Source organism: Paenibacillus sp. 1011MAR3C5 (genome assembly GCF_003591485.1).
In the GTDB taxonomy this organism is placed as follows: Bacteria; Bacillota; Bacilli; order Paenibacillales; family Paenibacillaceae; genus Pristimantibacillus.
In genome coordinates this window covers 403,699-461,369 of sequence record NZ_QZCF01000004.1, presented here as the reverse complement: position 1 = coordinate 461,369, position 57,671 = coordinate 403,699, and the positions used below count along the sequence as shown (strand labels likewise).

The 57,671-nt window shown below is 50.4% G+C and carries 60 protein-coding genes and 1 pseudogene (2 of these 61 only partly in view); 10 read left to right on the top strand and 51 right to left on the bottom strand.

From position 1 onward, the window contains the following. On the top strand, nt 1-640 hold the 3' portion of the coding sequence (locus D3P07_RS15790) for an SLC45 family MFS transporter (protein ID WP_119801172.1). 563 nt of this gene lie to the left of the window's left edge; only the last 640 of its 1,203 coding nucleotides appear in the window; its start codon lies beyond the left edge, outside the window; its stop codon occupies nt 638-640. Between the two features lie 65 nt (nt 641-705). Here the strand turns inward: D3P07_RS15790 and D3P07_RS15785 are convergent, their stop codons facing one another. The 11 genes from D3P07_RS15785 to D3P07_RS15735 all read right to left on the bottom strand — a co-directional run bounded on the left by D3P07_RS15785 (nt 706) and on the right by D3P07_RS15735 (nt 9,974). After that, entirely contained in the window at nt 706-1,545 is an 840-nt protein-coding gene (locus tag D3P07_RS15785) for a YitT family protein (protein ID WP_119801236.1), read from the bottom strand. 105 nt (nt 1,546-1,650) lie between these two features. Continuing rightward, nucleotides 1,651-1,929, bottom strand: coding sequence for a hypothetical protein (locus D3P07_RS15780; RefSeq protein WP_119801171.1), 279 nt, complete (start codon nt 1,927-1,929; stop codon nt 1,651-1,653). A gap of 225 nt (nt 1,930-2,154) precedes the next feature. Continuing rightward, entirely contained in the window at nt 2,155-2,634 is a 480-nt protein-coding gene (locus tag D3P07_RS15775) for a glutathione peroxidase (RefSeq protein WP_119801170.1), read from the bottom strand. Nucleotides 2,635-2,781: 147 nt separating this feature from the next. Then, nucleotides 2,782-3,240 carry a divergent PAP2 family protein gene (locus tag D3P07_RS15770; protein ID WP_119801169.1) on the bottom strand — a complete coding sequence of 153 codons (459 nt, stop codon included), beginning with the start codon at nt 3,238-3,240 and terminating at the stop codon, nt 2,782-2,784. Nucleotides 3,241-3,330: 90 nt separating this feature from the next. Beyond that, nucleotides 3,331-4,041, bottom strand: coding sequence for an ABC transporter permease (locus tag D3P07_RS15765; RefSeq protein ID WP_119801168.1), 711 nt, complete (start codon nt 4,039-4,041; stop codon nt 3,331-3,333). Further along, nucleotides 4,038-4,886 (bottom strand): ABC transporter ATP-binding protein, encoded by an 849-nt coding sequence (locus D3P07_RS15760; protein ID WP_119801167.1) that lies wholly within the window; start codon nt 4,884-4,886, stop codon nt 4,038-4,040. Before D3P07_RS15760 ends, D3P07_RS15765 begins: the two co-directional genes overlap by 4 nt. Before the next feature lie 174 nt (nt 4,887-5,060). Next, a complete protein-coding gene (locus D3P07_RS15755) occupies nt 5,061-6,191 on the bottom strand; it encodes a LytTR family transcriptional regulator DNA-binding domain-containing protein (protein ID WP_259391532.1) in 1,131 nt (376 codons plus the stop codon). Between the two features lie 130 nt (nt 6,192-6,321). Continuing rightward, nucleotides 6,322-7,308: a siderophore ABC transporter substrate-binding protein gene (locus tag D3P07_RS15750; RefSeq protein ID WP_119801166.1), complete on the bottom strand. Its 987-nt coding sequence runs from the start codon at nt 7,306-7,308 to the stop codon at nt 6,322-6,324. A 26-nt stretch (nt 7,309-7,334) separates the two neighbouring features. Further along, entirely contained in the window at nt 7,335-8,093 is a 759-nt protein-coding gene (locus tag D3P07_RS15745) for an iron ABC transporter ATP-binding protein (protein ID WP_119801165.1), read from the bottom strand. After that, nucleotides 8,090-9,031, bottom strand: a complete 942-nt coding sequence (locus D3P07_RS15740; protein WP_119801164.1) for an iron chelate uptake ABC transporter family permease subunit — start codon at nt 9,029-9,031, stop codon at nt 8,090-8,092. The genes D3P07_RS15745 and D3P07_RS15740 overlap by 4 nt, the downstream gene beginning before the upstream one ends. Further along, a complete protein-coding gene (locus D3P07_RS15735; RefSeq protein WP_119801163.1) occupies nt 9,021-9,974 on the bottom strand; it encodes an ABC transporter permease in 954 nt (317 codons plus the stop codon). Before D3P07_RS15735 ends, D3P07_RS15740 begins: the two co-directional genes overlap by 11 nt. Nucleotides 9,975-10,301: 327 nt before the next feature. On the opposite strand from D3P07_RS15735, the gene D3P07_RS27310 reads away from it, so the two are divergent. Next, nucleotides 10,302-10,427 carry a DUF6254 family protein gene (locus D3P07_RS27310; protein WP_220482027.1) on the top strand — a complete coding sequence of 42 codons (126 nt, stop codon included), beginning with the start codon at nt 10,302-10,304 and terminating at the stop codon, nt 10,425-10,427. Nucleotides 10,428-10,494: 67 nt separating this feature from the next. On the opposite strand, the gene D3P07_RS15730 is transcribed toward D3P07_RS27310, so the two are convergent. From D3P07_RS15730 to D3P07_RS15630, 23 genes are all read right to left on the bottom strand, one after another. Beyond that, on the bottom strand, nt 10,495-10,782 hold the full coding sequence (locus D3P07_RS15730) for a HesB/YadR/YfhF family protein (RefSeq protein ID WP_119801162.1): 288 nt from the start codon (nt 10,780-10,782) through the stop codon (nt 10,495-10,497). 114 nt (nt 10,783-10,896) lie between these two features. Next, the gene (locus D3P07_RS15725) at nt 10,897-11,760 is read right to left on the bottom strand and encodes an ABC transporter permease (protein WP_119801161.1); all 864 of its coding nucleotides are present in this window, start codon (nt 11,758-11,760) and stop codon (nt 10,897-10,899) included. Then, nucleotides 11,757-12,701: an ABC transporter ATP-binding protein gene (locus D3P07_RS15720; protein WP_182914347.1), complete on the bottom strand. Its 945-nt coding sequence runs from the start codon at nt 12,699-12,701 to the stop codon at nt 11,757-11,759. Before D3P07_RS15720 ends, D3P07_RS15725 begins: the two co-directional genes overlap by 4 nt. Continuing rightward, the gene (locus tag D3P07_RS15715; protein ID WP_119801160.1) at nt 12,701-12,907 is read right to left on the bottom strand and encodes a PLD nuclease N-terminal domain-containing protein; all 207 of its coding nucleotides are present in this window, start codon (nt 12,905-12,907) and stop codon (nt 12,701-12,703) included. The genes D3P07_RS15720 and D3P07_RS15715 overlap by 1 nt, the downstream gene beginning before the upstream one ends. A gap of 13 nt (nt 12,908-12,920) precedes the next feature. Continuing rightward, on the bottom strand, nt 12,921-13,151 hold the full coding sequence (locus tag D3P07_RS15710; protein ID WP_119801159.1) for a sigmaY antisigma factor component: 231 nt from the start codon (nt 13,149-13,151) through the stop codon (nt 12,921-12,923). Beyond that, nucleotides 13,136-13,477, bottom strand: coding sequence for a YxlC family protein (locus D3P07_RS15705; RefSeq protein WP_119801158.1), 342 nt, complete (start codon nt 13,475-13,477; stop codon nt 13,136-13,138). The genes D3P07_RS15710 and D3P07_RS15705 overlap by 16 nt, the downstream gene beginning before the upstream one ends. Continuing rightward, nucleotides 13,455-13,997: an RNA polymerase sigma factor SigY gene (gene sigY, locus D3P07_RS15700; RefSeq protein WP_119801157.1), complete on the bottom strand. Its 543-nt coding sequence runs from the start codon at nt 13,995-13,997 to the stop codon at nt 13,455-13,457. Before sigY ends, D3P07_RS15705 begins: the two co-directional genes overlap by 23 nt. Before the next feature lie 185 nt (nt 13,998-14,182). After that, entirely contained in the window at nt 14,183-15,793 is a 1,611-nt protein-coding gene (locus D3P07_RS15695; RefSeq protein ID WP_119801156.1) for a PH domain-containing protein, read from the bottom strand. Beyond that, a complete protein-coding gene (locus tag D3P07_RS15690) occupies nt 15,786-16,265 on the bottom strand; it encodes a PH domain-containing protein (protein ID WP_119801155.1) in 480 nt (159 codons plus the stop codon). Before D3P07_RS15690 ends, D3P07_RS15695 begins: the two co-directional genes overlap by 8 nt. Nucleotides 16,266-16,322: 57 nt before the next feature. Continuing rightward, nucleotides 16,323-16,808 carry a hypothetical protein gene (locus D3P07_RS15685; protein WP_119801154.1) on the bottom strand — a complete coding sequence of 162 codons (486 nt, stop codon included), beginning with the start codon at nt 16,806-16,808 and terminating at the stop codon, nt 16,323-16,325. A 17-nt stretch (nt 16,809-16,825) separates the two neighbouring features. Further along, on the bottom strand, nt 16,826-17,251 hold the full coding sequence (locus D3P07_RS15680) for a hypothetical protein (RefSeq protein WP_119801153.1): 426 nt from the start codon (nt 17,249-17,251) through the stop codon (nt 16,826-16,828). Next, entirely contained in the window at nt 17,248-17,394 is a 147-nt protein-coding gene (locus D3P07_RS27100) for a hypothetical protein (protein ID WP_182914346.1), read from the bottom strand. The genes D3P07_RS15680 and D3P07_RS27100 overlap by 4 nt, the downstream gene beginning before the upstream one ends. 49 nt (nt 17,395-17,443) lie before the next feature. Next, a complete protein-coding gene (locus D3P07_RS27095) occupies nt 17,444-17,593 on the bottom strand; it encodes a hypothetical protein (RefSeq protein ID WP_182914345.1) in 150 nt (49 codons plus the stop codon). A 50-nt stretch (nt 17,594-17,643) separates the two neighbouring features. Further along, nucleotides 17,644-18,540, bottom strand: a complete 897-nt coding sequence (locus D3P07_RS15675) for a hypothetical protein (RefSeq protein WP_119801152.1) — start codon at nt 18,538-18,540, stop codon at nt 17,644-17,646. A 5-nt stretch (nt 18,541-18,545) separates the two neighbouring features. Further along, nucleotides 18,546-19,481 carry a type II secretion system F family protein gene (locus D3P07_RS15670; RefSeq protein WP_119801151.1) on the bottom strand — a complete coding sequence of 312 codons (936 nt, stop codon included), beginning with the start codon at nt 19,479-19,481 and terminating at the stop codon, nt 18,546-18,548. A gap of 2 nt (nt 19,482-19,483) precedes the next feature. Beyond that, the gene (locus tag D3P07_RS15665) at nt 19,484-20,842 is read right to left on the bottom strand and encodes an ATPase, T2SS/T4P/T4SS family (RefSeq protein WP_119801150.1); all 1,359 of its coding nucleotides are present in this window, start codon (nt 20,840-20,842) and stop codon (nt 19,484-19,486) included. Further along, nucleotides 20,839-21,696 (bottom strand): CpaE/TadZ family protein, encoded by an 858-nt coding sequence (locus D3P07_RS15660; protein WP_259391531.1) that lies wholly within the window; start codon nt 21,694-21,696, stop codon nt 20,839-20,841. Before D3P07_RS15660 ends, D3P07_RS15665 begins: the two co-directional genes overlap by 4 nt. Then, nucleotides 21,683-22,432 carry an SAF domain-containing protein gene (locus D3P07_RS15655; protein ID WP_119801148.1) on the bottom strand — a complete coding sequence of 250 codons (750 nt, stop codon included), beginning with the start codon at nt 22,430-22,432 and terminating at the stop codon, nt 21,683-21,685. Before D3P07_RS15655 ends, D3P07_RS15660 begins: the two co-directional genes overlap by 14 nt. Nucleotides 22,433-22,661: 229 nt before the next feature. Continuing rightward, nucleotides 22,662-23,012 carry a type II toxin-antitoxin system PemK/MazF family toxin gene (locus tag D3P07_RS15650; RefSeq protein WP_087569551.1) on the bottom strand — a complete coding sequence of 117 codons (351 nt, stop codon included), beginning with the start codon at nt 23,010-23,012 and terminating at the stop codon, nt 22,662-22,664. A 3-nt stretch (nt 23,013-23,015) separates the two neighbouring features. Continuing rightward, nucleotides 23,016-23,297: a CopG family ribbon-helix-helix protein gene (locus tag D3P07_RS15645; RefSeq protein ID WP_116048851.1), complete on the bottom strand. Its 282-nt coding sequence runs from the start codon at nt 23,295-23,297 to the stop codon at nt 23,016-23,018. 222 nt (nt 23,298-23,519) lie between these two features. Then, the gene (gene alr / locus D3P07_RS15640) at nt 23,520-24,707 is read right to left on the bottom strand and encodes an alanine racemase (RefSeq protein WP_119801233.1); all 1,188 of its coding nucleotides are present in this window, start codon (nt 24,705-24,707) and stop codon (nt 23,520-23,522) included. Nucleotides 24,708-24,864: 157 nt separating this feature from the next. Further along, a complete protein-coding gene (locus D3P07_RS15635; RefSeq protein WP_119801147.1) occupies nt 24,865-26,040 on the bottom strand; it encodes a LolA family protein in 1,176 nt (391 codons plus the stop codon). 481 nt (nt 26,041-26,521) lie between these two features. Beyond that, on the bottom strand, nt 26,522-27,205 hold the full coding sequence (locus tag D3P07_RS15630) for a copper amine oxidase N-terminal domain-containing protein (RefSeq protein WP_259391530.1): 684 nt from the start codon (nt 27,203-27,205) through the stop codon (nt 26,522-26,524). Nucleotides 27,206-27,952: 747 nt separating this feature from the next. Between D3P07_RS15630 and D3P07_RS15625 the strand changes: the two genes are divergently transcribed. Beyond that, nucleotides 27,953-29,101: a C39 family peptidase gene (locus D3P07_RS15625; RefSeq protein ID WP_119801145.1), complete on the top strand. Its 1,149-nt coding sequence runs from the start codon at nt 27,953-27,955 to the stop codon at nt 29,099-29,101. 46 nt (nt 29,102-29,147) lie between these two features. Here D3P07_RS15625 and D3P07_RS15620 read toward each other — a convergent pair whose 3' ends face one another. Then, nucleotides 29,148-29,513: a hypothetical protein gene (locus D3P07_RS15620; protein ID WP_119801144.1), complete on the bottom strand. Its 366-nt coding sequence runs from the start codon at nt 29,511-29,513 to the stop codon at nt 29,148-29,150. Between the two features lie 142 nt (nt 29,514-29,655). Between D3P07_RS15620 and D3P07_RS28030 the strand changes: the two are divergent. Next, nucleotides 29,656-30,338: pseudogene (locus D3P07_RS28030) on the top strand (transposase family protein); the annotation flags it as partial. Nucleotides 30,339-30,793: 455 nt separating this feature from the next. Here D3P07_RS28030 and D3P07_RS15610 read toward each other — a convergent pair. From D3P07_RS15610 to D3P07_RS15570, 10 genes are all read right to left on the bottom strand, one after another. Next, nucleotides 30,794-32,758: a beta-N-acetylhexosaminidase gene (locus D3P07_RS15610; RefSeq protein ID WP_119801142.1), complete on the bottom strand. Its 1,965-nt coding sequence runs from the start codon at nt 32,756-32,758 to the stop codon at nt 30,794-30,796. 28 nt (nt 32,759-32,786) lie between these two features. Continuing rightward, the gene (locus D3P07_RS15605; RefSeq protein WP_119801141.1) at nt 32,787-35,063 is read right to left on the bottom strand and encodes a beta-glucosidase family protein; all 2,277 of its coding nucleotides are present in this window, start codon (nt 35,061-35,063) and stop codon (nt 32,787-32,789) included. A 37-nt stretch (nt 35,064-35,100) separates the two neighbouring features. Beyond that, nucleotides 35,101-37,629, bottom strand: coding sequence for a beta-glucosidase BglX (gene bglX / locus D3P07_RS15600; RefSeq protein ID WP_119801140.1), 2,529 nt, complete (start codon nt 37,627-37,629; stop codon nt 35,101-35,103). Nucleotides 37,630-37,644: 15 nt separating this feature from the next. After that, nucleotides 37,645-38,529, bottom strand: coding sequence for a carbohydrate ABC transporter permease (locus D3P07_RS15595; protein ID WP_119801139.1), 885 nt, complete (start codon nt 38,527-38,529; stop codon nt 37,645-37,647). A 14-nt stretch (nt 38,530-38,543) separates the two neighbouring features. Further along, nucleotides 38,544-39,413: an ABC transporter permease gene (locus tag D3P07_RS15590; protein WP_119801232.1), complete on the bottom strand. Its 870-nt coding sequence runs from the start codon at nt 39,411-39,413 to the stop codon at nt 38,544-38,546. A 153-nt stretch (nt 39,414-39,566) separates the two neighbouring features. Beyond that, nucleotides 39,567-39,974, bottom strand: coding sequence for a DUF3502 domain-containing protein (locus D3P07_RS27600; RefSeq protein ID WP_259391529.1), 408 nt, complete (start codon nt 39,972-39,974; stop codon nt 39,567-39,569). Continuing rightward, a complete protein-coding gene (locus D3P07_RS15585) occupies nt 39,975-41,102 on the bottom strand; it encodes an extracellular solute-binding protein (RefSeq protein WP_259391528.1) in 1,128 nt (375 codons plus the stop codon). It lies immediately after the preceding gene. 79 nt (nt 41,103-41,181) lie between these two features. Beyond that, entirely contained in the window at nt 41,182-42,819 is a 1,638-nt protein-coding gene (locus tag D3P07_RS15580) for a helix-turn-helix domain-containing protein (RefSeq protein WP_119801138.1), read from the bottom strand. Next, a complete protein-coding gene (locus tag D3P07_RS15575) occupies nt 42,794-44,578 on the bottom strand; it encodes a sensor histidine kinase (RefSeq protein ID WP_119801137.1) in 1,785 nt (594 codons plus the stop codon). The genes D3P07_RS15580 and D3P07_RS15575 overlap by 26 nt, the downstream gene beginning before the upstream one ends. 284 nt (nt 44,579-44,862) lie before the next feature. Further along, nucleotides 44,863-45,213, bottom strand: a complete 351-nt coding sequence (locus tag D3P07_RS15570) for an ArsR/SmtB family transcription factor (RefSeq protein WP_119801136.1) — start codon at nt 45,211-45,213, stop codon at nt 44,863-44,865. Nucleotides 45,214-45,330: 117 nt separating this feature from the next. Between D3P07_RS15570 and D3P07_RS15565 the strand changes: the two genes are divergently transcribed. Beyond that, on the top strand, nt 45,331-46,689 hold the full coding sequence (locus D3P07_RS15565) for an MFS transporter (protein WP_119801135.1): 1,359 nt from the start codon (nt 45,331-45,333) through the stop codon (nt 46,687-46,689). A 106-nt stretch (nt 46,690-46,795) separates the two neighbouring features. Here D3P07_RS15565 and D3P07_RS15560 read toward each other — a convergent pair whose 3' ends face one another. Further along, nucleotides 46,796-47,338 (bottom strand): hypothetical protein, encoded by a 543-nt coding sequence (locus tag D3P07_RS15560; RefSeq protein ID WP_119801134.1) that lies wholly within the window; start codon nt 47,336-47,338, stop codon nt 46,796-46,798. Nucleotides 47,339-47,658: 320 nt separating this feature from the next. Between D3P07_RS15560 and D3P07_RS15555 the strand changes: the two genes are divergently transcribed. From D3P07_RS15555 to D3P07_RS15545, 3 genes are all read left to right on the top strand, one after another. Then, a complete protein-coding gene (locus D3P07_RS15555) occupies nt 47,659-48,771 on the top strand; it encodes a metallophosphoesterase (RefSeq protein WP_119801133.1) in 1,113 nt (370 codons plus the stop codon). 170 nt (nt 48,772-48,941) lie between these two features. After that, a complete protein-coding gene (locus D3P07_RS15550) occupies nt 48,942-49,148 on the top strand; it encodes a helix-turn-helix transcriptional regulator (protein ID WP_182914352.1) in 207 nt (68 codons plus the stop codon). Continuing rightward, on the top strand, nt 49,149-49,643 hold the full coding sequence (locus tag D3P07_RS15545; protein WP_119801132.1) for a hypothetical protein: 495 nt from the start codon (nt 49,149-49,151) through the stop codon (nt 49,641-49,643). A gap of 213 nt (nt 49,644-49,856) precedes the next feature. Here D3P07_RS15545 and D3P07_RS15540 read toward each other — a convergent pair whose 3' ends face one another. The 3 genes from D3P07_RS15540 to D3P07_RS15530 form a co-directional block, all read right to left on the bottom strand. Next, nucleotides 49,857-51,512 carry an FAD-binding dehydrogenase gene (locus D3P07_RS15540; RefSeq protein WP_119801230.1) on the bottom strand — a complete coding sequence of 552 codons (1,656 nt, stop codon included), beginning with the start codon at nt 51,510-51,512 and terminating at the stop codon, nt 49,857-49,859. 305 nt (nt 51,513-51,817) lie between these two features. Further along, complete coding sequence (locus D3P07_RS15535; RefSeq protein WP_119801131.1) at nt 51,818-52,117, bottom strand: hypothetical protein; 300 nt, start codon at nt 52,115-52,117, stop codon at nt 51,818-51,820. Nucleotides 52,118-52,170: 53 nt separating this feature from the next. Next, nucleotides 52,171-53,595 (bottom strand): hypothetical protein, encoded by a 1,425-nt coding sequence (locus tag D3P07_RS15530; protein WP_119801130.1) that lies wholly within the window; start codon nt 53,593-53,595, stop codon nt 52,171-52,173. A 753-nt stretch (nt 53,596-54,348) separates the two neighbouring features. Between D3P07_RS15530 and D3P07_RS15525 the strand changes: the two genes are divergently transcribed. Together D3P07_RS15525 and D3P07_RS15520 are read left to right on the top strand one after the other, a co-directional pair. Next, nucleotides 54,349-54,579 (top strand): PspC domain-containing protein, encoded by a 231-nt coding sequence (locus D3P07_RS15525; protein ID WP_119801129.1) that lies wholly within the window; start codon nt 54,349-54,351, stop codon nt 54,577-54,579. A 53-nt stretch (nt 54,580-54,632) separates the two neighbouring features. Next, entirely contained in the window at nt 54,633-55,307 is a 675-nt protein-coding gene (locus D3P07_RS15520; RefSeq protein ID WP_119801128.1) for a PspA/IM30 family protein, read from the top strand. A 53-nt stretch (nt 55,308-55,360) separates the two neighbouring features. On the opposite strand, the gene D3P07_RS15515 is transcribed toward D3P07_RS15520, so the two are convergent. Beyond that, on the bottom strand, nt 55,361-57,115 hold the full coding sequence (locus D3P07_RS15515) for a sensor histidine kinase (protein ID WP_119801127.1): 1,755 nt from the start codon (nt 57,113-57,115) through the stop codon (nt 55,361-55,363). Continuing rightward, on the bottom strand, nt 57,112-57,671 hold the 3' portion of the coding sequence (locus D3P07_RS15510; protein WP_119801126.1) for a response regulator transcription factor. The gene runs 190 nt beyond the window's last position; the window shows 560 of its 750 coding nt (coding positions 191-750); its start codon lies beyond the right edge, outside the window — the gene reads right to left on this strand; the stop codon is at nt 57,112-57,114. The genes D3P07_RS15515 and D3P07_RS15510 overlap by 4 nt, the downstream gene beginning before the upstream one ends.

Sequence of the window (57,671 nt, the reverse complement as noted above, 5' to 3'; positions counted from 1 at the left end):
CTCCTATCAGCCGGCAGAGCCTGCTAAAAGAACATCCTTCCGGGGCGAATGGAACCGGCCGACCGTCATGCTGCTTTTCGCCATCTTTTTCTGGTTTTTCTCCTATCAAGGCGTGGAAGCACTCTTCTCTCTCTACGGGAAAAATCATTTGGGCATGACCAAAGACGAAGCCGTCTTCTCGCTTGCCTTTTTCTCGCTTGCCTTTGTCATAGCGGCAATTCCTGCCGGGCTGCTCGGTAAGCGCTTCGGCAAAAAGCTCGTTATTATGATCGGCATTATCGGCTTGATTGCTACGTTCAGCCTCATTACACTGGTCGAATCCGTGCTGGCTTTGCGCGTGATGCTGATCATTGGGGGCATTTTCTGGGCGTGCATCAATATCAATTCCTATCCCTTTATCGTGGCGCTTGGCAAAGAAAGCAGCATCGGGACCCGCACAGGCATTTATTACATCGCTTCTTCTCTGGCGGCCGTCTCCTCGCCACCATTAATGGGAGCGCTCATGGATTGGTTCAGTTATTCCGCCCTGTTCTATGTCGCTGCAATCGGCATGGTCTTTGCCCTGCTGTTCCTGCTCGGCGTAAAAGATGACGGCATAGCCAAGTCGCCTCCGTCGGAGACAACAGCTAACGCAGTCTAATTAAAGCAACAAACAAGGGTTGTCTTATACGGTCGTTACAGACCCGCAAGACAACCCTCGTTTCATTAGTGAATGCTGTTTTTGCTGAAGTTGCCGCCCATTACATCGGATACATGCTCAACTGCGATAAACGCATTTTCGTCAATGGATTGCACGATGCCCTTCAGCTTGGCCAGCTCCAGACGGGATACGACGCAGTAGATAACCTTCGTATCTTCTCCGGAATAGCCGCCTGTCGCTTGCAGCAGAGTCGTACTGCGGCCGAGGCGATCGACGATGGATTGGGAGATTTCTTCGTATTCCTTCGAAATAATCGTAACCGACTTCGATTCCTCTAGACCTTCTACTACGATATCAATGACTTTGATCGCTATGTAGTAGGTGACCATTGAATACATGGCTGACGACCACTCGAATACAAAGCCTGCAACAAGAAAGATGATGACATTGAATAGCATAATAACTTGGCCTACGGCCATACGGAGCTTCTTCGAGATCAGGATGGATACAATCTCAATCCCATCCAGCGCGCCGCCATAACGGATGACGAGTCCAACGCCAGCCCCCAGAATCATCCCGCCGAACAATACGGCAAGCAGCTTGTCATCAGGGAAGGCTTCCACATGATGCAGCAATGCCGTTGTCAGCGACATAACCGTAATGCCGTACAGCGTCGAGATAGCAAAGGTTTTGCCAAGCTGCTTATAGCCCAAGATCAGAAAAGGGACGTTGATTACAAACAAATACAAGCTCAGCGGCAAAGGTGTAAGGGCGGATAGCATAATCGACACACCCGCGATGCCGCCGTCAATAATATCGAATGGAACCAGAAACAATTCTAACGCTACACCCATCATGACGGACCCTACCGTGATAAATATAAAACGTTTCACAATCTCCGCCATGGATAATTTTTTATGCTCTTTTAAACTCGCCAAAGGTGGCGCACCTCCATATCCTCTTGCGGCCCGGTCGATCCCATTCGATAGCGATATGCCTCATTGGCACGATTAATCGATGTATCCGGCTAAGCCCTTCTCCATAAAATAGTCCATCTCGCATTCTAAAATCTCTTCTACCTGAGGCTCTTCGAGCTGCACATCCCGCTTGCTCATTATAAAGTCCGTCAAATCATCGATATCGATGTCCACCTCGCCGTTCTTATCAGCTTTGGCATTACCGATATACCCCTTTTCGTAACGCAGTACAAGTTCAATATCCTTCCGCTCAACCTTGATGCGTTCCGCTATATAGGCAATCAATTCCTTCTCGTTCACCTGTTCGCTCATGTCCACCCTCTCCTATCAGAATCCTTTTACTACTTAACCATTTTTTATTATACACCCGAAAAGGCCTATTGCGCACCCTCCTATCATGACCGAATTTCTTAGTCTCCATAACGTGTATTCCATTATTCTGCATTATTCTGCATGACCCTTGCCCCGCAGCTTGTCCGTCCCGCCAACAAAAAAACCTTCCGTGTCTTAGAGACTACAGAAGGCTTCTAGCAGGCACTAGGAGAGCAAATCGGCGATATCCTTTTCAATCTTGGCCGGCTCATCTGTTGAACCGTAGCGTTTCACTACTCTTCCATCACGATCGACCAAAAATTTCGTAAAGTTCCACTTAATTGCCTTTGACCCGAATACGCCTCGTGCTTCATGAGTCAAATGCTTGAACAGCGGGTGCGCGTCGCCGCCATTCACGTTGATCTTGGAATAGAGCGGAAAGCTGACGCCGAAGTTCAATTCGCATGTCTGTGCTACTTCGCTGTCGGTCCCCTTCTCCTGATTGCCGAATTGCGAACTAGGGAAACCAAGCACAGCAAAGCCCAGGTCCTTATAATCATCGTGCAGCTTCTGCAACCCTTTGAATTGAGGAGCGAATCCGCAGCCGGTGGCTGTATTCACAATGAGCATCACTTTGCCCTCATAAGGGGCTAGCGTCTGCTGCTCGCCTCGAATCGTCTTCACTTCAAAATCGTAAATGGACATTTATTCTCCCCCAATCTCATTATCGATTATTTAATTAAATTGTATCCAATTTATTAGTTTCCGTCAATCCTATCTGCAATCGCATCAAAAAATCCCGACAGGGCTGTCGGGATTTTCTATCGTGTATTCGTAAACGGCACTCTGCTATTAGCGCCCTAATGCCGCTCCGGCAAGGCCAATCAGCACGCCCAACACTGCTCCAGCCGCAACCTCACCGGGTTGATGGCCCAACGTCTCCTTCAGCTGTTCTTTCCGGCGCTTATGATAGACCCCGGGATGATGGCCTGCCAGCTTCTCTACATCGGCATCCAGATCATTCACTTGAATCGCGATTTCACCCGCATGACGGCGGATATTCATTGCATCATACATCACGATAATGCCTAACATGGATGCAATGGCGAATTCAGGCGTTCGTACACCGTGCTTGGCTGCCGTATAGGCTGCGAGCGCGGCTACGCCGCTGGAGTGGGAGCTTGGCATTCCGCCGGAGCCGATGATCTTCCGCACATCCCATTGCCCCGTCTTGCGGTAATGCCATGGCAGCTTCAGCAACTGCGCCGCACCGACGGCTGCGAGAGCCGTCGACAATCCTCTGTTGGACATGATCAAATAACCTCCCGTTATAATGTCCTCATCAGTGTTCCCTGAAGCATTGCACTCCATTCGACCGCCAGCGCCGCAGTTTGTCCCGCATTATTCTTCAACCATCCGCTTTTTGTAGGAATAAACAGCCAGCATGTGGATGACGATAATCCAGCCAACAATGATCAGCAGATTGGACCATACATCCCCGAATCCTGCGCCTGCCTCTACTTGAGCAGCCAAATCAAGCAATTGCATATTAGGCATATATTCGATCACCGACAGAATCGGATAATTCTCGATGAATGGCTTCAAGAATGAACCGAAGCTGAATACAGCCATAACAGGCACGATAATAACAGAAGCTTCAATAACCGATTTGGTGAACATACCGATCAAGGTGCCAAGCCCCAGATAAAATACGGTCGACAAAAGCAAAGCTACGGCTACAACCGGAATATTGCCCGGGTCATATTCGGCTAGCAGAATCGATAAGATCACAATCACGACTGTTGCAATAAAGCTGAGCAGGTTTTTGCCGAAAAAGATTTCAAGCGTGCTGGCAGGCGACAGCATCAGACCGCGCAGCGTGTTTTTCTCTTTCTCTTCTGCAATAAGCGATGATTGAACATAGGTGCCGACCAGTATAAACGCCATATTAATGATCATATAATGCGACTCAAGCGTTTCTATTCCCATGCGTCCGAATACCGCAGCCATAATGAGCGGCAGGAACAGTGTGGTGGAGACGTATAAATTACGGGACATGTCCTTATAATCTTTTTGCAAAATGGCGCATACGCGTTTCATTGAGAATGTCATACTAGTTTCCTCCCTGTTACTTCTACAAAAATATCGCCAAGCGTTGGATGATTGGATTGAACGGATACCACTTCATCCGCGTTCATATGATTGAAGAGCTGCTGGGCTCCCGCCGGTCCCTTCGGCAATATCATCGTTGTGCCGTCGGTTAGTTCTACCTTAAGCGTCGCATCGCCTCTCTGCTGACGCAGCTTCTTCGGTGCATCCAGCAATTGAATTTCACCGTTGTTCAGGAATGCAACACGGTCGCATAAGAATTCGGCTTCATTCATGTCATGCGTCGTCAAGAAGATTGTCGTTCCCTTCTCCTTCAACCGCATCAATCCCTCATAGATATGCTTCGTATTCATCGGATCGAGCGCAGACGTCGGTTCATCCAGGAACAGAAGCTCCGGCTCATGCAGGAAAGCACGTGCCAGAATAATCCGTTGAAGCATTCCCTTCAACAGCTTGGAGACGATCTTTTTGCCTTCGCCCGCCAAATTCACCATTCGCAATACTTCATCAATCCTCGATGCAGGCACATCATATAAATCGCAATACAGCTTTAAATTGTCATAAACGCTGAGCCGAGCATATAAGGAAGTATTGTCCGTGACAATCCCGATTTTCTTCCTGTATTTCTCCTGCGACAGCTGATCCGTAGAAACACCGAATACATACGCGCTCCCCGATGTCGCCTTCATCTGTGCCGTCAGTATTTTAATCGTGGTCGTTTTGCCCGAACCGCTTGGTCCGAGGAATCCGAAGATTTCACCCTTCTGTACAGAAAAAGAAACATTCTTTAACGCCCGTTCTTTCGAAAAGGATTTTTCCAACGCGGTGACTTCAATGACATTCTCCATCTGCTCATTACCTCCGTCATGTGTTCGTTCTTGTGATTTCATCGTAGATCAGAACGAAACAGCGCGCATTACAATTCCATCGAAAGGAGCAAAGTTAGGGGTGAATGGAGCATTTAAGCCACCTTTTGGAGCAATAATATAGCCGTTTGGAGCCGATAAAACGACAAAAGGAGCTTATTTCAGCCCCATCATGTCCTTTAATTCAGCCATTTTGGTCTTCGATAACGGAACCGAGGTTCGGGAAGCATCATCTAGAATCAAGCTGAAACTATTGCGGGTGAACGTGACCACTTCCCGCACCTTCTGAAGATTGACGATGTAGGAACGATGACAGCGGAAAAATCCATAAGTCCGAAGGCGCTCTTCGAGCTCATTGATTTTGAAGGTCGAAGGATACGTCTCACCGTTAATGTATAGAGTAGTCTGTCCTTCATGGCTTTCAATGTAATCGATCTCCGGCGGATTGAATAAGATCATCTTGTCATTCATGCGGGTCGGAATTTTTTCAAAACGGACAAATTGAATCGGTTGGTCCTCCTCCGCCTCGAACTCTTCGTCTGCCAGCTCCTCCTCGCGCCCGACGCTCTCCGCATCTTGCGAAGCCATAACAGACTCCCGGTCATGAGCTGACGCTGCTCCTGCTGCCTGTTCCCCCGATTCCTGCTCGCGCGGCTCCTGAATATCAAAGCCCTTCAGCCCCTTCTCGTCAAGACGGTACACCCGGTCAGTTACGCTAACAGCCGATTCCATATTGCCAGTCAAGATGACTACCGCTTTGCCATCCTCGCTAAGTTGGCTTACCAGTCGTTGGAACACAGCCTTAGTCTCGATATCGACATTCTGATCAGGCTCCTCGAAGATGAACACCTCAGGGTCTTGCATCCGTATGCGGGCATATTGAACCCTCCTCTTCTCCGAGAGGGTAAGCTTATGTATTCGCATATTCGCTTTTGCGTCCAATTTCACAAGCCGAATTACGTCTTCAATCTTTTGGCTGGAATCATATAATTTTTTATAAAAAGACAACAGCTCTCGAACGGACAATTTTTCATAGATCCCTTCGTCCAGCAGCAGAAAGCCGACCTGTGCCAAATAGGCTTTGCTTCCTTCGGCATAGCTCATGCCGTTCACACGAATGTCGCCGGTCGAGACAGCAAGCTTGCCTGTCAGCATATTCAATATAGTATGACGGACATTCATGCTCGAATATAGGGCCGTAATCTCATGACGGCCCACCATGAAGTCGAATGCCGGAAAAATTAATGTATCCTGCGCATATTTCTCTAATCCTCTTATCGCCAACACGTTGTTGTCATCACCTAATTTATGTAAAATTCAAGAAGAAAACGTCTTCGTCAGATAGTTTATTATACACTAAGGGCTGCTCCATTAGGTACGAAACCTATTGGAGCAGCCCTCTCATGAACGGAAGTGCTTATTTAATTGCTGCGTCGATTTCCTTCGCCATTTCCGCAACAGAGATCAGACCGCCACCGGACAGGTACCAGAATTCAGGGTCCAGATAAACGATATTACCTTCTTTGTAAGCATTCGTGTTTTTCACCAGATCATTTTCGACGGTTTCCTTCGCACCAGCTTCGCCGGCGATTGCAGCATTACGGTCTACAACGAACAGGTAATCCGGATTTTTTTCGGAAATGAACTCGAACGAAATTTCATCGCCATGCGTGCTTACTTTAATAGTTGGATCGACTGCGCTAACGCCAAATACGTCGTGGATAATGCCGAAGCGCGAGCCTGGACCATAAGCGCTGATTTTGCCTTCGTTCGACAGAATGATCAGACCGTTTTTGCCAGCAGCCGTTGTTTTGTCATTTACCGCTTTTACGGTAGCGTCAATGTCTGCCAGTGCCGCTTCTGCCTCGGCTTGCTTGCCGAAGATATCCGCAAGTGTGTGCACATTAGACTTGAACGATTCCATGTAATTCAATGTATCAACACCCATGTAGATTGTAGGAGCAATATCGCTCAGCTCTTCATAAGCGTCTGATTGGCGACCGGAAATAATGATCAGGTCTGGGGAAATGCCATGAATCGTCTCGAAGTCAGGTTCTTTCAACGAACCCGCGTTCACATATTTCGAATCCTTGTATTTCTCCAGGTAGGAAGGTACGCCTGCTTGCGGGAGAGCTGCAACCTCTACACCCAGCTTATCCAGCGTATCCAGAGTGCCATAGTCGAATACCACGACTTTGGACGGATTAGCTTTAACCGTTGTTTCACCCAATTGATGCTTGACGACAATATCAGAAGCCGGAGCTTCCGCCGATGGGGAAGGAGATGGCGATGGCGAGCTGGAAGCGTTGCCTCCCGTATTATTGCCGCCGTTATTGCCTCCGCATGCAGCAAGAGCCATAGCGAATACTAGCAAAATTGCAATTAGACCAAACCTTTTTTTCATCATGTTCACTCCTATTGTTTATCTTTTTATTTGAAATAGACGCCGATCCGATTGCCGTTGAACAGCTCGATCGGTATATCCATATCATAAATATTTTCCAGAACCTTGTTGTCGATAATCGCTTCAGTCGGGCCCTCCTTCACAATCTTGCCGTCCTTCAAGGCCACGATATAGTCGGAGTAGCAGGATGCGAAGTTGATATCGTGAATGACGATAATAATCGTCTTGCCAAGCTCTTCGGCCAGTCTGCGAAGCACCTTCATAATTTGGACCGAATGCTTCATATCCAGATTGTTCAACGGCTCGTCTAGCAAAATATATTCGGTATTCTGGGCGATGACCATCGCGATGAATGCACGCTGGTTTTGGCCGCCGCTAAGCTGGTCCAAATATTTGGACTGCAGATCGGTCAGATCCATGTACGCAATTGCTTCATCTACCTTCTCCCAATCTTCCTTCTTCAGATTCCCTTGCGAGTAGGGAAAACGGCCGAAGCTGACCAGCTCCCTTACAGTAAGCCGCAGGTTCACTTGATTGGACTGCTTCAGGATGGAGATTTTTTTGGCAAGCTCGGTGCTTTTCCACTCCGAGATGTCCTTCCCGTCAATAAGCACTTTTCCGCTGTCCTTCTGAAGCAAGCGGCTGATCATCGAAAGCAGCGTGCTCTTCCCCGCTCCGTTCGGGCCGATGAAGGATGTGACGCTCCCTTGCTTGATCTTGAGCGATACTTTCTCGACTACCGGCTTGCCGGCATAGGATTTGGATACCTCTTGAACCTCAATCATGATTTACTCTCCCTTAGAAGCAGATATAAGAAGTAAACTCCGCCGATAAAGTTGATAATAACGCTGACCGTCGTCTCGAAAGTAAAGACACGCTCCACGATCATCTGCCCGCCGACCAAGGCAATGATGCTGATCAGCATCGTGCTCGGAATGAGGATGCTGTGCCGGTAGGTTTTCATAAACTGATAGCCCACGTTGACCACAAGCAGTCCCAGGAATGTAATCGGACCGACCAAGGCGGTGGATACCGCAATCAGAATCGCAACGATCACAAGCAGGTTCATAACGACAAAGTTGTACGGGATCCCCAGGTTGACTGCATGCTCTCTCCCCAGCGACATCGCGTCCAGATACTTCGAGAACCTCATCGCGTACAGGGCGACCAACGCCAAAATAATGATGGACAGCATGAGCAAATCTGTATTCACATTGTTGAAGCTGGCGAACATCTTCCCTTGTACGACAAGAAAGTCATTCGGATCAATCAACACCTGCATGAAAGTCGTCATGCTGCCGAACATCGTTCCCATAACAAGTCCGATCAGCAGAAGGAAAAACAAATTTCGTCCTTCTCTTTTGAAGATGAGCTTATAGAGTATAGCTACGAATAGCAGCATAATGCCTACTGTGAAACCGAAATTCATCATTTTGTTTGTGCTCGGCAAACTGACTGCGCCGAAGAAGAAAATAACGAACGTCTGGATAAGCATGTATAGAGAATCCAAGCCAATGACGTTAGGCGTTAAGATCCGGTTGTTCGTCATCGTCTGGAATATCAACGTTGCGTAAGCGATGGCACCGCCAGTGAGCGCAATGGCCAGCACCTTCTTGACTCTGCGGTCCAATGCATATTCCCAGTTATGCGGCAGGTCAATGAACAGAAAGGCAGCTATAACGCCAAGGGCCAACACGGCGAGCAGTGTAAGTTTAAGCTTCATAGGCTTTTCTCCTCAGCAGCAGATACAGGAATACGATGCTTCCGATCACGCCGACGGTAAGCCCGATAGGTATTTCATACGGATAAATAATGAGTCTGCCCACGATATCGCATACCAGCAAAAATACCGCCCCAAGCAAAGCTGTATGTATCAGACTTTTCTTCAAGTTGTCCCCCACATAGAGCGTCACGATATTCGGAATAATGAGTCCAAGAAACGGAATGATGCCAATGGTTAAGATGACCACCACCGAAACAAGCGCTACGATAATCAAGCCAATGTTAACCACGAATTTGTGATTGAGGCCCAGGTTGACCGAAAATTCTTCCCCCATGCCCGCAATGGTAAATTTGTTGGCGTACATATAAGTGAAGATAAGCAGCGGAATGCTGATATACAGCAACTCATAGCGGCCCGTCATAATCGAAGACGTACTTCCTTGAAGCCAAGACGTAACATTTTGGATCATATCATTTTTGTAAGCAAAAAATGTAGTAATGGAATTAATAATATTACCAAACATCAAGCCTACAAGCGGAATGAAAATCGTATCCTTGAATTTGATCCGTTCCAGGAACTTCATGAACACATAGGTGCCAGCCAGTGCAAAAGCAAAGGCAATGAGCATTTTCTGCATTGTCGTCGCAGAGGCGAATACGAGAAGCGCCACCAATATCCCCAGCTTCGCAGCATCGTCCGTACCTGCCGTCGTCGGCGATACGAATTTGTTGCGGCTGAGCTGCTGCATGATCAGCCCTGCAATACTCATGCTGACGCCAGCAATAAGGAGACTGACCAGCCTTGGGATCCGGCTGATGGTGAATACCTGCCACTGCTTCTCCGTCATGCTGAACAGGTCGGTGATCGATAAGTTTTCTGCTCCGATGAATAGCGATGCCACTGACAAAAGCGCAAGCGCTACGACTAACATCCATACCTTCATTTCATAGCCTCAGATCTGTTATCCGCTAAAGGGGAAATGTTGAGATAGTCCATATCACAAGTAGTCATAAAAATAGGCCTCCGATAATCTCCGCATTTATTAGCGATGATAATGATTATCATAAGCACAACGTTATTATCCCATGCTCCCTGCCGTTCGTCAACTATTTAGCGATAATAATTCTCAGTCTTAGCAATATTGCTGACTAATATGACAAAACCGTGAACAACTTCTACACGTTTTTCCAATTCACCGCGGACGGCTCCGCAAGCGCATGAGAAGAGATGTTTTATGCCATTCTAACGAGGGAAGGAGGTGAATCCACTCATGTCCTCATCCAAAAACCGCAGAGAGAACGCCTGGCATCAGCGCAAGCATAGGCAGCGCCCGTCACACGGGAAGGTCAAATCATTTGAAGAATTAAGCCAAGAAAGCCCTTCATCCAAATCATAAACAAAAAGGCGGGCCGCGTACGGATATCCGTCGCTAGCCCGCCTTATATACATCTGGTCATACGTTGTCAGCCGACGACCATTTTAATCTCCTCATACTTCTCATCGAAGGATATACGCAGCTCCTTGTCTTCTACATACCAGACATTATCCTCTTCCATGTAAAAGAAGATGCCCTCTACCTGCTGGCTAAGCCCTGCATCCCTTGGCACATCCTTCGTAATGCCAAGCGACAGTCCCGGGTGTACGCTTCCGCAGCCTCCCAGCCGTACGAAGATACGCAAGCTATCCCCTTCGCTTAAATCCATTTGCTCTTTGTACCAACGCGCCGCATTCTGTTCTACAACCAGGTTCATCGCGAGCCAGCTCCTTTCATTCTGTCAGGATGCGAGGCATCCTAGTTCCTCCATTATAACGTGAGAAGCTTGTTTTCTTCACGTTACATTTTACGGAACTATGACGAATAATCGCTAATCGCGAGCCGGTGCACGCTTCAACAAAAAGACGGAGCCAGCCAATAAGGCTGCAATGGCGATCATAGCCGTTATGATTGACCACCATGAAGCAGGCTGGATATGCAGCATCTCTTGACTTATTACAGCCTGATAAGCGAGTGCCGACAGAGCGCCCGGGCTCCATCCCATATACTTCGGCATCAATCCGGCAAGCATGGAGAGCAGAACAGCCGCTCCAAGCGAAGAGAAAGCCGCCCCGGCCGCACTTCGAAGGATCGTGCTGAACAGCAGCGTCACCGTCAACACGAATGTAAACCAAAGGCCGTACAAAACAAAGCTGAGCAAGAATGGAACCACGTCAACGAAATCGATCAGAAGCCATGTATAATACCAGCCTGCCGCATAACCGATGAGCAGCGATCCCCATGTCAGCAGCATCATGCTCAGCCACTTGGACAGAATGTAGGAGGTGTACGAAACCGGTTTAACCAAAACGAGAGCCGAAGCTCCATTATTCCGTTCACCTGATACGATTCCCATGAAGGCAAGCGACAAAATAAGCAAGCCCATCACGCCAAATTGAGACAGCGTGTCAGCCAGCACCTGAGCGCCGACTGCAGGGGGAATCTCGATTACGGTGCCTTCAGGCATATTGCCCGCCTTCTCAATGATTATGGGCATATAATAACTAAGAACCGGCTGCATAATGCCCAGTACAGCAAAAACGATCGGCACCCAGATCAGTTTGAAGCTTCTAAGCAGTTCAAGACATTCCTTACCGAGCAGCGTCAGGAATACGGATCCGCCGGAGCTTCGCCTCGCGGCCTTCGGCGCTGCGGAAGCCGGATGCGACCGGTAAGCTTCATTTGCGCTGTTCATTCGCCCACCACCTTCATGAATAGATCCTCAAGGGAAGAATATCCGATCTCAAGCCGGCTGAACGGAATCGCATGCCTCGCAAGCTCTTCCATCAATCCTTGCCGCGCCTCGTCCATATGAACAGCGGTCAGATAAAGCCGGCTATCCCTCAGCTCAGCTTCGCTGAGCCAGCTGTCACGCATCTCTCCGCTAAGCGATTTCTCTACGAATGCTCTTGCCCATGCCATCCCGCGCGGATCTCCTTCTTCAAGCTTCAGCTCGATAACCGGACGGCGGTGCTGGCTGCGAATCGACGTAAGCGACCCTTGCAGGGCCACTTCGCCTGCGCGAATAATAACAACGTCGTCGCATAGCTCCTCGGCATCATGCAGCACATGAGTGGAGAACAACACGGTTGTCTCTGATTTCAATTCCTTGAGCAAACGCAGCACTTCCCGGCGTCCGAGCGGGTCCAGCGCCGATACCGGCTCATCCATGACGAGCAGCTTCGGTTGATGGACAAGTGCCTGTGCAAGGCCGAGCCGCTGCTTCATTCCGCCTGAATAACCGCCTAACTTGCGCTTGGCTGCATCCGCCAGCCCTACCCGCTCCAGCATCTCCGTCGCGCGCTTCTTGGCGTCGGACGCGCCGAGCCCGCATAGACGTCCGGCATAGACCACATATTCCATGCCGCTCATCCAATTATGGAATGCGGGAGTCTGAGGCAAATAGCCTATCAAGCTTCGCCGATCCTCTCCGGGCGGCAGCGAATGGAACCGCACTTCCCCCGCCGTAGGAGCAAGCAGACCCGTCAGCATTCGGATAGTAGTCGTCTTCCCCGCTCCATTGGGACCTAGCAGTGCCACACACCTGCCCTCCTGTATGCTGAAGTCGATCGACTTCACAGCTTGCATGGTACCGAATGATTTGGTTAACCCTTTGACTTGCATCAATTCTGCCATTATGAATTTCTCCTTCCGAACAGGAAGAATGCGATCGGGCCAATCAATTGGCCGAATATGATGATGAGAACCCACATCATCTTCGGACCTCTCGTCTCTTCCGTTTTGGCGCACAGCACAAGCGCAATGATCATCAACACCAGTTGAAGGAGAATTAGCGGCACAATGAGTCCAATCAGTTGCGATAATTCCAATGTCTCTTTCATCAGACGCACCCCTTTATTTTTTATTTCTGGCAGAAGAAGCCCGCCATTTATCCCAGACTCTCCATCTAACCGTCAGCCAATAAAACAAGAGCGGGAACGGGCATTGGATCAATCCCCATAGTCCCCAAAACCATGGCATGCTGCCTCTCTTGCGGGCATCCAGGAAGAGCCAGGTGGATTGCGTAATCATAAGGAGGGCAATGAGCAGCCAGAACAGCACCGATTGCTTCAGTTGTTCTTCCATTGCTTTCTCCCCTTCCACACATGTACGAAGCCGATATAACTGATTGCACTGATCGCCACAAGCAACTGCAGCGCTGCGAACCAGATCCAGTCGCGTTCAAGAATCCAGAGCATGCCCAGCAGGAGCATCGCCGCGACGAGCCAGAATAATGCCAGATCGCGCCACAGCTTCCTCCGCAGCGCCTGCTTATGGGAAGCGACGAACGACTCGAACGGTCCAAGCTCGGGTTCGCTGCGCTCATACGCATCATCCATCTTTCGAAGCTCCGTTCCGATATGCTCCATGAACCATTGCTGGTCCTCGTCATGAACTTTGTTCTTCTTCATGGCCAGACAACTCCTTCCTGAGCTGTTTCATCCCTGCATGTATTCTCGACTTGACCGTACCGACAGGCGCATCTACCATTTCCGCAATTTCTTCCTGCGAATAGCCGTAATAATATTTGAGCAGAACGGCCATTCGAAGCTTCTCATCAAGCTCGCCTATCGCTTGCAGCGCTTCTGGCCAGTCGTTCATTCTGCTGAGGGTCTCATATCGAAGCGCCCTTAGCGCACCTTCCTCCTCCACCCATTTGCGTTCCCTTGCGCTTCTTCTTCCCCGATCGATCGCAAGTCGGGATGCAATGGCTATAAGCCAAGTCGAAAATTTGGACTGTGCCCGGTACGTACCGATTTTTTCAATCGCCTTCAGCATGGTGTCCTGTGTAATATCCTCCGCCCGGCTCTTATCCATCGTTAATTTAAGGGCGTATTGATAGAGGAAAGAATAGTGCCTGCGCAATAGCTCCGACAACGATCGGGTATCGCCTCTCACGGCTTGCTGTATCAGTCTGGTTTCATCGGTCACCGCGTGCACTCCCTCCTCACCTCCGCCCTTTAGTGATTAGACGACGGAGGTTCTCGATTCGTTCATTTGCTTTTCAAAAAACTTTTTTAAATTATACAAAGCCCGTAATACGCAACAAAAAAGCAACGGCGGACATGCAGCGCATATCGTATTCGCCATTGCTTATGCTTGAATCAATAACTATATTATAGGGCCTTGCCGCTGCGGCTATACCAGCTCCATACCGGATGAACATCCTCTTGATCCATCCCTGGCACCTTATAGCTGAAGGGGCTGCCCAGCACATGAACCGAGATTGCGGAGATTCCCTTCCGCCGCTGGGCATTAGACCGCTTCACAGACATCGTGACAATGCGCTGTCGGCGCACATAATACGTGATGCGCTGCAGCGTACGTCTTCTTAATGTCAGCTGGTCATCCTGCAATAGCAATCCGGCAGCCTTGTGGCAGCTGATCCGCCACCATAATACTAACGGGATAAGCACGAACGCCCATGCCCCCGGCGCACCGAAATACGCTATACAAGCACCTGCTAAAACAATCGCAACCAGCAACGGAATGCGGATATAATAGATGAGCGCTTTCCGCGGCGATGGCGCAAGCTCACTCGGCTCAGGCAGCTTAAGGCCCGGTACGAACTGATCGATCAGCGCCTGAACCTCCGATACTTTAAGGAACGGATGGAGCATCAGCTGCTCCTGCTTGTCGGACGACACCACTTGAAGCTTGACTTCCCCGTAGCCCCATATTTGTCTAAGCCAGCTCTCGTTCACGATGACGGCCTGCACGTTTTTGGGGTCGAACAGAATGCTCTTCTTCTCCAGCAGCCCATAGGTAAGCGAAAGCTGCTTGCCTTCCCTGCGCATCGTGAATCCGCTGTACTTTAATATATACAACAGGATTGATAGCACCCATGCAAACAATATGACGAATACGGCAAGCCCGGCAATGAAGAACGCATTCGACATTTGATTCACGGAGTCTTCCACGACCTGCTCGAAGAAGTGCTCCGGAAAGATCAGATTCAGGAAGTCATCCGCGAACGAATAGAGACCTGCGATAAATGCAATCGCAAGGCCAAAGTTCAGCGACGTTGCAGCCGCTTGAAACAGCTTGCCTGCATCAAGCGTAACAGATGGGCCAGCTTCCTCCTGCCGGTTCCCGATACTTGCAGCCATGCCAACCGATGGGCCGGTTGTACCTTCATTGGACATGGACGACAGCGTAGCCGATGGCACTGGTTGATGTTCTCCGGTTGCCGAGGCAAATACAGAATCGTCTTGTCCGCCGCCTTCAAGTCCAGCATTCGCAATGTCTCGGTCGACTGCGTTCGTTGCTTGAACGGCGCCTGTCTCGGAATAGCTCCGCAGCAGCTGTTTGATCCGGTTCGCCTCATCCTTGGACAGTGTCTCCAGAATGCCGTCCGCCTTATTGTTCCCGCCAGGCGTCTCAATCTTGAGCTGTACGACACCCAGAATACGCTGGATGAGCGGCTGTTCAATATTGACGGAGTGAATCCGTGTATAATAGATCGTCTTCTCTTGCCGGAAGAACAGACCCGATCGGATAATGATCCGGTCCTCCTCCAGCCAGAAGCCGAATTTCCTCCATTGCAAGAAAGCAATAAGCGCCATAAGCAAGATGAAGCCGCCTATGCCCGCATACCAATACCAGCTGAGGTTCGACCAGTCCGGTTTGCGGAGCAGCATAATGACGATCAGCGGCAGAAAACCTTTGATAACAGACAATACGCCAAATAATATGTATGTAGGATGCAGCATGCGGCGATCATTCATCGGCTTCTTCCACCCTCGCCAATTGTCCGATTCTCCGCTTCAGCGACTCCGCCTCTTCACGTTTGATCCCGACGATCTGATGTGTCGTCGCCGCAGTCACAACTGACACGGAAGCGAGTCCAAACTTCCTCATCAACGGTCCGCTGCCAATCTCGACATGCTGTACGCGCACCATCGGAACGAGCACATTGCTAAGAAAGATCAAGCCCTTCTCAATCTCCAGCTCTTCCTCGAACAGCTCGTAACGGAATCTGGCATACTTCACCGACGGAATGAGCCAAGTGAACAGCACGAGCGACAAGACCAATACACCTGCGCTAATCCATACCGGAATAAGCGTCCAATCCTTCCATAGCGCAATAATGAGATACGCTGCAATAAGCAGTAAAAAGATACCGTTCCCGATCAGCTCTGATATGCGGTATACCTTCAAATAGTCACGATGGAGCCGATTTTTCAATTCACGATTCATCCTGCATTCTTCCCTTCTTTAGTCCCCCTCCTATTACACCAATTTTCCATATCAACGTCAACCTGCAACCAGCTCCGCAGCCCCCCTTATTTCCCATTCGAGCGGCTCCATAACGGTGAATGCTCTGGGATAAACCACTTTCGCGATAATCACTACGCCCGGACTCCTGAGTTCTACTTCATAATTATAGGTTGGATTCCAGTAACGATAAGGAAAACGCTCTTCGGAATTAATTACCTCAAATACCAGCACCTGCACAGGATGGCGGAGGAATGAATTCGGAAGCGGCCTGCCGCCCTCATCCAATTGCAAGTTGCGCTGCAAATATAACGCGGCCTCCCGGGAAGCTGCGGATTCATCTATACGTATAATACCTTCGCTTAACGCCGCTTTGTCTACCTGCTGCGCGGCCGCATGCGCCGCACGGTTGATTGCGCGTTTGCCCTGGGACAGCGACTTCATCGCCATCTCTTCCTCAACCTGCATCAGATGGACGGTCATCCACAGCGACATCATCGCTAGAATAAGAACAAGCTTGTACAAGGACGCGCCTCCTTCCGTTACGGAACGTACTCACTCATCTTCATACCGAATGCGCTCATTCTCTCATGCGGAGCAAGGGGTTGAATGCCGATCAGCGAATCAATGACAAATAAGTTTTCATAGGGATAGCTGATCGTAAGTGAAATTCCCGTTCCTCTAGGTACGGGATTGCTGGCATCAGTAGCCGATTCACCGGATGTCGTGGCATACTGGTAGCGAATATCCTGCTCCTTCAGCCCGAAGCTTGCCAGCCTCCGCATAGAATCCCTCTGCATGGCGGGACTGATATAGCCGTATGTCCCGCTTGCGCCTACCTCCAGCAAATAATCCACCTCTTGCTGGAGCACGGCCTGCCTCACAATAACTACATGCTTATAGATCGGTGAAAACATAATCCAGCACAGCATAGCGGCAAACAGAATGAATAGCAGCAATTGCTTCAAGGGCTCATCCCCTTGATATACTCTCCCATCGCTCCGCCCGTCCGGCCGACGCCCTCATTCAACCCGTCGTCGCCTTCTGCAACAGACGTATAGACAACCACCGCCGTAATGATCAGAAGAAGCGTCATTAATATTGCCCTCATTCTCCCTTGCACCTCCACATTCGTCGCTATACTGCGCTACACACCACACTTACGGCAGCAAGGTGTTGATTCTCGTATTCGCTGCGTAGCCCTGCGATTGGATTTGGCTCCTTGTCCCCGTCGAATCCTGCGCGATAATCGTATTGAACAGAACGACTACAACGACGAGCATCATGACCGTCATCAAAATATTGCGCATCCCTGTCACCTCCTCCCATTGCTGTCTTAACTGACTCTTGACGCTTCCGCTTATCCCAACGACTGAAACAGCTTCTGGCCTTCTCTTACCCATGGATAAATAAAGACCTGGAACGTATACAGGATCGGAATGCCCGCAATGATGAACAGCACATAGGATGTCGATTCCTTGCGGCTGTCCTTCGCAAGCTCCAGCTTTTCCTTGTACTCCGATATCCGAATACGGAGCAATTCATAATATTGATTGCTCTCATGCTGCCGGATCGCATCGATCGTCTCGACGAAGCTCATTCCGTCATCCGTGCCGACCCTCAGCTTGAATTGCCGCAAGGCAAGGGCGGGATCGTGATACCATTCTGCGAGCAGACGCTCCATATCTCCGCGCATCGCTTTTGTATAAGGCATGCACCGCATGAGCTTGCTATGGATATTCAGATTGGAGTCCGCAAAATAAAGTAATTGATTGCTGATCACATAAATTTCCTTCGTAAACTGCAGAGACCTCATCTTCTGTGCTGCACGCAGCCATGCCCGGTCGAGATGCAAAGCTCCAGCAAGCAATAACGGCAATGCAGCCAAGGCTTGGAACCATATCGACATCAACTCGCCTCTGAACACTACAACTAATAGAGCCCCTGACATCATCCCCATAGTCATCGCAAGCTGACGAAAGAGCATGTACCAAGCAGGATTGAACGTCATGCCACAGCCCGCGAGAAGAAGCTCCCTTTCTTGGTATGCGGAATGCTCCCTCTTGATACCGCACAGACGAAGCCAGCGTTCTGGAGGCGCAGAGCTGCGCAGCTTCAGAAAAGAGAGCCTCTTCCATCTAATGGAGCGTTCCGGCAACAACCTTAGCAGCATATAGAGCCCCGTCCCCGCGAAGAGGAACTGTCCCAGAATAGCGCCTGCTTCAATCCATCCGGCAATCCAATCGTACACAACCATCACCCTTACATTTTTTTGCGTGAGAGCCAAAGGCCCAAAAGAAACGATCCAAATATAAGCAGAAGCGCATTCAGCAGCATGTCGCGCCCTTGCGGGTCCTGCAAATAATAGAAGTATGCATTCGCTTGGTTGTAACGAAGATTGATGCCGATGAACAAGGCCAGGAACAGAATCGGTGTAAAGTTGGCAACCCTGATCTCCAAAAGGCGGTGGCGCTCCTGTTCATTCGCCCGGCGCGCCTTCCTCATATCGGCCAGCAGCTCCCTTAAGCTCTCTGTGACGGGAACCCCTTCAGACAGCGCGACACGCAAAATTTGCACAAAATAATCCGACCATAAATGACCTAGCGAAGATCCCAGTATTCGCAGGCTTGCATCATCATCACCTCTGACCGACAGGTTGCGGTACAGCTGTTCGAATACGGCTTGCATCGGTCCGAGCAGCCTCTTCTCCTCTATCGTTCGTTGCAAGGCGATACGGACATGGCGTTCTCCGGTCACCAGATAACATTGATAGAACAATTCCACGGCGGGCAAAAAATCAAGCTGGGCTCCCATTCGCCGATGAATCAGTAAGCCTCTCAGCCAGATGTAAGGCGCTAGTCCAACAATCAAGCCAAACAGCAATCCACCCTTCGCCGTCTGAAAGAACATGCCTCCCGCTACAACACCTCCCACAAGCAGCAAACCCGAGATTCCGAGAAAGGTATCTGCCGGCAGCTTTATTCTGAGCGTCTCCAGCAGCTCCTCAACATGCTGTCGAAGCATGCCATACGATCTAAGCCGTTCGGTCAGCATTCTTCGCAAGCTATAGGGCGATTCATAGGTCAATCGGCTGCGAAGCTGCCGCTTGTCTTCGGCCGAATCAATCAATGAGCGGATGACCATAAATAATAGAACAAACAGCAGCAAGCTTCCTGATAAGAGAGCCAGATTAGCCATCGTTAGTTCCTTCCCAGCCATGCGGCAGCACGCACTGATGGAGGATTCGGATATAGCCATTCGCTTCTTGCATCATCGAAGACCGCCCAATCCCGAATATGTACTTCGCCGCCATACCACTTCATCTCTCCAATACGAGACACCACTCTGCGGCCGCCAATCAGCTTCATCTCGATGCCAAGCTCGGTGACATATTCCGCGATTCGTTTCGTCAGCCGCTCGGGACTCATGCTCCTGCCATCTTGCATGCACATATCGGTAATGGCCTCGGGTACATCCTCCAGCCGATTGGCATGAACGGTTGTCATGCTTCCGGTATGCCCCCGCGTACAGGCCCGTACATAAATATTCGCGTCTTCGTCTCTAATCTCCGCATGGATAATGCGCTGTGGCGATTGACGAAGGGCAAGCTTGAAAGCCTGGGATGAGCGATGGGCTTCGTCGTCTTCCGCCGCTTCATATTCGATAATGTTCTTATTCGGAAAATCTCTGCCGAGCATCATCTCGTATCTTCCCTCAATCGTAATGATCCGCTCCTCATCCGGCAGCTCGGCAATAAGCGCCTTCATCAGATTGGTCTTGCCGGAGTTGGTCGGCCCTATGATGACCAGATTGTATCTAGCCTTCAGCGATGCTTGCAGGAGCTGTACCATTCGTTCACTAAGCGACAGATATGGCGCCGCTGCCAAAGCGTCAAGACGGAAGCGCCGGACGGTATAGAAGCGGATCGTCAGCGTTGGACTCGACGTGAATCCGAAGCCGGTCATCGTGACGCGGGAGCCGTCTTGAAGCATGACCTCCGCCCAACGCTTGCGCGGATTGATCCGGTCATTGTTATACAACACCAGATTTTGCTGGATGCGCTCGACATCGCGAACGCTGCCGAAACCATAAGGGGATAACGAAGCCACGCCGCCGCGCACTTCGTAGATTCTCGTCCCGACCACCTGCAGCTCCTCCAAGTCATCGCGGCTTGCCAGCACAAGCTCCAGTACATTCAGTCCCACTACCTCCGCAAATAACGCTTCCGCAAGCGTGGCATAGGGATGCTTCCATCCCGACAGCGTATGAATGCGCAGACGAATGAGCCGATCCTCAATCACAGCCAGCACTTGCTCACGGTCATGCGGAAATCCTAGCACAGCACGGTTAAGCGTCTCGCTGTACTTCCTTCGTTCCTCCTCCGTCATGCCTCTCGGGGCGCTCAGATAGGACCTGATTTCCTCAGCCAGCCTGTCAAAATCATCAGAGCCCCTATCTTCCCGTTCATGCGCACTCTCATCACGAACGGCTCCCTCACTCTCGCTCTGCACTCTTGCCGCAAATTCCGCAATGGAGAATCTGTCCTGCACACTCTTCATGAGGAACCCACTCCGTTCCGATGCACATTGAGCCTGCGATACCACGGCTGTCTAACCATGGATGAGAAGCTGCCCTGTACGCCATGGCGTACCAGCAGCCTGGCTGCCGGTTTCCTCATCGCCGTCCTTCCCGCCGGATCCTCTCTCAACCATTCGTCATAGCCGCCTTTGTCCAGGCTGGCAAACATCGAATCATTCATTTTGAATTCTCCCATTGGAGCGGTTCCCAGCTCCTTGCAAATGTCGTTCATGCGATAACCTCCCTTTCTCCATGGATAGTGGACGATGATACAATCGTACTGATTCGGCTGGACTTGAAAGAGTGGCGACACACTCCCGACCCAACGCCTTCCGTCTTCCTGAAAGTGCGAGAGCGCAGGCGTCGTCACCAATACACGCGAGTCCGCTCGCCGAATGCTGCATATCGTGGCCGCATTATCCCAATAAGCACCAACGTCAAGCACGACAAATCCGTATGTTTTCTCTGCCACGTCCAGCAGATGGTCAATCTCCTCCGCCCCGACAAACTCCGCTCCCTCCCGGTTCAAATTGCCGAACAGGACATGCAGATTGGCTCGTCCTCTCACCGTGCAATCCGCACTGCGAAGCATATCCGGCGTCAAGGAGGCCGAGCGAAGCTCCGGTTGAAGCCTGTCGAGCGTCACGTCCGGCTCATCCTCCCCCAGGAAGCGATGCAGCTTTGCGCTCTTGAGGTTCAAGCACAGATAGCCAACCTCTATGCCGCCGAGTTCCGCAAGCCTGTAAGCGGTCGCGAAGGCTGCCGATGTCGTCCCGATATTAGGAGTTGTGCCAATAAAAGCGACGACCGGAGCCGCACCATTATTCCCGCTCACCGTTCTCACCCTTTCCTTCCGCTTCACGCTCATCCTTGATCCGGTCATAGGACTCCGGGCTGTATGCAATCACAACCTTGACGCTTCCGCCCTTGCAAAGCCGGTCGATCTGAAGCCACTGAGCCTCCGTCAAATTGAGATTTACATATTCGATCATCGCATTGGCGTCCCGTCTCGCCACATACATGCCGTCCTTGTTGCCCTCCGCTAGCGACATCAGATGCGATTGCTCCAAACTGTCGACCTCCACATTGGCCGAGCTCTTCACCGATGCGACAACGACCGATTCCGGGAAGATGCGCAGCGACTCTTCCTCTGCGCCCGACGCATAGAGGAGCACCCGGTCGCCTGCGCGAATCCCGTTCGAGATCGAGCGGATATACTCCTTCGGAATTTGAAAGGTCGACTCTCCCGTCCGCGGATGCAGGTAATGCTCATTCAGCTTCCAGGCGAGAAGCGCCTCGCCTTTTCCGAGCGGCATTGCCGCTTCCATCCCCGAGGCCATACCTAGCTCTGAGACCATGTCGCTCGTATAAGCGGCAACCGGCAAACGCGACAATTCCAGATCGCTCCGCTGGAGCCGCTCGCCGGCTGCGATGAATCGCTTGGGCACGATTACGGCTATCGTCTCCTGTTGTTCCAATTGATCTCGCTGCAGCACGTACAGCCCGTACACCAGCGCCGCCGACAGCATCGCCGCCGTCAGGCTGAGCCATAAGCTCCTTCCTCTTCTCATCGCTACCCCACCTCCGAGCAACAAAAAAAAGAACGCATTCAGCAGCCGCTGCCGGCTAACTGATTGCGTTCTTCGCAATAGATTGCTCTATTATTTGTTCAAACATGAATTTGAGCCTATAATAGCAAACTCATCCTCAAATTGTCTACCTTTAATTTTGTGACCGTTCATTCCGGTTGGGAAACCAAGCCTTCTTGCTGTCCCATTGAGACAGCCGGCCTTTGATATTTTAGAAGTCGATCAGGCCTACGCTGATCAACAGCGCATCGTCCACTTTGCGCATCGTTTCATCGTCCAAATGCGTGATTTTATCCGTTAAGCGCTGCTTGTCGATTGTACGGATCTGCTCCAATAGTACGACCGAATCCCGGTCGAAGCCATGAGTTGCCGCATCCATTTCGACATGCGTTGGCAGCTTTGCTTTCTGGATTTGAGCCGTAATGGCGGCTACGATTACAGTAGGGCTGAATCGGTTGCCAATGTCATTTTGAATGACTAGAACGGGACGGACTCCGCCCTGCTCCGAGCCGACGACTGGGGACAAATCGGCAAAAAACACATCTCCGCGTTTTACGATCAAGCTCTACACCCCGCTTACGAGACGGCCTAACGTATGGTCGGCTTCTTCCTCCGCTTGAAACGCTTCCGAGGCCATATTCAGGTTGATTTTTGCCATTTCCATATATCCGCGCTGCATGGATTCACGGATTTGGCGCTTCTTGCGTTCCACCAAATACAGCTTCATGGCTTGCCGAATAAACTCGCTGCGATTAGAGTTCTCCTTGGCTACGATACCATCGACCTCCTCGAGCAATTGATCGGGCAAGCTGATCATGATCCTTTTCGTATTATGCACATTGGCCACCGAACTCGCACCCCCAAGACTTTTCCAAAAAACCCTATTACACATTATGACAAATTCTTGCCATTACTATACTTCATCATTTGTATGCCTATCGTATATCAATTATGCTATATGCGGATTATACCCATCTTATGGCTGCATAACAAATTCGATCTCCGCAGGCTCAATCCCTGCACGAAATGATAAATAATCCAATTGGAATAAATCCCAGCCCTTGTCGGCTTATGCCAAGTCGTTACGCGACTGCACAACGGCCCCGTCCTCCATGTAGACCCGAGGGACCCGTGCGGCAAGCATACAAATGACTTCATAGTTGATCGTGCCAAGCTGATCTGCGATCTCTTCGGCAGTTATGAAGGCATTTCCTTGCGACCCGATCAGCACGACTTCTTCTCCTGCTTCCACCGGAGCTGCACCTGGCTGATTCCGGACAGGATCAAGCGCAATCATGCATTGATCCATGCAGATTGTGCCCAGAATCGGCGTTTTTACGCCGCGTACCAATCCATGTGCCTTGCCGCCCAGCATCCGGCTGTAGCCGTCCGCGTATCCGATCGGCAAAGTGCCAATCAGCTCTTCCTTCTCGGTGAAATATCGCGTTCCGTAGCTGATTCCCCATCCCGGCGGCGCCGTCTTCGTCCAGACGATCTGCGTCTTCAGCGCAAGCACCGGCTTCAGCACGACCCGCTCCTTGTTCACCTCTTCAGAAGGGTACAAGCCGTACATGCCAATTCCTAGTCTGACCATGTCCCCTGCCCATTCCGGCGTATCGATGCCTGCGGCACTATTGGCTGCATGCACGATCGGGATCGTCCATCCACGCTGCTTGACATCCTCGACAATGGATTGGAAGCGCTCATATTGCAGCTTGGTATAGGTCTTATCCGCCTCATCGGCTTTCGCATAGTGCGTGAACAATCCCTCTACCTCAAGCTCGGGAGTATTCAGCGACCGTTCAATGAAAGCAAGCGCCTCCTCGCCCCCCAGCACGCCCAGGCGCCCCATGCCGGAGTCGATCTTCACATGCGCCTTCAGCTTGCGGCCGTCGTTGCGGGCTGGCAATTGTCCAGCAGCCTCTCGTACATCATCACGGAACAGACTGATCGTAATGTCATGCTCACGCGCGACTGCCAGCGCATCCGCCGGTACGAACCCCAGCACAAGAATAGGCGACTGAATGCCGGCCCTGCGCAGTTGAAGCGCCTCGTCCAGAAACGCGACCCCCAAAAAATCCACGCCGAAGCGTTCAGCCGCCTCCGCTATTTCTACCGCTCCGTGACCGTACGCATTCGCTTTCACCGATGCCATCAGCTTGCATCCGGCTGGTATAGCCTCACGTACAGCCTGTATATTATGACGAAGCGCATCCAACGAGATCTCTGCCCAAGTCGGGCGATAATACGATTCCAAGTCGCTCACCTTCTCCTCAATGCCAAAAACGAAAACAGTCCGAGCAGCAAACATTAATAAAATAATGTTAAACGTTGCTGCTGGGACTGTCAATGAAATGAGCACCAGAAATGGCTAGTACCTCTTGGAAATTCGAGCGCCGCTTGGAGGCCGCAGGTTATTTATCCATTTCTCCTTGAACCGATTGCGCGATTTTCCTCATCTCGACATCCGGCAGATCGGCGCTGGATAGACGGAACAGATTGCCCTGATACGTCCAGGTCAGCGTCTGAAGTGAATTGTCTTCGTTCGTCGTCAGTTCGCCTACCGTCGTGCCCAGATCAACCAGGACGCCCGGTACCAGCGAGGTAGCCATATCCTTTGGCTGCGACTGAATGATCGTAAAGTTGTATGCCCCGTCATATCTGGAGATCAGGCCTTTGTTGCCGCCATAATCGATATCCATGCTGTCTTTGAATGCAACGCCTTCTGGGAGATGCGATGGCGCCAGCGCTACGAAAGGAAGATTGCTTGCTTCTTCATTGCCTGTGGACGCACTTTCATCCGGATTGCTGGCTTCCTCGTCATCTGTGCCTTCCTTATCCGGATTCGCTTGATCGTCAGGCGCTGCCGCCTCGTCGGTTTCTTGCTCTGGTGTCGTAATTGTCGGCTGATCGCCGCCGCTGCCCGTCTTCTCGCCGGAATTGTCCGTTGCCGGAGGCGTAGCGGCCATGTTGGCTTGGGTCTCGAAGACGCTCTTGTCGAATTTCTCGCCGAATTTGAAGGTATCGAACTTCACATCTACCATGACCGAAGCATTCGTGTCGCTCACTTCCACCTGAACCGGGCTTAAGTCGTCTTTGTTCAGCCAAATTTTTTGACGGGCCAATGATCCGTTATTGTAATTCGCCATCACATCGAACACATACGCTTCGTCGTCCACGGCGAACTGTCTGGAGTTGTCTACAATAATGCTTTGAATGAGGGTCTGATACAGGTAGACCTGCCCCTGGTTTTGCGGCCAGTCGCTTTGGAACCGGAATACCTTATTCAGCTTCGGCGTCAGTACGAACACGCCGTCGTCGTTGCGGAGCACGATTTGCGTAATATCCTTTTCTTCGTTCGTCAACTTAATGCGGTAATAGTGCGGATCCTGATAGGAAACCTCCACTTGATACTCCAGCGGCTGCTGGCCGGTATGAAGCGTCATCGTCCCGCTTCCCTGATAGCTCTCCATACTGTTGACTACTTTGTCGAGCTCCTTCACCACGGACTCGGCGTCCTTCGTACCGCAAGCCGACAATAGTAGTGAGAAGCACACAATAATTGCCGCGGTCCATGTCATGCGACGCATGAAATCATCCCCTCTGCACACATAGTATTTTACTGGCTGATACCATGCTATGAGGGGACTTGGACATTTATGCGGACAAAGTTGACGAGCTGGGGCTTGAACTGCTAGAAAACTTTTATGCGCATTCTCAACCAAGGCGATTAAAGCAGCTGTGCTGCACACACCCTTCAAGAAAATAATAAAAAGCAGCCATCGGCTGCTTCATATGTTGAGTTAAATCCATTTTTTATAAGCTTCTGCTTAAAGATCTCCAATTGGTTCAATATTCTTTCTGATGATAAAAAAATCCTTTCCCTTTCAGATCATTGAATTTCACATCCCACAGCGATTGCTTTATTGGCGTACGAAAATAATTTGGACGATCGTATTTAAAAAAGTTGATCAAAAACTAAAATAAAATAACTATTAAACAGAGAGCCTGCCCTTGTGTCAGGCTCTCTTTGTGCTCAAAATAGCCGTTTATTATTCTAGACTGCGGATATTACTTATAATAGGAAGTATTCAAAGGCACAAATACAGCTCCATCAGATTTAATCTTAAAATGCACATACAATGAGCTCACCCCGCCAATATCGGCTTCAATGGTGACGAGTCCATCTGCGACTTTGATCACCTTGGTTTGCTTCAAGATAATATCATTGTCGCTATCCTTGATCTCGATATCCTCCAGATCCTCACCGACAGCTGCTATTTGAAGATATAGCTTTTGATGCTCCTTTTTCGGATAAAGCATGAAGCCTCCGCTGCGGTTGCCAGATGCATTATTGAAATACGCTTCCTTGTAATTAACGCCTTTGTATGTCGTTTGGGCAGGGTCTTTGGTATGGTACATATCATCAAAGCCCTTTGCTATTGCAGTTCCATCGACTTTTTCTCCCAAAATAATCGTTTTAGTTGCGGTGTCGTAATCAACTGCAATTCCCAAAGCATCAGAAATCGCCCGAATCGGAAAATAATTGGAGTTGTTATAATTAATCGGCACAATGGCATTCTGATTAGCATCCCTCAGCTGGATTGGCTTGCCGTCTACCTTTACTTTAACTTCCGGATTCAAGAATGCCTTGATCTCTTGCAGCTTGGTCGCTGCCAATGCTCCGGTTCCCATGCTTACCAGCATGGCTGCGCTGATGACAGCTGCAAAAACGCTCTTCTTCAAACTTTTCACGCTCCCATTTCGTTGTTAAAAGCCCTCATAGAATACCTAATCCCTAATATGGAAACAAGAGGCTTTTGGTATATTTTTCATCTTGGAGAAAAAACCAATAAATCTTATAAATCAAATCCATTGCAAAAAGTTCTTCCCTCCAATTCCGACACGATCATGACGGCAGCTCCGTAATCCTTGCCGCTTTGGGACTTTATACGGTATTGCATTCTAGATTACAGTCCTCGACTGTACAGACTCGTTATTAACTGTCGTTTGCCAAATGCTATAACGGGACTAATATTCTAAAGGAAGACATCATGTTTATCGCAATCTTGTTGGTATACGGACTTAATGAGTTCTACATTCTAATTAAGAAAGAAATCGGCGAGATTCTATCCGGGATTACAGCGTCTATGCCTCACTAGGCAGCCATGACCGCTTCAACGGTGAGATGCAAGAGCCGATAGATCTTCTAGAAGAAATCGGCATGAAGGTGCTGTACGATGAATCCGTAGAAATACATAATTCAACCAAATGGGAGGGCAACCTTTAAGGGCTGTCTGACCTTTTTCATTATCATCTCGAACATTTTCTGAAAATTTATTCAATTTGGTTGCCACGGGTTTATGCAACACTAGTGAGTAATTTTAATTGGAAAGTATAAAGATTCCGAAAAACCAATGCGCATCAGTGATCTTACTTGAATTTAATAGATAATATGGTAGAATTGGGAATGAATTCAAAATCTATTAAAGGAGTGTTTGCATGTTCAAATCAAAGATGTATTTTGCTCTGCTGTTGACATTTGTTTTGTTACTCGTCACCCCGTTCTCCACCCTTGCTAGTTCAGACACAAAAACTACCGAACTTAATAAGTCAGAATATGGTCGTTTACTCCAATCTGCATGGGATACAGCAAATGAATACGTGGAGATTGTAAAAACACATGGTGATTATAAACCATGGTCCTCAGCTTCTGTAACTTATCGGTTTCCTTTATTCAATTTCGACAACGAGGTTACCTCATTCTATTTTGATGTAAGAAACGCCAATGGAGATGCTGGGTATCTAATTGTGAGAGCAATTGATCCCTTGGTTATTGAATCTGCGCGTGAAGGGACTGGACCTTATACCCAAAAAGATAGTAATGATAGTGCCATATATCTTGGACCACTCCAATACTATCTGAAATTAGCTTCAAACGGTTACTATGACATTCGTCAGGGATTAGAAATTTCTAAACGTGATTTGAAAATAAGCAAGTCGTTAAACTCTGTAAAAGTAGGTGAACAAGCTTTAACATCAAATACAGATTCCTTATTTTCCTTATCTACAACCTCCTCGATTGTTCCTGCTTCAATTCATAGTTACAGCTCAAAAATACTTTCAGATGTTCCCGATTTTCAATGGAGGGCTGGTTGTAGTCCTACCTCATTTGCAAATATCATTTGGTATTACAGATATTCTCATGGATACACTTCACTTTTACAAAGCACAACATCATCATCAACTTTGATAGATGTATTGGCAGGCTCATCGTACATGAATACTAACGTAAGTAGTGGTGGTACAACCGATTGGAATGACCGAGTTACTGGAATGAAAAAATTTTGGAATGATCGCGGTTGGAATGTAACAGTTACAAGAACTTCGCCAAGCTTCGCTACACATAGAAGTCAAATTACTAACAATAGACCTACTATAATAAATACAACTGGCGATGCTACTTACGGAAATCACGACATGACAGGCGTTGGATATGAAGAATATCAACAGACCAGCACCCTCTTTCAATGGCATAGGTACGTTATTGTACGAGATACTTGGAATACAACACCTAAATCTGTGTATCTTTATATATCTAATCTATCATGGAACGAAACGGTAACTGTTGTTCCCGGCTCGGCAATATAAAAGTAATTAAAACAGAGAGAAGTGTGAAATCACACTTCTCTCTGTTTTAATTATGAAGGGTATTTACATAGTTATTGATAAGTTCAACTGTTTTTTTATCATCTGCTTTATATTTTTTATGATCCTTTTCAATATATCCCTGTGAGCTATATTCCCATCCATCATCAAAATAAAGTGTAAATCCCCCTACCTGCTCCGGAAACGATAGCGGTTTGTAAGTACTTCCGTTTATATTCTTTAAGATCATACTAACAGTTTCCTCATCATTAATATTTAGTTTATTTCCATTTCCTAATACGACCTTGATATTTTTAGTTTCGACTTGAAAGGTATAACTATTTGTGTCCACTTTTTCTTGACACCCCACAATCAAAATTACACACAAAATAAAAAAAAGTCGAGTAAACTTCATACAACCCCTCCCATTAAAAGAACATGCAACTCTTAGTGCTTTCACAACTCATGGTAACAAATTATTCCTTTAAGTTCAATATCAACAAAAAGTGGATTTTATTGTTCTGAGATAATGTCACTATGGAACAGGAACATTGAAATTGACGAAAGCAGAACTAAAGAAGGTACTTGTAGTGGAAAAGTTACTCAGCAAGCAGATCACAAATCGAGAAGGAGCAGCGGCGCTTAACCTGACAGAAAGACAAGTTATCCGACTAAAGAAGAAATATCAATTAGGAGAAGGTACGAAGGGACTCATACACATGAATCGAGGAAGGAAGCCCCAGCACGCATTACCAAATGAAGTGAAGGAAAGGCAGTATCCCTCTATAAAGAAAAATATGACGGAGCAATAACTGTCATTTTGCAGAACTTCTTGAGGAACATGAGTCACTGAAATTAAGCGCTTCTAATATCAGACATGTCCTCCTGGCTGAGGGGATTAAGCAAGCCAAGCCACGCAAACGCAAACCGCAAGCAGGCTGCTATGGCAGATCGACGCTACGCCCTATGCCTGGCTAGAGGATCGCGCTCCCGCCTGTGGTTGCATGGTTGCATGCTGCTATTGACGACGCCGCAGGCCTAGGGCCGTGTGGAGCTCCAGGACCGTCTAGTTATTTAACTTCGGCTGCTCGGAATCAACACGATGGAGGAGGCTAATGCAGCGCTACCAGGTCTCCTACAAAAGCACAATCGCAAATTCGCAGTTCAGCCTAAAATGGTAGGGTCAGCCTACATCAAGCTTGATCCATCTGTCGATCTGAACCATATATTCACCATTCGTTAATATTGTAAACTTGGGCAGGGACATACGCTTTCTTACAATAGCGTCATGTTTACGCTCGCCAAGTCTACCTCTTCCCGATTTGATGCGAAAATGAGGGTGGAGGTTGCTGGAGGAAAAAGGAATAAAGGATATCAAATGTTTTGGGTATACTATACATGTATAATATATCTAATTATTTCCATTTTTTCATGCGAAACTGCACATCATTAAGGTCTTTCGTCACATCGCCGACGATGTTCTATGCGAGAATTTGTAAATGGAGTTCTGTCTGAACCGTCTCAGATTACTACAACTCACCCGCTGGCTAACAAAACAAAGAAGACACAGCGCGCATTGCCCGATTTCAGACAAAAAAGCTAAGTCTATAGTATCAAAGCCAGCACAAAGGCTCTCGTTAAAAGAGCCTTAATCTGCTCAATTGGAGTTGTGTCAAATCGTTATCTTTTATTTCGCTACACACTCTCCAGCTCCGCAAGCCGCTCCTCATACTGCTTCAGCAGCCTATGGAGATTGCGGGTGCTGGCTTCAAGACCTCCTCTCCGGTTGCGAATCAACCATAGACGGTCGAACTCTGCAAGGATGGAAGCAAGCTCGTTATGCAGCTTGCGCAGCCATGCGATCTCCGCTGCGGCATCCGGCAGCTCCAAGCCGAAGATGTAGCGGTGCAGGCCGGAGCCATGCTCGATCAAAGAAATCGCATGCGCAAGCTCTTCCGATACGATCTTCGCATCATCCAGCTTCAGCCGCAGCTCGCCGAGCGTCTCCTTCTGCTCCCTCAGCCATGCCAGCATATCGTCATAGCGGTAGTCCAGCTGGAACGGGATGCCTCGCCCGCCAATCTCCACGAGCAGCTTAATGATCATATCCGTCTCCGACAGCAGTTTCTCCTTCGTCGACAGCCCGCGGTTCAGAAGATAGTTCGTGTAGGTCATATTCTCCAGCGTGCTGTTCTCCAGATGGCTGTAGCGTCCCAGCTCCAGCAGCAGCTTGCCCGCATGCCCCGAGTCATCCTGCAGCATGCAATCCGCCACATACCGCTCCATCAGCTCATGCTGCTCCAGATTGGCTTCAGCCTGCCAGCTTGCGGCGGCAGCATACGCATAAGCCGGGTAGCTCATAACGAGCGGCTGCCAATGGCCGGAATCGCCCCAATCCGTCATGATCATGCCGGCTGCGCCGTAAGCCTTGCCGCTGCGGGCGGCATCGGCAATATTGTCCAGCATATTGTCCGTCCGTCCCGTAATGGCAGACCATGTGCTGGTGCCCGGACAGACATAATAAGGCACGCCGTGGCGCTGCAGCAGCTTGCCGTTCGCCTCGAACGAGGTGTGGCTCTCGTAATTCCAGTCCAGCACGATTACATCCTTCGGAAGCAGCGGAATAATGTCCTCATGCTTGGTCAGAATATCGCCCCACATCAGCGTGCGTTTGCCATGGCTGTGAATAATCTCGAATACCTGCTCCGCATAATCCATATACACCTTGCCCACTCCGACCTCTTGGGCACGCTCCTTGCTTTGCCCTTTGCCAAGGCCGAAAGGCTCATCCATATTCACATTGACGTATTCCGATGTAAAATGCGGCAGCAGCTCATCGAACATTGTACGCACCAGATCGATCGACCGGCTGTCAAGCGGATTGAGCGTAACCGGCGGAAGCTTGATGGAGACCGGCGTCTCCTGTCCGCCTGGATGCTCCGCCAGGTCGGCGAACTCCGGCTTCGCCAGCCAAGGCCCCATGTGGCCAAGGCAATTCTGATTCGGCACCAGGTCGATGAACCGCTCTTTCGCATAGGCATCCAACTGGCGGAACTCCGCTCCGCTAAGCGGCGTTGCCTCCGGGAAGGAATCCCGGAACGTCTCGTAGTTAAAGCAGAAACCTTCCATGTAGAGCTGCAAATGGTTCATTTTCAGCTCGGACATCCGGTCGATCAAGGCGAACAGCGTCTCCATCTTCGGAATCTTGTTCCGTCCGATGTCCAGCATGAGGCCCCTGACCGGGAAGTCCGGCTCGTCCTCGATGCGGAAGCACGCGCACGCGAGCCCTTGACGGGCGATCAGCTGCTCCAATGTAACGATTGCATAATGCAAACCTTCCGGGTCGCTAAAGCCAACCTCTAACCGTACTCCGTTCCACTCCACAGTGTAACCTTGAGCATATAGTTCCGGACGAAATTTAATACGCAAAGCTGTCGCGGGCCTAAAGCCGAGCGGCTCCGCCCGATCGACACCGCGTCCGCTACCCAGCCATTGAGCTGCAGCAGCTTCAAGCCTCTCCTTCACGCGCACAACGGACGCTGCTCGCTTCGCCTCTTCGCTCAAGTTCTCTAGTGCGAAGTCAGCCGAGAAGGAACCGCTCCCTTCCCGCAGCTCCAGCTTGCGGGGCTGCGGGTACAAAGGAAAAAATGATTTATTCATCTGTCCAGCCTCCTATCCCCAGTTGATGTCAGTTGCTCTCAGCGGCATTCAACCCCTTGATTACTTCCGCCAGCTTCTCTTCCGTAAACTTGCCGCCGCTGAAGGAGATCAGTCCGCGAAGCGGCATATGCGCCATAAACGCCCGCAGCATCTCCTTGTGCTCTTCCCCGACTGCACCGGCGAACGGAAGTATGCTCATGAACTGCTGGACAAAAGCCTGGCCCTTCTCCGACTTCATCAAATCCGACACTGTGGAATTGCGATGATAGACCAGCGGCTGTGGCGTTGTGGAGTGAACGGTCACTCGCTCCGACAGCACGATATTCCGCGACGACTGGCCGATCAGAATATCAAATTCTCCGGTCTCGACCCGCCAGTCGCCAGCATCCGCATCATAGAAGGCGAAGCTCCGTTTATCCAGCTCAAACGTGACCGTCTTCGTTTCTCCCGGTGCCAGCTCTACCTTGTCGAAGCCCTTCAGCTCCTTGTCGGGACGGATCACTTCGGTTTCGATGTCGCGTACATACAGCTGCACAATTTCCTTGCCCGCCACAGAGCCGGTATTGCGTACTTTGACCGTCACGGTCAACTTCTCTGCGTCAGTCAGCTGACGCTTATCGATTGCAAGATCGGTATATTCGAAAGTCGTATAGCTAAGCCCGTGTCCGAACGGGAACAACGTTTCAATGTCTTTTTTATCATAATAACGGTAGCCGACGAAAATCCCTTCCCTGTATTCCACCTTGTCTCCCTCGCCCGGGTAAAATAAATAAGAAGGATTGTCGCTCAGCCGCACGGGGAAAGTCTCCGCCAGCTTGCCGGACGGATTGGCATCGCCGAACAGCAGATCGGCGATAGCTCCGCCGAGCGCCTGGCCTCCCAGATACGCCTCAAGCACGGCTTTGGCGCTGCCAAGCCAAGGCATCTCTACCGGAGAACCGTTGCTCAGCACGACAATGAGATTCGGCTGGACAGCTGCTACAGCCTCGATCAGTGCCACTTGATTGGCCGGCATGCGCAGGTGCTTGCGGTCGAACCCTTCCGATTCATATCGCTTCGGCAGTCCTGCGAACAAGACGGCTACATCCGCCTGTGAAGCGTGCTCCAGCGCTTCCTTTGTCAGCTGCTCGGAGGAATCGTCCTGATTCAGCTCGTAGCCCTGAGCATACGTTAGCTTCACGCCATCGCCTGCGGAGCGGGCCAGCTCTTCGCTAATATCCTCTAGACGTGTCGGATTGATCTGGGAGCTGCCGCTGCCCTGATAGCGCGGCTCCTTCGCCAGCGCGCCGATGACCGCCAGCGTTCCGGTCCGGTTGAGCGGCAAGATACCCTCTTCGTTTTTCAGCAGCACCATGCTTTCGCGAGCCACCTCGCGGGCCAGTTGATGATGAACGGCAGGGTCGAATACCGTTTCGGATTTCCGACCGTCGACAGACTTGAAGATTACATAGAGCAGCCGCTCTACGGCATGATCCAGTTTCTCCACCGGCAGCGTGCCGTTCTTGACCGCTTCAATAATGGCGCGGTCTCCTTCACCATGGCTGGACGGCATCTCCAGCTCCATGCCGGCAGCCAGTCCCTTCACCCGGTCGTTCACGGCGCCCCAATCGGAGACAACGAAGCCTTCATGGCCCCACTCTTCCTTCAGAATAGCTGTCAGAAGCGTCTCATTCTCCGCGGCGAACTCGCCGTTCACCTTGTTGTACGAGCACATGACCGTCCACGGCTGGGACTGCTTGACCGCGCCTTCGAAGCTGGCCAAATAAATTTCCCGCAGCGTCCGCTCATCCACGATGGAGTCTGAGGTCATCCGGCGATGCTCCTGATTGTTCGCGGCAAAATGCTTAAGCGAAGTGCCAACGCCTTCGCTCTGCACGCCCTTGATGTGGTAAGCCGCCATCTCCGAAGAGAGATACGGGTCCTCGGAGAAATATTCGAAGTTGCGTCCGCAGAGAGGAGAGCGCTTAATGTTCGCACCCGGGCCAAGCAGGACAGCCACATTCTCCGCTTGGCATTCTACACCAAGCGCCTGTCCCATCTGTTCAATCAATTTCCGGTTCCACGAGCTGGCTACACCGACTGCAGACGGAAAGCATGTCGCAGGCACGCTGTCGAACAAGCCCAAATGGTCGGCCGACGCCCGTTGTTTGCGAAGGCCGTGCGGTCCATCCGTCACCATGACAGACGGAATGCCGAGCCTCTCAATCCCTTTCGTATGCCAAGTGTCCAGACCAGAGCAAAGCCCAGCTTTCTCCTCCAACGTCATCTCTTTGATCAGTGCCTGAATGTCCCGATTGTTCCCCATCGTAATTCCTCCCCGCATATTGATTGATCTACTCACTCTATTGCTTGCTGTCCGTCCATATGAATTCTGCTGCTTTCACATCCCGGCTGCTTCCTCCGATATACAAGCTGAACCGGCCCGGCTCCGCCGCAAAGCCCCTGCTCGGCGACCAGAACGCCAAATCCGCTTCCCCGATCTCGAATATAGCTTCTCCGCTTTCGCCTGGCGCAAGCTGAAGCTTGCGGAAGCCCTTCAGCTCCTTGACTGGCCGTACAATACTGCCCTGGCAGTCCTGAATATAAAGCTGTACCGTTTCTTCCCCGGCGACATTGCCGTTATTCGTCACTGTAATCGCAGCAGTAAGCTTCTCGCTCCCGGCAATCCCGGAGCGGTCGATCCGCAGCTCGGAATAATCGAACCGGCTGTAGCTTAAACCGTGTCCGAACGGATACAGCGGATCGTTCGGTCCATCCAGATACTTTGATATATATTTGCTGTTCCGGTTCGCTTCCGTCAGCGGGCGGCCCGTGAGGAAATGATTATAATAGACCGGAACCTGTCCCTGATGCGCCGGGAAGCTCATGGTCAGCTTGCCGGTCGGGTTGTAATTGCCCGTCAGGACATCTGCAATGGCATGGCCTGCCTGCGAACCCAGGAACCATGTCTCTACGATGGCGCTGACGTTCGCATCGAACCAATCAAGCACAAGCGGCCGGCCGTTCGTCAGCACCAGCACCGTTGGCTTGCCCAGCGCCACGACGGCTTCCGCCAGCCGCTGCTGCGCCTCCGGCAGTTGAATGCTAAGACGGGATGCCGCTTCCCCGGACATGTCGCTGCTCTCGCCCAGCGCCAGCACAACTACATCCGCTTGCGCGCCAACACGGAGCGCCTCCTCAATGCCGCCGTCCAGCGGGTCATTGACGCCGCTGCCCTGCGCGTACAGCAGCTGATCCTCTCCGATTCCGCTGGCTACAAGACCTTCATACAGCGACACGGTCTCATGCCCGTAGCGGGAAAATTGCCATGGACCAAGCAGATCCTTGCTGTCCGCGAACGGACCGACCAGTGCGAGTTGGCCTCCGTTATTGGTCAGCGGCAGCACACCGTCATTCTTAAGCAAGACGATAGACTTCTGCGCAAGCTCCCGGCTTGCCTTCAGATGATCCTCATGGAAGTGGTATTCCTGCTCCTTCTCCGGACGGATGTAGCGGAACGGATCATCCATCAGTCCCAGCTTGTACTTTAGCCGCAGTATGCGGCGGGCAGCTGCGTCAATCGTCTCCTCCTGCACGCTGCCTTCGCGAACCAGCTCAGCCAGATGCTCGTACGAGCGCGTCGCCATCTCGATATCCATCGTCGCATTGACCGCCATCTTCGCCGCTTCTCGCTCATCCTCGGCAAAGCCGTGCTGGACGATCTCGTCCACGGCGCCGTAATCCGAGATCAGCACGCCGTCGAAGCCCAGCTCCTCGCGGAGCAGCCGCTTCAGAAGCTCCTCGCTGGCTGCTACCGGCACACCTTGATAAATATTGAAGGCATTCATGACCGAAGCGGCTCCCGCTTTAAGTCCGGCTTGGAACGGCGGCAAATAAACGTTCCGCAGCGTAGCTTCGGATATGTCCACCGTATTGTAGTCGCGACCACCTTCGGAAGCGCCGTATCCGATAAAATGCTTCAGGCAAGCGACAATCGTCTCCGCATGGAACAGCGATTCTCCCTGGAAGCCCTCGACCTGCGCTTTTGCAATCAGCGCGCCCAGGTACGGGTCTTCCCCTGCTCCTTCAACAACGCGGCCCCAACGCGGATCGCGGCCGATATCAATCATCGGACCGTGATTGTATACTGTTCCCGACGCGCTGGCTTCCTTCGCCGCAATGGCGCATGCCTCCTTAATCGCTTCCATATCCCAGCTGCATGACCAAGCCAGCGGAACAGGGAATACCGTCTGCGAGCCGTGAATAATGTCCGCGTTGAACAGCAGCGGGATGCCGTGCGGCGACTGCTCCACAGCGATCTTCTGCAGCTTGAACACGCGGCTGACATCGAAGGCGCCCAGGACGGAGCCTGCCCGTCCCTCAGCAATAAGCTTCTCCGGCGGATCAGTCACAACCGCATTGCCGAACGAGAAGTTCGAGGCCAGCACCTGGAACATCTGGCCGATCTTCTGCTCCAGCGTCATGCGTCCCAGAAGAGCTTCGACCTCCGATTCGATCTCTTCGTCGGAACGTTCTCGTACCGACTCCCTCCGATAAGGAAGAACCTCCTCGATAAGCGACTCCGACAGATGCGGGCCGCGCCCTCTCGCGCCTTGAAGCGGCAGCTTGCCGATGGCAGGGATATAGATATCCCCCTCGAAGACATCCCCCTGGAACGCCAGGCGAACTTCGATTTCCTCCCCTGGCATCCAGAACGCCTTCGCCTTGGCTGTCAGACGATTGCCTTCGACCGACAGTGTATCAATCTGTATAGGGATGGCGAGTGGCTCCGTCGCCATATCCAGCGTATAGACCGCTTTCTTCGAAACCTTGAACTGCAGCTTCAACTTCATGGATGGCGTCTCCACAATCGCATGCCATAATCCGATCATATCGTGTTCTCCTCCTTAGCCTTTAACTGCGCCGATAGTCAGACCTTTGACAAAAAACTTTTGGAAAAACGGATACGCGATCAAGATCGGCAATATGCCGATAACCGCAATCGCCATGCGGAATGTCTCGCTAGGGAGCTGTGCGATAATGCTGCCCGAGCCCATGCTGGCATTGCTGGACAGGAACTCGATATCGCTCATAATCCGGTTCAGCACGTTTTGCAGATTGAACAGTGCAGAGTCGGTTACAAATACAAGTCCGTTGTTCCAATCATTCCAGTAAGCCAGCGCCTGGAACAGCCCGATCGTCGCCATAATCGGCAGCGACAGCTGCAGCACGATCTTGTAGTAGATCGTAAATTCGCCGGCACCATCGATGCTCGCCGACTCCAGAACAGGCTTCGGAACGCTGTTCATGAAGAACGCGCGCATGAGCAGCACGTTAAATCCGTTCATCAGCAGCCATGGCACGATCTGGGCAAGCAGCGTATTTTTAATATCAAATAATTGTGTGTAGACCATATAAGTAGGGACAAGTCCCCCATTAAACAGCAGCGTAAAAAATACGATAAAGGCTAGCACCATCCCGCCAGGCATATCCTTGCGGGACAGCGGGTACGCAAGCATGGAGGTCATCAGCAAGCTTGCCGTCGTACCGACCACCGTCGTCAGAATCGTAATGCCGTAAGCATTAAAGATCATCTTCGAGTTTTGCCACAGATAATCATAAGCGGCAAAGCTGAAACTGGAAGGAAAAAACGTATAGCCTTCCGTCACAATGACCTTCGAATCGGTTACGGAGGAGGTGAACAGCAGCACAAACGGCAGGATGCACGCCAGTGCGAATAATCCTAATATGATGTGCGCCGACCAGCGCCAGCCCCGGTATTCTTTCGTCATATGAATCTCCCTCCCTAGAACAAGGCGTTGTCCTTGTCGAACCTGCGCACAATATAGTTGGATACCAGCACCAGAATAAACCCGACCAGCGATTGATAGAAACCTGCCGCCGCAGACATGCCGATGTCGCCAAGCTGCATCAGCCCGCGGAATACATAGGTGTCGATGACGTTCGTCGTTTCATACAACGCGCCGGAATTCATAGGCACCTGATAGAATAGGCCAAAGTCGGAATAGAAAATGCGTCCGATGCCGAGCAGCGTCAGCATGGTGATGATCGGTGTGATCATCGGGAACGTAATTTTGCGAATTTGCATCCACTTGCTTGCTCCATCCAGCTCCGCCGCCTCGTAATACTCGCGGTCGATGCTCAAGATAGCCGCCAGGAAAATAATGCAGGAGTAGCCTGCTCCCTTCCATATGTGGACAACGGTCAAAATGTACGGCCAATACTTCGGCTCCAGATACCAAGAGATTGGATCAAGACCAAACATAGGGAGTATGGTGTTGTTGATAAAGCCTGCATCCACGCTGAGCATGGCATAGACAAGATAGCTAACCAAAATAATAGAGATCAGATAAGGCAGCAAAATCACGCTTTGATAGAAACCTCTTGCCATCTTGCTTCTAATCTCGTTCAATAGAATCGCAATGGCGATCGCAATCGCCAAACCGAGAACAATAAATACGGCATTGTAAAGCAGCGTATTTCTCGTAATGATGTAAGCGTCCGTCGTTTTGAACAAATATTCAAAATTTTTGAACCCGATCCAATCGCTGCCCCAGATGCCCTTGGCATAATTGATGTCCTTGAATGCGATGGACAGGCCGAACATGGGCAAGTAGTTATTGATAATCAAATAAGCAAGCCCCGGCAGCATCATAATGTATAGCGGGATAAATCTGCGCAGCCGGGCTCCTCTCTTGCGTCGTGTTGTCGTATTCACCCTATTCTCTCCCTCTCTGTCCGAGACTGCCTGGAATAATAAGCCCGGCCAACTCGTCATTGGCCGGGCAGCAAGTGTGGCATGCCACTATTACTGAACCGAGTTGTTTTTTGCCCACTCATCCAATTGTTTTTGCTTCTCGGCAATGATTTTGTCCATGCCTGCCGACTTCAGCTTAGAGATGAACTCCGGCAGCAATTTATCCGGATCGACGCTTCCTGTCTCCAGCGGCAGCTTGTATTGGGTTACGACGTTGGATACAGCCGCCACTTCCGTCTTCACTGCGGACGCATCGAACACAAAGCCGAGCGCTTTGGATGGCTTGGAGGCGCTGTTGAATTCCGCCGTCTTCTTCCAAATATCCGGATCGTCGTTCTGCATGACATAGGAGAGGAATTGATTGCCGAACATCCAGCCCAGCATGTTGAAGCCGATTGTTGTGGCATCCTGACCTGCCGGATACGAGATGATATGATCAGCCTCTCCGCTTACTTTCACTTAATGCTTGCCTTCGATGCCCCAATCGAACAGATTGACAATGTCCGGATCGGTATACATCAGATTCAGGAATTTCATCGCTTTCTCATGATGCTTGGAATTGACCGGAATACCCCACATCGCATTCGTCACATTGCTTGTCGTCGCCACTGGCGCAATCAATTCCTTCGTGACCATCGGCGTGCCGGATGCCTTCGATTCCTGCGCCGCAAAACCTGGTTTCTGCAAAGCCATGTATGCAAAGCCTTTGCCGGATTTGATCAGCTCGAAGGTTGTTGTTTTGTTCGTTGCCGCGTCCGGCAAGATGTATCCTTCCAGATACCACTTGCGAATACGGTCGATGAACGCCTTATATTCTGGCATTTCATACAAGTTGACGACCTTCAGATCGTTATCATAATTAGGCAATACACCCATGAAGTCGCCTAGCGGATCAACAAACACATAATTCTCACGGAAGGATTGGCCAACCCCGCCCGGAACCAGCGGCACAATATGAGGCTCACTCTCTTTGATCGTCTTGAACAGGTTCTCGACATCGTCCAGTGTCTGAATTGCTTCAATATCGATATTGTACTTATCCACCAAATCCTTACGCATCGTCAGGCCGTAGCTGCCCGCCAGATCGCGCACCGTCGGCACGCTGTAGATTTGGCCGTTGATTTTGGTTGCGTTCAAATATTTCTCGTCGAAGGTGTTCTTAATGCCTTCGCCATGCGTATTCAGCAGCTCATCCAGCGCGATCAGCTGGCCTTTGGCTACCATGTTGCTGTACATTAAGCCGGAGACGAAGGTCAGGTCGAGCGTCTCTCCGCCGCTGAAGATCAGATTCATGCGCTGGGCCCATTCGCCTGCATTAATCGGCAGGAACTTGACCCGCACTTTAATTTTCTCCTCGGCAATTTTGTTGATCTCGTCCTCTACCAGCTGCAAGTCCTGCTGGGAGGTGCTGACGAGCGGGAAGGCTACTGTAATTTCCTCTACTTTTTCTTCCGGCTGGTTCCCCGTATTCGCGCTGCTGCCCGGCTGATTGCCGTTTTCGGCTCCATTATTGCCTTTGCCGCAAGCAGACAGGACAAGGACAAAGCACAGCAGCAGCAGAGTCGCTCCGCGCATGATGTTTTTCATTTTGTTCTCCCCCGCTTTTCGTATAATGGTTGGTGCTGTGTTCATTGTACGACCGCAAGCTTGTCTGCCTCTGCCCTCTTTACGACTTCTCCCTGTCACTTTCACGACTTGCGGACCGGGGACTTGCTGCTTGATGCCGGCTTCGATATTCCAGCGGGCTTACGTTTAAGTACTTCTTGAACATTCTGGAGAAATGAGAGAAGTTGGCATAGCCGACCCTGCTGGCAATCGCGCTGACTGACAGCTCCGTCTGCGCCAGCAGACCCGCCGCTAGGGTAAGCCGCTGCTGCAGCACATAATCGGACACCGACATCCCAGTCTCTTTCTTGAATATCCGCGTCAAATAATCCGGGTTTAAGTAAACATGATTGGCAATATCATCCCTGGAAATATCCTCGGCAAGATGCTCATGAATGTAAGCCTTGGCCTTATCCGTTACACTCTGTGTCTGATCGAGCGCAATATCGAACTGGATCGACCTGTCCACGATATGGCGAATCCAGTTCAAGGCATCGGTCGATGTGCGCGTCGCAGCGGCATGCAGCGTTATGGAGTCGTTGTCGCCGAACAGCTGATGCGCCTGGATGCCTTTTACTTGCAAGTCGTAATAGACCATCTGCTGAAAGTCTTGTATGAATTGGTTCAACCGGTCAAAATCCAGGCCGCCGGATGCGACTTGTTCTTCCATATAATCCCCAACCGCCCGCAGCAGCGGCTCGCGTGCACCTTCCTTTAATAGAATGGACCAGGTCCCGGTATCGGGAGGCATGCCGCCCGAAGACAAGATCTGCGGATCCTGCAGGGAGAAGACGCCTTGATCATGCGCTACATTATTCTCATCCAGCTTGCGCAGTCGAAGGAACATGTAAGCCAGCTGGTCGGGATGGGCGGTCTCTCCGATATAACACGATACGCCCGCGAAGAAATACGTGCGGCAAGCCTCAATCCATTGCTCGCAACCTGCTCGCAGCTTCTCATTCACCGCTGCTTGCGACTCCAAATTCATCATGGCGAGCATATACCCGTCGCCCAGCGAAATCAGCAGGCCTCTCTCCAGTTCATTCAGGAGCAGCTCCTCGGCCGACTTGCGGATAGCGTATTCCATAACTTTTTCATCGCGCAGCGTAATCTTCTTATGCCATCTCCGGACATGGATCAGCACCGGCAGAAATCGCATTTCATTCGTATAGGGAATATTGCGCTCCTCCGCCGCCTTCTTGATCGCTTCCGCATCGCCCGGAATCGTCTGATTCAAGATATCCAGCCAAAATCGCTCAACAAGCAGCGGCTGATACTGCACCCAATACTTCCCGTATTGGCTGAATTCGCTATTCCGGTTGTCCTGGTCCAGCTTGCGAATCGCCCGCTTGATCGTCTCCTCCAAATCCAGATACGGAATCGGCTTAAGCAAATAGTCCAAGCTGCCTAACTGAATCGCTTGCTTGGCATACCCGAAGTCGGCATGGCAGGTGAGGAAGATTGTCTCCGTCCGGGGATAGTGCCGCCTTACCCATTCCAGCAGCTCAAGACCGGTAGCCTGCGGCATCTCGATATCGCATAACAGGATGTCTATCTCCTCTTGCCCGAATATGACTTTCGCCTGCTCCGCGCTATGTGCTGTGAATACCTTGCTGATGCCGATGGCAGACCATTGCACGCCCGACTTCAGCCCTTCCACTGCGATAAGCTCATCATCCACGATTAGAAGCTGACACATCGTCCTTCTCCTCCTTATGAGACGAATCCGCTCTGAGCGGAATGCCCATCTCCACCACGGCTCCATGCGGTTCGTCATTATAGCAATCCATCCACGAGCGGTCCCCGTACTGCAGCCGCAGCCGCTCGCGGGCATTCCACAATCCGATATGCTCGCCCTTCTCATCCACCTGCTGCTTGCCTGATCGGATGGCCTCCAGCGCCTCATCGGAAAATCCGGGGCCATTGTCGCGCACCGACAGGATGACCGTCGGCTCCTCCTCTAGTTCATTTAGCGATGCTTCAATCGTCACCGTGTTGGTGTCGTCCATCCGCACCGCATGCTTGACCACATTTTCCACGAAGGTCTGCAGAAGCAACGGCGGAACCTGCGTCTCCTGCAAATATTCCGGCACATGGATATCAATCGACAGCCGATTCGGGAATCTAAGCTGCTGGATGCGCAGGAAATTACGGACATGCTTCAGCTCGTCTCTTAGCAGAACGAGAGATTGATTGCTTTGCAGCGTATAGCGAAAATAGTGAACCAGACACATCGTCATCTCTTGAATCAAGCTGAATTGCTTCACCTGCGCCAGATTGTACACAATATTTAATGAGTTCATGAAAAAGTGAGGGTTGATCTGCAATTGAAGATGCTTCAGCTCCGCGCGCTGCTTGCTGATCTGCTCTTCATAGATATGGATTTTCAATTCCTCAATTTGCGTAATCATATGATTGAAGGTTCGGTTCACAAGCTGGAATTCGTCCTGTACGGGTGATTCCTCAATCTTCGTATTGAAATTGCCCTCCCCAATCCGACGCATCGCCTTGGTCATCTTCTGGAGCGGGAGCAGCAGCACCTTGCGAAGAAACCATAGACTGAGCGGCAGCATAACAAGGGCGATCACGATCACAACCCATGCGGCCTTCGCCAAATAAGGGAGATTCTCCAGAATGAGCCTGTCAGGCACAACCGAGACCAGGCTGAAGCTGCCTTTCTTCGAGGATTCTCCAACGACAAGATATTCCTCATCCGTCCCGGACAAGTAATGGTTGTCGAACCCCTGAGCAAAATCAAGTCCGGCATGCGCGAGCTTCTCCGTGCTGGATAGAATTCCCCCGGCTCCATCCACAATAAGAGAAGCGCCCCGTTCTTCCGCATGCATATCACTAAGCGGCTTCAGCATCGACTTCGCCTTCACCCAGGCTCCTATATAAAGATTGCCGTCTCCGAACAAACGCAGGATATAGAACTCGTCATTCATCTGCTGAACCCGCCAAGTCGCGTTCAGATGAGTCGGCTGCTCAGCCAACCCTGTAGCAAGCTTCTTTACCGTTGCCCGCAGGTTGGTCAGCTCCTTGTAGCTCATCTCGTCACGGAAGGTTTCTACACTATCTTGCCTTGGGATCGAGTAGACAAAAAAACCGTCAATATAGGGATAGACGATTAAATCAGAGGTCAACCTGCGCGACACGCTGCTCTTCGCCATCATGTATTCATCTTCGGGACTGGCCTCCCCCATCGCCAGCAGATTGGGCTCCGTCAGCATCAGCCCCATCAAATGACGTTCCGTTTCGGAGAGCTGGTCATCGATCTGCTTCATAAAGACGGATACCAGGTTTTTGTTCGAATTCGCTACTTGGTTGTGAATGACATTCACGCTATACCGATTGTTGTAGATCAGCAGCGCGATTAATGGAATGGTCATACAGAGAAGGCCAAGCACCAGCCTGACCCTAATCGTTTGCCATGGGATACCGCTTAACCGTCCCCTCATGCGCGATCACCCTTTTCTGTTCGGTTATCCGGCAGCTATCATTATCCGCAAAATCGTCCCTCTATCCTAACGCCTCTGCTCATTATGAGCTACCCGCCATACGACTATTCAATAGTACTTTCACGACTCTAATAGCTGCAAGAGATTCCATGCCTACTTCAGCATGCCAAAAAGACGCAGTCCGCATGGCTACCATAGCCATACAAGAAGACTGCGCCGTATAATCATCTAACAACTTGTCCAAGCCTGATCTGTACATGTTTTTATGAATAGTGAAATCTCAATCAGTCTGATGATTGCTCCGAGCTTATGATGCGTTCCTGCTCGCCCGAAGTTTCATAGGCTGCCAGAATCGAAGAGAGCAGCCCGGGGAATCGCGCCTCCATATCTTCGGTACGAAGCGAGACAAGCCGCTGCGTACCGGCGCTGCGTACATAGATGATGCCGGCTTCCCTCAGCGTACGGACGTGATGGGATTGTGTGGACTTCGCCACTGGCAATTCAAACTCTCCGCAGCTTCGTTCCGAGACGCCGCGGAGCTGAGAGACAATCATCAGGCGTAGAGGATCGCTTAAGGCATACAAAACGGAGGACAAATGGATATCTGCACGGTCGGGATGCACTAATATTTTCATGTCTTTAGCCCCCTGTAAAAATAAAAAGTGATGTTTGCATTATACCATAACGCATGCTATGATTCTATTGTTCGATAACAATCGAACTTTATAACCTGGAGGTGAATCCCCATCACTATGCAAACTCATCATTCGGCTGATCAAGGAACTATGAAGGAAGGCGCCGTACTCGGACTGCTCGGCATTACCATTGTCGTCGTCATCATGAACACCATGATGTTTAATTTGGCTTTGCCGGATGTAGCGGAAGCCTTCCAGCTGTCGGCATCCACAACATCTTGGATCGTAACGGGGTACTCCATCGTCTTTGCGATCTCATCCATCACGTACAGCCGGCTGGCTGACTTCGTTCCCATTCGCAGACTATTCATCATCGGCATATTATCCCTCAGCTTGGCGGCCATCGCAGGTTTGTTCAGCAATAGCTTCCTAATGCTGATCGGCGCACGCATCGTTCAAGCTTCGGGCGCAGGCTCTATCCCTGCGCTGTCGCTGGTGCTCATCTCCCGTTACGTTCCTCTGGAGCGAAGAGGCAAGGCGATGGCGCTGATTATGTCCTCAGTATCCTTAGGCCTTGGCCTCGGACCTGTGGTTGGGGGCGTCGTTGTCGAATATATGGGCTGGCATATTCTATTCGTGCTGACCGCTGTTACGATTGTGCTCGTTCCGTTGTTTGCGGCTTATATTCCGAAGGAAGAGATGAGAAAAGGCTCATTCGACGCGCTTGGCGCCATCTTCATCGGCATTGGTACGACCGGCCTGCTTCTGTTCCTGACGAACCAATCCTTTATCGCCTTGGCACTCGGACTTGTTTCTATCATTTTGTTTATTGTACGCATCCGAACCGCAGCCAATCCGTTCGTGCTGCCGTCGCTTTTCCGCAACCGCTCGTATTTGATCCTGGGCGGCGTCGGCATCGCCGCTTATCTATGCAGCTTTGCGACGCTGTTCCTCATGCCGCAAATTCTCGTGAAGCAATACGGCCTAAGCGCGATTGAGGCAGGATTGATCATCTTCCCTGGCTCCATGCTTGCGATGTTCGTCTCCAGACGGGTAGGCCAGTATATCGATACGAACGGCAACGGCTCTATCATTCGGTATATCCCGTTATTCCTGCTGGCTGCGGTTGTGCTGTTCGCTTTGTTCGAAGGGCTGTCTTACTGGGCTATCCTGTTCATCTATATGCTGCTCAGCACCAGCTTTACGATCTTGTCCAGCAGCGTCTCGAACGAGATGTCCCGCATTCTGGAGCCGTCCCAGATCGGCTCGGGCCTTGGCCTGTTCCAGCTCCTGCAATTCTTCAGCGGCGCCTTCGGCGTGGCCATATCGGCAAGCGCGCTGGTGTGGCAGAAGAACCTGTCGCTCTCTCATGCCTACAGCAATATTTACTGGGGACTGGCCGTGGTTGTATTGGCTGCTATCGCTTGCTCGATGCTGTACTTCAGAAGCACGTTTCGAAAAGCGCAGGTTCAATAAGATGGCGTCCTAAATGCGTCGGACCAAAAAGCCCAAGGAATCGCCGATCAGCGATTCCTTGGGCTTTTTTACTGCTGATTGATTTCAAGTACGGTATGCTGATCATTTACAAAGACTCTTGCACATAATTAAGAGAACGAACATAGTCGCTCGCAAGTATAGCTTTGTTCTCTGCATGAACCGCTTGAATCTCGATAGCATCCGACTCGACTAAACGGGCCTCAATATCTTCATCTTGCAAGTTAGCTGTGATCGGAATCGAGATTGATACGCTGCCTCTATACCCTACCGAAGGCTCCAAGGCAACAGGTTCCGATAGCTCTCCGTTTACTCGAAGATGTTCCAAGCCGACCAGCTCTACCCACTTCTCGTCATGAATGAAGATTTCAATACATACTTCCTCTAAAGCAGCTGCTTTATTCTCAAGTGCATATTCGAACGTCACGAGCTTATCCATACCGTCAGCTTCTGTAATCGTAGCTTTCGTCTGGTCTTGTATAAACCGTATAGATTCATCTGTATGATCCTCAATATGTTTCTCAATAAGTTCCTCTGTTTTGTGGTCTGGATAGGGCTCCTCGCTTCCTTCATTCGAACACCCCCATAACAATCCTGCAACGATCAGCATTAATGCTAACTTACCGTACATGGCTATACAACCTCCCGCTTCGTACATAGCGTCTCTTCTTGTTAAACCTAACATAAAGGGGAATATTGTAAATAGTTATCGAATCCACCGCCAGCGATATCGCGCTCCATTGACCTTTTGAGGCTCATTTTTGATTACTTGCGATGAAGAATCCGCTATAACAGGATAGATTGTGGACCACGTGCGAGAAGAAGTGAATGGCACAAACTCGGTATCATGCTGCGATGCATGAAGACCGCTGTCTCCTCTAGAGACAGGCAAATTTTTAGTTCATGCATGACGGATGATATAATGGGACTAACATCCTAAAGGAGGGCACCATGTTTATTGCAATCGGCATTGTTTTTCTGTTGGTATACGGACTTATTGTGTTCTACATAGGCTGGAGCGGCTGGTCTTGGATGCGGCCTTCGGTATCCCGGCGATTCCGTCTGCTCTATATTGCCGCACTTATCTTCCTGGCTGCTTCCTTTATTCTCGCCAGAGTGTTCGCCGGCTCGACCATTCTGAACATCATCGGCTCCTACTGGCTGGCTATATTCAGCTTGCTTGTGCTGATGCTTCCTGTTGTTCATCTGATCATCTGGCTCTCCAGACTGACTTCTCTGCCTCGCCATCATGTGCAGAAGTGGGCGGGAATTGTAACTCTGACCGCGCTGGTCTTGCTTATTGGCTATGGCAGCTACAATGCGTATACGCCTACCGTTCGCTCTTACGATATCAGCATCGACAAGCCGGGTCCCGCAAGCGGCGAGCTGAAAATCGCAATGGCTTCGGATATGCACTTCGGCTACCTGTCCGGCAAAAATCATGCCATCCGGCTCGTAGAGGAAATCAATGCGCTGGAGCCGGATATTGTTCTCTTCCCGGGGGACATCATCGATGACGATATCGTGCCTTACAAGGAGAAAGGAATCGGCGAGATTCTCTCTAGGATTGAGGCGCCGTATGGGGTCTATGCCTCGCTCGGGAACCATGACCGGTTCAACGGCGAGATGCAGGAGCTAATCGACCTCCTGGAAGAAAGCGGCATGAAGGTGCTGTACGACGAATACGTGGAAATTGAGGACTGGCTCACCTTAATCGGCCGCAAGGATTACAGCGACAAGGAGCGGGCAGAGCTCGCGGAGCTGACCGAGGGCGTCAATTCTTCGAATGCCTTGATGCTGCTGGATCATCAGCCACTCGGCTTCGATATCGCGCAGCGGCAAGGCATTGACCTGGTCGTCTCCGGGCATACCCATCGCGGACAGATCGCCCCTGCGCATCTGGTTACCCAACGGCTATTCGAAAATGACTGGGGCTACCTGCAAAAGGACCAGCTCCATACGATCGTCTCCTCCGGCTTTGGCTTCTGGGGACCTCCGATTCGGATCGGATCGCAAGCGGAAGTTGTACTCATTCATGCTACCTTCTCGAATAAGGCGGAATAATTGCCTTCAACACAACAACGAGATTCCTCTAATCGAGGTATCTCGTTGTTTGTTTTTTACCGGGCGTAAGAACTTGAATTAGGAAAAGATTGACATGGAGCATGAATGTAAAGTACACTTTACGTAAAGTTAGCTTTACATTATGACTACTGCGTTTGGAGGGATTCCTTATTAAAAATCGTATCCGGGCATTGCGATCCGATCATGGCATGACGCAGGAGCAGCTTGGTGAAATCATCGGTGTCTCCCGACAATCGGTCATCGCGATCGAAACGATGAAGTACAATCCGTCGCTGGAGCTCGCTTTCAAAATCGCAAAAGCGTTCCATATGCAAATTGAGGATGTATTTCTATTTGAGGAAAAGGAGGAGAAGTAGATGGATTATCTCGGTATATACGGTGGGCTTCTGTTTGGAATAGCAGGATGGTATTTCGGCAGACGAGCAGCCGCCAAAAACAACGGACTGGATGAGATGCATGCTTATATGGCAAGCAAATCCCGCTCTATCTCCTGGTACTTCACAATCACCGCTATCTATGTACTGCTGTCGCTGGAAGTATTCGGCCTGTCGATTGGCACGATCCCGTCGCTGGCGATTCTGCTGTTCGTTCATCTGGGCAGCTGGGGGCTGACCTTCTTCCTCCTTCGTGCGCGCATGACGGAGGACCCCGATGAAGGAAAAAACAGCAAATTTCAACTCGTACTGAGTATTGCAATCTTCACATCCGTTCTGTTGTTGTTCGCGATTATTTCCGCTGTGACAGGCGAATGGCGCTTTCTGCTTGCCGCTATCCCGCCCGTTCTGATGAATGTGCTCGTTATGATATCCATTCGGAAGAAGCAAGCGGGCAGCGGGAAGAAGGCAGGATAAGCATGAATGATAAGAAATCGAAGGGATTGAAGGTGGTCAAACTTATTAATTATCGAATGAGCAAAACGCTCGACCGGGAGTAGCCCCTAACGAACGACAAAGACGCTTCCAACCTCGGATATGCCGCGGTGGAAGCGTCTTTGGATTTGAAGCTTAGCCATCGGATTATTAGAATATTCAGCAGCCGTATTGGGTCAAGCTCTGTTCTTACAGCTACAGCACATCGGCGGCTGCCCGCCCCGCAGCTCTGCCGGAGAACAGGCAGCCGCCGAGGAATGTCCCTTCCAGCGCCCGGTAGCCGTGTACGCCGCCGCCGCCAAAGCCGGAAGCTTCTCCCGCCGCGTATAGTCCCGGGATCGGCTCGCCTGCGGCATTCAGCACGCGGCCAGACAGGTCGGTCTGGAGCCCGCCCAGCGTCTTGCGGCTGACAATGCTCAGCCTTACGGCAATCAGCGGTCCATTCTTCAGGTCCAGCAGCTTATGCGGCTTCGCCGTACGGATCAGCTTATCGCCAATATAGTTGCGGGCGCCGCGAATCGCCATCACCTGCAAGTCCTTCGTAAACGCATGATCCAGCTCCCGGTCGCGCGCGATCAGTTGGCGTTCGATAGCTGACGCATCAAGCAGGCGGCTGCCGACCAGCTTGTTCATGCCGTTGACCAGTTCCTTAACGCTGCGGGCGATGACGAAGTCCTCCCCTTTATCCATGAAAGCTTGGACCGGCCCCGGTGCACCCGGCAGCACTCGTGACAGCACCTTACGCACGCTCTTGCCGGTCAGATCGGGGTTTTGCTCCGAGCCGGACAATGCAAATTCTTTCTCAATAATCTTCTGCGTCAGAATGAACCAGGAATAATCGTAGCCGCTCTTCTGAATCGCTTCCAGTGTGCCAAGTGTATCGAAGCCGGGAAAGTTCGGCGCGGGGAAGCGGTTTCCAGTCGCATCAAGCCAAATCGACGAAGGTCCCGGCAGGATACGAATGCCATGATCACTCCATATCGGGTTCCAGTTCTTCAGCCCCTCCGTATAATGCCACATCCGGTCGCGGTTCACGATGCGGCCGCCTGCTTCCTCCGTAATGCCAAGCATTCGTCCGTCCACATGGGCCGGTACGCCGGACAACATGCGCGCAGGAGGCTGTCCCAGTCTGCTCGGCCAATTATGCCGAACCAGCTCATGGTTGCCGCCTATGCCTCCACTTGTGACGAGCACCGCTTCCGCTTCATACTCGAACGTATCCGCAATCTCTCTTGAGCTTGCTTCACCTCGCGCGGCATTGCTGGGAACTAAAATGGAACCGCTTGCACCAACAATCGCACCATTCCGTTGAATCAGCTGATCGATTCGATGGCGCGGACGGTAATCGATTCGGCCTTGTGCGATATGTTCTCGGACCCGCCGCTCGAATGGCGCTACAATCCCGGGGCCTGTGCCCCATACGATATGAAAGCGAGGCACCGAGTTGCCATGCCCATCTGCCAAGTAACCACCCCGCTCCGCCCAGCCGACCACCGGGAAGAACCGAATGCCCATGCCATGCAGCCAAGCCCGTTTTTCACCTGAAGCGAAATCGACATAGGCTTCAGCCCATTGCTTGCCCCAGTAATCTTCATCCTCGTCGCGGTCAAAGCCTGCTGAACCAAGCCAGTCCTGCCAGGCCAATTCCCTGGAGTCCCGAATGCCCAGCCTGCGCTGCTCCGGCGAGTTGACCAGGAACAGCCCTCCAAACGACCACCAGGCCTGGCCGCCAAGCGAAGCCTCCGGCTCCTGATCCAGCAGTACAACCTTCTTGCCAGCATCGGCAAGCTCCGCTGCCGCTACAAGTCCTGCAAGCCCTGCGCCTATCACGATCGCGTCCGATCGATGCATCTCCAATCCCTCCATAACCAATTTCTTCTATCATCTTATGCGAGGAAGGAAATGACAATAGCTAATTTAGGCGAGATAACGGATGACTGTTATTTCACTGAGCTTAACCCCATATTTTCGAATACATTGGCTTATTCATGATCTCCGCCAGCTTGTCGGATGATATTTCCATGATAAGATAATCGCCTACGGCATGCGGTATCGGAATGCTGATGCCTAAAGTATTCGTAGTGAAGTAGCTGGAAGCGCCGAAAGGACGTTTAGTTGGGATCCAACACAAAAAGCAGCCATTCGGCTGCTTTTTCTCAAGGCTTCAAAAGCTGATCCACTCTTTTTTCGTGTTGCGCAAGTTCATTCCTTAAGCTGGAAATTTCAAATTCCAGTGCCTCCCGTATACGATGGATAGAATAGGTCAAAAAAATGGATAGCAAACTGGCAGTAAAGATTAGAAACAGAAAAAAATATAAAGCCATTTCAAAATCTGCTGTATGTTGATGTCGCCGATCAATTAATATAATCACTCCATAACAGCTAAAAATAATGACAACGATACTAAAAACCGCATTCAGGATAGTGAACTTTTTTAGTATTTCCGTTGAGTACATGATGTCCTCCTATGAATGGAATGGCGGTTAAATTGTCCTCATTCCATATATACTTATTGTGTTGAAGTATAATTCAATTGAAAATCTTTCGAAATTGGAGTACTTGAATAATTGTCCCAATTAAACATATCGAAACTGACCTTTAATGCACCAATTTGATTTTGTGAGCCATTGGAATTCTGAATATAATTCAAGATGGCATGATAAGTAAAATAGTCCCCATTATTGTTAGCCCCACTATGATTTGTACTCTCTTCGAACTGATAATCAGAAAGTTTCTCACCAACTGCAAACGTATCGCTATTTTGCAGACTCACCCCCGCACTCCCCAATGTTACTGTTCCAGTACTAGATGACATCGTATTAATGTATCCAAGTACAGTAGTGTAAGTAGATGCTCCAGGCAATGAGGAAAGTGCTTTTTTCAATAATTGCGCTGTGATTTGATCACCTACCTTTTTAATTCCTGTAAGACCCGAGTACTTATACATCCGTCCTTGCTGTTCCGTTTTAACAAAAACAGATCTGTTTCCACTAGCAAAAGAAATTTGTAAATTCCGATAAACAAAAACATTATTTCCATAGTAGGTGTAATTCCCAACACGTTGATGCTCAGCAACTTTAAATGAAGCAATCCATCTCGAGTCTTGCGACTTTACATTTACATATTTATATTCAACATAAGGCAAAGAATAACTCTGGTAATGCTCTCCACCGATATAAATTGAATGGTAAAAAGTGGTTGGATTCGTCCACATCGTATATTGATCTAGCCCCATTATCTGGGCATCACTTATTCCCATCTGACTCAATAACTGTTGATCGCTTTGAAGTTCCAACTTCTCGCCTGTGTTAGCAATGTCTAGGAACCAGTACATATCTTTCCGGGAGTCTCCTTTTGTAAAATCACCTGCATCCAAGTGACTAAAGACCTTCGGAAGGGTATCTTCAAAAATATACAATTCTTTGTTTGAATCCAGAAGATAAATCTTCAAATTAGCGCCAGACGTAACAGCAGCCTTTGCTTCTGAAGTCGATGCTACCAAAAGGTTATCCTTTTGATCGTCATTAAATATTTCGAAAAGTAAAATTTCAAAATTCTTTGTGGTGTCTTTTATGTCGCCGACAACACTATTAGCCCCCCGTTGTGATTTATACCCGGCGTGCAGTGTTCCTCCGGCATTCATGCCTGTCTCTTTTCCATTGTTAAGAACTGTGGCTTCGAAACTTATTTCATTCTTAATAATACTGACGTTCGATAACTTCATGCTTACATCATTTAATGAGCGAGCGCTACTTAACGAAGTTCTATTGGATGGAGGTCCCGTCAACGTTTTATTAAAATCGTCTACAGATAAATTTATTCCGTTCAAAGTAATTGAGGATTTGGAATCAGATTGGAAATCTGCAGCGCTTACGATATTGAAAGTGAACAGCATGCTGAATGCGACTAATACGGATAACATTCGAGTTTTCATACATAGTCTCCTATTAATTAAAATTGGTAATACAGCATAGATTAATCAAGCTTATGTCTATTGTGTAAGCACCAATATTTGATTTGTTCCCTCCTCCCTTCAATTTTTCTTTGAATTGTAAAAGGATAAATTATCCTCATTTGTTAAAACACCACCAACTGGGAGTTGGTTGCAGAAAATATAAAAAATCAAAAAAATTATTTACATCTTTATAGTCACTAAAATGATCGCTTATTAGCTTAATCTCACGCATCGAATGTTTAAAAAAACTTTCCTCGCCTCCTATTGGCTTGCCGTGTTCGCCTGATTATCGCCTATCACAGCAAAAAGCTAACTAACAATGGCGGTTGACCTAATGAATGCGATATTCCACACATAATCGCAGTTTCGAATGCGGTTGATGTTTCTTGCGAAATACACGAATTACCGGTGATCTCCGATCATCTTTGTTAATTGAAGTAGACATTCATCTCCATACCAATCTTATGCTTCCGTTCAACTTACCTTTACATTAGGTTACTTTTATCCGATCCATTAACATTGATATCTCCATATACTGTAAAGCTAAAAAATGGAAGGCAGAGAGCATTTGCATGTTTAGAATTCCCCCTTTCCATTAACCACCCCGCCGTCCGTCCCAGTCCCTCCCCGACTCAAGGCCAGCATAAAGAATAGACCCGGGACCGTTACCGGAAGGCGGCGTACCCGGTAGAATAAAGACATAGAAACGAGCGAGAGGAAAGGATGAGGAACATGAGAAAACTATTCCGATCTAACACGGACAATAAATTGACTGGACTTTGCGGAGGCATCGCTGAATATTTCGGCATCGACTCCACCATTGTAAGATTGCTGGTCGTCATCACCGCATTCTTCAGCTTCGGAGCAGTAGTGGTGCTGTACTTCATAGGTACGATTCTTGTACCGAAGGCGCCGCTAGGCGATATGTCCTTCATGAATAACTATAATCACAAGCATTACTAAACTAAGCTGTACAAACAACCAAACTACAAACACAATCTAAGGAGAGATGAGATATGGGAATTTTGCAACGCGTCGTGAATATGACTAGAGCTGCTGCTAATGAAATGCTGGACAAGGTAGAAAATCCGGTGATGATGCTGAATCATTACTTAAGAGATCTGGACGAGGAAATTGACCGCGCCGAGCGCGCTTTGGTACAGCAACAGGCACAGGAGCGCATGATGGGCTCCAAATTCGAAGAGCTAAATACGCAAGCCCGTTATTACGAGGAAAAAGCGGTACAAGCAGCTACGGAAGGCCGCGAGGCTGAAGCCCGTACTGCTCTGGAAGCGAAGCTGCTGTATCTGGAGCAAGCGGAGGATACGGATCGACTGCGCGGTATCGCGGGGCAAGCCGCAATCGACTTACAGCTGCGTGTTGAATCGCTGAAGGAAGAAAAAACGCGTCTGCAAAGCAAGCGCGCTGAGCTGGTTGCCCGTGTTCGCCAGTCATCTGCACAAGCTGGCGGCAACGGATTCGCTGCCCCCCATCTGCAAGGCAGCGCCGCTGCACGCGGTTTTGAGCGAATCGAGCAGAAGGTGATGGAGTGGGAAGCTGCACGCGAGCTGTCCAAAACATCCGCCGGCAACTACGTAAGCCCTGCTGTCCATGACCAGAAGCAGGAGCAACGCAATGCGCAAGTCGAAGAACAGCTGCAACGCCTGCTGCAGAAGCAATCCGGCAGCTAGCCTTCATATAGATGAAGAACGCCCCGCTATTTGGCAGGGCGTTCTTTCTTTTTTTATCCCCTCGGCCAACTCAGCCTGATTGTCGTGCCTTGACCCGGAGCGGTATCAACTGTAATATGTCCGCCCATCGCTTCTACCAGATCCTTCGCTATCGCCATCCCAAGTCCCGTGCCTTCTGCCATCGCCATACTGTCTGTCCCGCGGTAATAACGATCGAACAGCCGCGCCGCCGTCTGCTCATCCATCCCTCTGCCATCATCGGCAAACGTGATCACGATACCGCCGTCACGGTCGTCCTCTACCACGCTAACGGTCAATTGGGTTCCGGGCGGATTATGGAGCAGCGCATTGGCGGTCAAATTCATAACGATTCGATGGAGCCACGGCGCATGCAGCCTAATGTACATATCTTTTCCTGACGGAACGAACTTTACGCTTTGATGGTCAAAAGAAGGATGAGACGCGGCTTGCTCCACCGATTTGCGGAGCCACTCGTTCAGCTCCAACTCTTCCCCCTTCGGCGGCTGTACGCCTGCGCTTATACGATAGGTCATCGCCAGATCGTTGATCAGCGTATCCATATGCGCCGACTTCTCCAGCATCGTTCGCGAGAAATGGCGGACTTCCTCGGCGCTCCACTCATACCGCTCCTCCGACAACATGTGGGCGTAGCCTTTGATGGAGGAGAGTGGCGTCTTGAGATCATGGGTAATGCCCGATATCCATTCTTCGCGCAGACTTCGATTCTGCTCGCGCAGTTCCCGGTCCCGGAGCAAAGTGACGGACAATCGCTCGATCGAATGGAGCACATCGGAAAACACCCGGTAACGGGAACGCCAGCCTCCTAGCCGGTTGCGGCTTCTCGGGACTCCTTTGCGGTCAACCGGCTCCGTATACACGCCCTTGCCAAGCGAGTCCAGCCAAGCAAGCATATGCAGCATCGGCGACCCGAAGCGCCGCGCATTCCATAACGAGAGCAGGAAGAACACCAGCAGCAGGGAAAGCAGCATGACCGAGATGGCAATCAGCAGCACTTTGGCCTCCGGCGGCAGCCATGACGAATCTGATTGCGCAGGCTTTAGCGTATTCGGCAGGGATACGATCCAGGTCATCCCCGTCTCCGGAACATAGCGTGCACTCATGCGGTAGCCATAACGGTCATTGTACAGGGTACGCAGTGCCATCTCCTGCACGTTGTACCGATCAATGGCATCGGCTGGCTTATTGAACGAAGCCAGCTCGACCCCGGAATGATTCAGCACCTGCGCATATCCTCCCAGCGTCAGCAGCCGCTCCGCCGCCGTCTCCGGAAGCTGCAATTGTCCGTTCGCAGCCGCTTGTCCATGCGCCACCGCCGTCTCAAGCAGCGGTCCGATCTCGTCTTTGACCCCATAGACAACGGTAAATAACCTGCCGTGCTTCTCTTGAATCCACAGATACAGATGATAAGGAAACGGCCTCTCTCCTGTCCAATAAGACAACATCTCTCCCGGCGCATACTTCAGCGGCACATCCGGCGGCGTATTAAAGGACTGCTCTACGTTACCGTTTTCGTCCAGACTTTGCAGCCAGCCGTTATTGGATTTCACCTGCTCCAGCAGCTTCGGGTCGAATCGGATGCCGTCCTTGGTCAGCTTCGAGGATTCAACCAGCCTCTCCAGACCGATGGATGAAAAATCAATCGATATATTAATTTCCGCATAACGCTGAGTAATCCATATAATGCCCGCTGCCACAATCAGCAAAGAAAGGACGACTGCGATGGTGAGCTGAAGCGTAAAGCGAAGAATCAGCTGCCGCTTCATCATGCCTTCCTGCTTTCCGCATCCAGCCTCTGAACGAGCTTGTAGCCCATGCCTCTTACATTAACTATAAACTTTGGCCGGGAAGGATCTTCCTCAATCCGCTCCCGTATGCGATGGATATGCACCATCACCGTATTGTCGTCATTGAGCGCATCGACGCCCCATACTTGCTGATACAGCTCGCTTTTGCCGAAGATCCGGTTCGGATGCTTGCACAGATAGAGCAACAATTGAAAGACAAGAGCAGGGCACGGCACAGACTGGCCGTTCACGATTAGCTCTCCTGCTTCCTCATGCACCTGGAATCTGCCATAATCGTAGACTGTGCCGGCTCGCCTCCCTCTTCGCTCTTCTCCTTGATCACTCTGTCTGAGTGAGGCCATATACCGGCGAAGCTGGGATCGAATACGGGCAACAACCTCCATCGGATTGAATGGCTTGGTAATATAATCATCGCCACCTACGGCGAAGCCGGACAGCTTGTCAAAGTCAGATGTGCGTGCCGTCAGGAACAGAATTGGCGCGTCCGTCAGCTGTCTTAGGAAAGGCGCAGCCTCCA

Bases quoted from the DNA above. Each gene is read 5' to 3' on its own strand.
- D3P07_RS15535 (WP_119801131.1), bottom strand. From the start codon at position 52,117: ATGTACTCAACGGAAATACTAAAAAAGTTCACTATCCTGAATGCGGTT.
- D3P07_RS15655 (WP_119801148.1), bottom strand. From the start codon at position 22,432: ATGAGAAGAGGAAGGAGCTTATGGCTCAGCCTGACGGCGGCGATGCTG.
- D3P07_RS15575 (WP_119801137.1), bottom strand. From the start codon at position 44,578: ATGAGGGGACGGTTAAGCGGTATCCCATGGCAAACGATTAGGGTCAGG.
- D3P07_RS15750 (WP_119801166.1), bottom strand. From the start codon at position 7,308: ATGAAAAAAAGGTTTGGTCTAATTGCAATTTTGCTAGTATTCGCTATG.
- D3P07_RS15635 (WP_119801147.1), bottom strand. From the start codon at position 26,040: ATGCGTCGCATGACATGGACCGCGGCAATTATTGTGTGCTTCTCACTA.
- D3P07_RS15620 (WP_119801144.1), bottom strand. From the start codon at position 29,513: ATGAAGTTTACTCGACTTTTTTTTATTTTGTGTGTAATTTTGATTGTG.
- D3P07_RS15760 (WP_119801167.1), bottom strand. From the start codon at position 4,886: ATGGAGAATGTCATTGAAGTCACCGCGTTGGAAAAATCCTTTTCGAAA.
- D3P07_RS15705 (WP_119801158.1), bottom strand. From the start codon at position 13,477: ATGAAGAAGAACAAAGTTCATGACGAGGACCAGCAATGGTTCATGGAG.
- D3P07_RS15540 (WP_119801230.1), bottom strand. From the start codon at position 51,512: ATGCATCGATCGGACGCGATCGTGATAGGCGCAGGGCTTGCAGGACTT.
- D3P07_RS15670 (WP_119801151.1), bottom strand. From the start codon at position 19,481: ATGGCTAATCTGGCTCTCTTATCAGGAAGCTTGCTGCTGTTTGTTCTA.
- D3P07_RS27100 (WP_182914346.1), bottom strand. From the start codon at position 17,394: ATGAGGGCAATATTAATGACGCTTCTTCTGATCATTACGGCGGTGGTT.
- D3P07_RS15745 (WP_119801165.1), bottom strand. From the start codon at position 8,093: ATGATTGAGGTTCAAGAGGTATCCAAATCCTATGCCGGCAAGCCGGTA.
- D3P07_RS27310 (WP_220482027.1), top strand. From the start codon at position 10,302: ATGTCCTCATCCAAAAACCGCAGAGAGAACGCCTGGCATCAGCGCAAG.
- D3P07_RS15610 (WP_119801142.1), bottom strand. From the start codon at position 32,758: ATGAATAAATCATTTTTTCCTTTGTACCCGCAGCCCCGCAAGCTGGAG.
- D3P07_RS15735 (WP_119801163.1), bottom strand. From the start codon at position 9,974: ATGAAGGTATGGATGTTAGTCGTAGCGCTTGCGCTTTTGTCAGTGGCA.
- D3P07_RS15525 (WP_119801129.1), top strand. From the start codon at position 54,349: ATGAGAAAACTATTCCGATCTAACACGGACAATAAATTGACTGGACTT.
- D3P07_RS15570 (WP_119801136.1), bottom strand. From the start codon at position 45,213: ATGAAAATATTAGTGCATCCCGACCGTGCAGATATCCATTTGTCCTCC.
- bglX (WP_119801140.1), bottom strand. From the start codon at position 37,629: ATGATCGGATTATGGCATGCGATTGTGGAGACGCCATCCATGAAGTTG.
- D3P07_RS15765 (WP_119801168.1), bottom strand. From the start codon at position 4,041: ATGACATTCTCAATGAAACGCGTATGCGCCATTTTGCAAAAAGATTAT.
- D3P07_RS15555 (WP_119801133.1), top strand. From the start codon at position 47,659: ATGTTTATTGCAATCGGCATTGTTTTTCTGTTGGTATACGGACTTATT.
- D3P07_RS15715 (WP_119801160.1), bottom strand. From the start codon at position 12,907: ATGAAAGAGACATTGGAATTATCGCAACTGATTGGACTCATTGTGCCG.
- D3P07_RS15580 (WP_119801138.1), bottom strand. From the start codon at position 42,819: ATGTGTCAGCTTCTAATCGTGGATGATGAGCTTATCGCAGTGGAAGGG.
- D3P07_RS15720 (WP_182914347.1), bottom strand. From the start codon at position 12,701: ATGGCAGAATTGATGCAAGTCAAAGGGTTAACCAAATCATTCGGTACC.
- D3P07_RS15785 (WP_119801236.1), bottom strand. From the start codon at position 1,545: ATGGCGGAGATTGTGAAACGTTTTATATTTATCACGGTAGGGTCCGTC.
- D3P07_RS15530 (WP_119801130.1), bottom strand. From the start codon at position 53,595: ATGAAAACTCGAATGTTATCCGTATTAGTCGCATTCAGCATGCTGTTC.
- D3P07_RS15710 (WP_119801159.1), bottom strand. From the start codon at position 13,151: ATGGAAGAACAACTGAAGCAATCGGTGCTGTTCTGGCTGCTCATTGCC.
- D3P07_RS15665 (WP_119801150.1), bottom strand. From the start codon at position 20,842: ATGAAGAGTGTGCAGGACAGATTCTCCATTGCGGAATTTGCGGCAAGA.
- D3P07_RS15725 (WP_119801161.1), bottom strand. From the start codon at position 11,760: ATGAACAGCGCAAATGAAGCTTACCGGTCGCATCCGGCTTCCGCAGCG.
- D3P07_RS15585 (WP_259391528.1), bottom strand. From the start codon at position 41,102: ATGAAAAACATCATGCGCGGAGCGACTCTGCTGCTGCTGTGCTTTGTC.
- D3P07_RS15730 (WP_119801162.1), bottom strand. From the start codon at position 10,782: ATGAACCTGGTTGTAGAACAGAATGCGGCGCGTTGGTACAAAGAGCAA.
- D3P07_RS15515 (WP_119801127.1), bottom strand. From the start codon at position 57,115: ATGATGAAGCGGCAGCTGATTCTTCGCTTTACGCTTCAGCTCACCATC.
- D3P07_RS15590 (WP_119801232.1), bottom strand. From the start codon at position 39,413: ATGATGCTGCCGGGGCTTGCTTATTTGATTATCAATAACTACTTGCCC.
- D3P07_RS15775 (WP_119801170.1), bottom strand. From the start codon at position 2,634: ATGTCCATTTACGATTTTGAAGTGAAGACGATTCGAGGCGAGCAGCAG.
- D3P07_RS15560 (WP_119801134.1), bottom strand. From the start codon at position 47,338: ATGTACGGTAAGTTAGCATTAATGCTGATCGTTGCAGGATTGTTATGG.
- D3P07_RS15740 (WP_119801164.1), bottom strand. From the start codon at position 9,031: ATGAAGCTTAAACTTACACTGCTCGCCGTGTTGGCCCTTGGCGTTATA.
- D3P07_RS15565 (WP_119801135.1), top strand. From the start codon at position 45,331: ATGCAAACTCATCATTCGGCTGATCAAGGAACTATGAAGGAAGGCGCC.
- D3P07_RS15695 (WP_119801156.1), bottom strand. From the start codon at position 15,793: ATGAATGATCGCCGCATGCTGCATCCTACATACATATTATTTGGCGTA.
- D3P07_RS15780 (WP_119801171.1), bottom strand. From the start codon at position 1,929: ATGAGCGAACAGGTGAACGAGAAGGAATTGATTGCCTATATAGCGGAA.
- D3P07_RS15770 (WP_119801169.1), bottom strand. From the start codon at position 3,240: ATGTCCAACAGAGGATTGTCGACGGCTCTCGCAGCCGTCGGTGCGGCG.
- D3P07_RS15605 (WP_119801141.1), bottom strand. From the start codon at position 35,063: ATGGGGAACAATCGGGACATTCAGGCACTGATCAAAGAGATGACGTTG.
- D3P07_RS15625 (WP_119801145.1), top strand. From the start codon at position 27,953: ATGTTCAAATCAAAGATGTATTTTGCTCTGCTGTTGACATTTGTTTTG.
- D3P07_RS15690 (WP_119801155.1), bottom strand. From the start codon at position 16,265: ATGAATCGTGAATTGAAAAATCGGCTCCATCGTGACTATTTGAAGGTA.
- D3P07_RS27095 (WP_182914345.1), bottom strand. From the start codon at position 17,593: ATGCGCAATATTTTGATGACGGTCATGATGCTCGTCGTTGTAGTCGTT.
- D3P07_RS15675 (WP_119801152.1), bottom strand. From the start codon at position 18,540: ATGGTTGTGTACGATTGGATTGCCGGATGGATTGAAGCAGGCGCTATT.
- D3P07_RS15595 (WP_119801139.1), bottom strand. From the start codon at position 38,529: ATGACGAAAGAATACCGGGGCTGGCGCTGGTCGGCGCACATCATATTA.
- D3P07_RS15520 (WP_119801128.1), top strand. From the start codon at position 54,633: ATGGGAATTTTGCAACGCGTCGTGAATATGACTAGAGCTGCTGCTAAT.
- D3P07_RS15545 (WP_119801132.1), top strand. From the start codon at position 49,149: ATGGATTATCTCGGTATATACGGTGGGCTTCTGTTTGGAATAGCAGGA.